The 53,063-nt window shown below is 40.8% G+C and carries 47 protein-coding genes and 3 tRNA genes; 31 read left to right on the top strand and 19 right to left on the bottom strand.

Annotated elements, in window-relative coordinates; all coding sequences use genetic code 11:
* Positions 1-256: 256 nt before the first annotated feature.
* From WCP75_RS03785 to WCP75_RS03775, 3 genes are all read right to left on the bottom strand, one after another.
* Positions 257-1,030, bottom strand: coding sequence for an alpha/beta fold hydrolase (locus tag WCP75_RS03785; RefSeq protein ID WP_336276917.1), 774 nt, complete (start codon positions 1,028-1,030; stop codon positions 257-259).
* Positions 1,020-1,544: a DUF192 domain-containing protein gene (locus WCP75_RS03780; protein WP_336276921.1), complete on the bottom strand. Its 525-nt coding sequence runs from the start codon at positions 1,542-1,544 to the stop codon at positions 1,020-1,022. Before WCP75_RS03780 ends, WCP75_RS03785 begins: the two co-directional genes overlap by 11 nt.
* Positions 1,545-1,655: 111 nt before the next feature.
* Complete coding sequence (locus WCP75_RS03775; RefSeq protein ID WP_336276916.1) at positions 1,656-2,231, bottom strand: cold-shock protein; 576 nt, start codon at positions 2,229-2,231, stop codon at positions 1,656-1,658.
* 332 nt (positions 2,232-2,563) lie between these two features.
* Here WCP75_RS03775 and WCP75_RS03770 point away from each other — a divergent pair, with 332 nt between their 5' ends.
* The 5 genes from WCP75_RS03770 to WCP75_RS03750 all read left to right on the top strand — a co-directional run bounded on the left by WCP75_RS03770 (position 2,564) and on the right by WCP75_RS03750 (position 7,442).
* Positions 2,564-3,697, top strand: a complete 1,134-nt coding sequence (locus WCP75_RS03770) for an ABC transporter substrate-binding protein (RefSeq protein ID WP_442894946.1) — start codon at positions 2,564-2,566, stop codon at positions 3,695-3,697.
* Positions 3,698-3,833: 136 nt separating this feature from the next.
* Entirely contained in the window at positions 3,834-4,910 is a 1,077-nt protein-coding gene (locus tag WCP75_RS03765; RefSeq protein ID WP_336276915.1) for a branched-chain amino acid ABC transporter permease, read from the top strand.
* The gene (locus WCP75_RS03760; protein WP_336276914.1) at positions 4,910-5,965 is read left to right on the top strand and encodes a branched-chain amino acid ABC transporter permease; all 1,056 of its coding nucleotides are present in this window, start codon (positions 4,910-4,912) and stop codon (positions 5,963-5,965) included. Before WCP75_RS03765 ends, WCP75_RS03760 begins: the two co-directional genes overlap by 1 nt.
* Positions 5,962-6,735, top strand: coding sequence for an ABC transporter ATP-binding protein (locus WCP75_RS03755; protein WP_336276913.1), 774 nt, complete (start codon positions 5,962-5,964; stop codon positions 6,733-6,735). Before WCP75_RS03760 ends, WCP75_RS03755 begins: the two co-directional genes overlap by 4 nt.
* Positions 6,732-7,442 carry an ABC transporter ATP-binding protein gene (locus WCP75_RS03750; protein WP_336276912.1) on the top strand — a complete coding sequence of 237 codons (711 nt, stop codon included), beginning with the start codon at positions 6,732-6,734 and terminating at the stop codon, positions 7,440-7,442. Before WCP75_RS03755 ends, WCP75_RS03750 begins: the two co-directional genes overlap by 4 nt.
* A gap of 100 nt (positions 7,443-7,542) precedes the next feature.
* Here the strand turns inward: WCP75_RS03750 and gatA are convergent, their stop codons facing one another.
* Positions 7,543-9,027: an Asp-tRNA(Asn)/Glu-tRNA(Gln) amidotransferase subunit GatA gene (gene gatA / locus WCP75_RS03745; protein ID WP_336276911.1), complete on the bottom strand. Its 1,485-nt coding sequence runs from the start codon at positions 9,025-9,027 to the stop codon at positions 7,543-7,545.
* Positions 9,028-9,061: 34 nt separating this feature from the next.
* Entirely contained in the window at positions 9,062-9,349 is a 288-nt protein-coding gene (gene gatC, locus WCP75_RS03740) for an Asp-tRNA(Asn)/Glu-tRNA(Gln) amidotransferase subunit GatC (protein WP_336276910.1), read from the bottom strand.
* A 136-nt stretch (positions 9,350-9,485) separates the two neighbouring features.
* Between gatC and ruvX the strand changes: the two genes are divergently transcribed.
* The gene (gene ruvX, locus WCP75_RS03735) at positions 9,486-9,965 is read left to right on the top strand and encodes a Holliday junction resolvase RuvX (protein WP_336276919.1); all 480 of its coding nucleotides are present in this window, start codon (positions 9,486-9,488) and stop codon (positions 9,963-9,965) included.
* Here the strand turns inward: ruvX and WCP75_RS03730 are convergent.
* Positions 9,950-11,578 (bottom strand): acyl-CoA dehydrogenase family protein, encoded by a 1,629-nt coding sequence (locus WCP75_RS03730; protein ID WP_336276909.1) that lies wholly within the window; start codon positions 11,576-11,578, stop codon positions 9,950-9,952. The two genes, ruvX and WCP75_RS03730, sit on opposite strands and share 16 nt — an antisense overlap.
* 127 nt (positions 11,579-11,705) lie before the next feature.
* Between WCP75_RS03730 and WCP75_RS03725 the strand changes: the two genes are divergently transcribed.
* Genes WCP75_RS03725 through dprA form a run of 4 tightly spaced genes read left to right on the top strand, consistent with a single transcriptional unit; the run spans position 11,706 to position 15,802 of the window.
* Positions 11,706-12,671 carry an aspartate carbamoyltransferase catalytic subunit gene (locus tag WCP75_RS03725; protein ID WP_336276908.1) on the top strand — a complete coding sequence of 322 codons (966 nt, stop codon included), beginning with the start codon at positions 11,706-11,708 and terminating at the stop codon, positions 12,669-12,671.
* On the top strand, positions 12,668-13,969 hold the full coding sequence (locus tag WCP75_RS03720; protein WP_336276907.1) for a dihydroorotase: 1,302 nt from the start codon (positions 12,668-12,670) through the stop codon (positions 13,967-13,969). Before WCP75_RS03725 ends, WCP75_RS03720 begins: the two co-directional genes overlap by 4 nt.
* An 11-nt stretch (positions 13,970-13,980) precedes the next feature.
* Positions 13,981-14,598, top strand: a complete 618-nt coding sequence (plsY, locus tag WCP75_RS03715; RefSeq protein ID WP_336276906.1) for a glycerol-3-phosphate 1-O-acyltransferase PlsY — start codon at positions 13,981-13,983, stop codon at positions 14,596-14,598.
* A gap of 7 nt (positions 14,599-14,605) precedes the next feature.
* A complete protein-coding gene (gene dprA / locus WCP75_RS03710) occupies positions 14,606-15,802 on the top strand; it encodes a DNA-processing protein DprA (protein WP_336276918.1) in 1,197 nt (398 codons plus the stop codon).
* On the opposite strand, the gene WCP75_RS03705 is transcribed toward dprA, so the two are convergent.
* Entirely contained in the window at positions 15,732-15,938 is a 207-nt protein-coding gene (locus tag WCP75_RS03705; RefSeq protein ID WP_336276905.1) for a hypothetical protein, read from the bottom strand. The two genes, dprA and WCP75_RS03705, sit on opposite strands and share 71 nt — an antisense overlap.
* Positions 15,939-16,183: 245 nt before the next feature.
* Between WCP75_RS03705 and topA the strand changes: the two genes are divergently transcribed.
* From topA to WCP75_RS03685, 4 genes are all read left to right on the top strand, one after another.
* Positions 16,184-18,745, top strand: a complete 2,562-nt coding sequence (topA, locus tag WCP75_RS03700) for a type I DNA topoisomerase (RefSeq protein WP_336276904.1) — start codon at positions 16,184-16,186, stop codon at positions 18,743-18,745.
* A gap of 3 nt (positions 18,746-18,748) precedes the next feature.
* Positions 18,749-21,019 (top strand): ribonuclease R, encoded by a 2,271-nt coding sequence (rnr, locus tag WCP75_RS03695; RefSeq protein WP_336276903.1) that lies wholly within the window; start codon positions 18,749-18,751, stop codon positions 21,017-21,019.
* A gap of 1,334 nt (positions 21,020-22,353) precedes the next feature.
* Positions 22,354-22,521: a 50S ribosomal protein L33 gene (rpmG, locus tag WCP75_RS03690; protein ID WP_336276902.1), complete on the top strand. Its 168-nt coding sequence runs from the start codon at positions 22,354-22,356 to the stop codon at positions 22,519-22,521.
* 355 nt (positions 22,522-22,876) lie between these two features.
* Positions 22,877-23,398 carry a thermonuclease family protein gene (locus WCP75_RS03685; protein ID WP_336276901.1) on the top strand — a complete coding sequence of 174 codons (522 nt, stop codon included), beginning with the start codon at positions 22,877-22,879 and terminating at the stop codon, positions 23,396-23,398.
* 326 nt (positions 23,399-23,724) lie between these two features.
* Here WCP75_RS03685 and WCP75_RS03680 read toward each other — a convergent pair whose 3' ends face one another.
* The 3 genes from WCP75_RS03680 to glpD form a co-directional block, all read right to left on the bottom strand.
* A complete protein-coding gene (locus WCP75_RS03680; RefSeq protein ID WP_336276900.1) occupies positions 23,725-24,735 on the bottom strand; it encodes a nicotinate-nucleotide--dimethylbenzimidazole phosphoribosyltransferase in 1,011 nt (336 codons plus the stop codon).
* 318 nt (positions 24,736-25,053) lie between these two features.
* Entirely contained in the window at positions 25,054-26,034 is a 981-nt protein-coding gene (dusA, locus tag WCP75_RS03675) for a tRNA dihydrouridine(20/20a) synthase DusA (protein ID WP_336276899.1), read from the bottom strand.
* A gap of 258 nt (positions 26,035-26,292) precedes the next feature.
* The gene (gene glpD / locus WCP75_RS03670; RefSeq protein WP_336276898.1) at positions 26,293-27,807 is read right to left on the bottom strand and encodes a glycerol-3-phosphate dehydrogenase; all 1,515 of its coding nucleotides are present in this window, start codon (positions 27,805-27,807) and stop codon (positions 26,293-26,295) included.
* A 289-nt stretch (positions 27,808-28,096) separates the two neighbouring features.
* Here glpD and WCP75_RS03665 point away from each other — a divergent pair, with 289 nt between their 5' ends.
* From WCP75_RS03665 to WCP75_RS03650, 4 genes are all read left to right on the top strand, one after another.
* Positions 28,097-28,969, top strand: a complete 873-nt coding sequence (locus WCP75_RS03665; RefSeq protein ID WP_336276897.1) for a DsbA family protein — start codon at positions 28,097-28,099, stop codon at positions 28,967-28,969.
* Between the two features lie 255 nt (positions 28,970-29,224).
* Positions 29,225-29,719 (top strand): acetyl-CoA carboxylase biotin carboxyl carrier protein, encoded by a 495-nt coding sequence (gene accB, locus WCP75_RS03660; protein ID WP_336276896.1) that lies wholly within the window; start codon positions 29,225-29,227, stop codon positions 29,717-29,719.
* A 14-nt stretch (positions 29,720-29,733) separates the two neighbouring features.
* Positions 29,734-31,092: an acetyl-CoA carboxylase biotin carboxylase subunit gene (gene accC / locus WCP75_RS03655; RefSeq protein WP_336276895.1), complete on the top strand. Its 1,359-nt coding sequence runs from the start codon at positions 29,734-29,736 to the stop codon at positions 31,090-31,092.
* 201 nt (positions 31,093-31,293) lie between these two features.
* Positions 31,294-31,366, top strand: a tRNA-Thr gene (locus WCP75_RS03650).
* Between the two features lie 490 nt (positions 31,367-31,856).
* On the opposite strand, the gene WCP75_RS03645 is transcribed toward WCP75_RS03650, so the two are convergent.
* From WCP75_RS03645 to WCP75_RS03625, 5 genes are all read right to left on the bottom strand, one after another.
* Positions 31,857-31,933, bottom strand: a tRNA-Arg gene (locus tag WCP75_RS03645).
* A gap of 41 nt (positions 31,934-31,974) precedes the next feature.
* Positions 31,975-32,280 (bottom strand): ETC complex I subunit, encoded by a 306-nt coding sequence (locus WCP75_RS03640; RefSeq protein ID WP_336276894.1) that lies wholly within the window; start codon positions 32,278-32,280, stop codon positions 31,975-31,977.
* Positions 32,281-32,370: 90 nt separating this feature from the next.
* A tRNA-Pro gene (locus WCP75_RS03635) sits at positions 32,371-32,447 on the bottom strand.
* 354 nt (positions 32,448-32,801) lie between these two features.
* Positions 32,802-33,497: a DnaA regulatory inactivator HdaA gene (hdaA, locus tag WCP75_RS03630; RefSeq protein WP_336276893.1), complete on the bottom strand. Its 696-nt coding sequence runs from the start codon at positions 33,495-33,497 to the stop codon at positions 32,802-32,804.
* Positions 33,484-34,704: an AI-2E family transporter gene (locus WCP75_RS03625; protein ID WP_336276892.1), complete on the bottom strand. Its 1,221-nt coding sequence runs from the start codon at positions 34,702-34,704 to the stop codon at positions 33,484-33,486. Before WCP75_RS03625 ends, hdaA begins: the two co-directional genes overlap by 14 nt.
* Before the next feature lie 170 nt (positions 34,705-34,874).
* Between WCP75_RS03625 and purM the strand changes: the two genes are divergently transcribed.
* Positions 34,875-35,960: a phosphoribosylformylglycinamidine cyclo-ligase gene (gene purM, locus WCP75_RS03620; RefSeq protein WP_336276891.1), complete on the top strand. Its 1,086-nt coding sequence runs from the start codon at positions 34,875-34,877 to the stop codon at positions 35,958-35,960.
* Positions 35,957-36,568: a phosphoribosylglycinamide formyltransferase gene (gene purN / locus WCP75_RS03615; RefSeq protein WP_336276890.1), complete on the top strand. Its 612-nt coding sequence runs from the start codon at positions 35,957-35,959 to the stop codon at positions 36,566-36,568. The genes purM and purN overlap by 4 nt, the downstream gene beginning before the upstream one ends.
* 264 nt (positions 36,569-36,832) lie before the next feature.
* Here purN and WCP75_RS03610 read toward each other — a convergent pair whose 3' ends face one another.
* Positions 36,833-39,379, bottom strand: coding sequence for a response regulator (locus tag WCP75_RS03610; RefSeq protein WP_336276889.1), 2,547 nt, complete (start codon positions 39,377-39,379; stop codon positions 36,833-36,835).
* A gap of 213 nt (positions 39,380-39,592) precedes the next feature.
* Here WCP75_RS03610 and WCP75_RS03605 point away from each other — a divergent pair, with 213 nt between their 5' ends.
* Positions 39,593-40,123, top strand: coding sequence for a hypothetical protein (locus WCP75_RS03605; protein WP_336276888.1), 531 nt, complete (start codon positions 39,593-39,595; stop codon positions 40,121-40,123).
* A 52-nt stretch (positions 40,124-40,175) separates the two neighbouring features.
* Here the strand turns inward: WCP75_RS03605 and dksA are convergent, their stop codons facing one another.
* Both dksA and WCP75_RS03595 read right to left on the bottom strand, forming a co-directional pair.
* Complete coding sequence (gene dksA, locus WCP75_RS03600) at positions 40,176-40,592, bottom strand: RNA polymerase-binding protein DksA (RefSeq protein WP_336276887.1); 417 nt, start codon at positions 40,590-40,592, stop codon at positions 40,176-40,178.
* Positions 40,593-40,761: 169 nt separating this feature from the next.
* Entirely contained in the window at positions 40,762-41,298 is a 537-nt protein-coding gene (locus WCP75_RS03595; protein ID WP_336276886.1) for a flavin reductase, read from the bottom strand.
* 144 nt (positions 41,299-41,442) lie between these two features.
* On the opposite strand from WCP75_RS03595, the gene rpe reads away from it, so the two are divergent.
* The 10 genes from rpe (at position 41,443) to WCP75_RS03545 (ending at position 50,584) form a co-directional block, all read left to right on the top strand.
* Complete coding sequence (rpe, locus tag WCP75_RS03590; protein ID WP_336276885.1) at positions 41,443-42,111, top strand: ribulose-phosphate 3-epimerase; 669 nt, start codon at positions 41,443-41,445, stop codon at positions 42,109-42,111.
* 10 nt (positions 42,112-42,121) lie between these two features.
* Positions 42,122-43,423 carry an adenylosuccinate lyase gene (gene purB, locus WCP75_RS03585; RefSeq protein WP_336276884.1) on the top strand — a complete coding sequence of 434 codons (1,302 nt, stop codon included), beginning with the start codon at positions 42,122-42,124 and terminating at the stop codon, positions 43,421-43,423.
* Positions 43,424-43,502: 79 nt separating this feature from the next.
* The gene (locus WCP75_RS03580; protein ID WP_336276883.1) at positions 43,503-44,051 is read left to right on the top strand and encodes an RBBP9/YdeN family alpha/beta hydrolase; all 549 of its coding nucleotides are present in this window, start codon (positions 43,503-43,505) and stop codon (positions 44,049-44,051) included.
* A 168-nt stretch (positions 44,052-44,219) separates the two neighbouring features.
* Entirely contained in the window at positions 44,220-44,984 is a 765-nt protein-coding gene (gene purC / locus WCP75_RS03575) for a phosphoribosylaminoimidazolesuccinocarboxamide synthase (protein ID WP_336276882.1), read from the top strand.
* 89 nt (positions 44,985-45,073) lie between these two features.
* Positions 45,074-45,313 (top strand): phosphoribosylformylglycinamidine synthase subunit PurS, encoded by a 240-nt coding sequence (purS, locus tag WCP75_RS03570; protein WP_336276881.1) that lies wholly within the window; start codon positions 45,074-45,076, stop codon positions 45,311-45,313.
* A gap of 12 nt (positions 45,314-45,325) precedes the next feature.
* Entirely contained in the window at positions 45,326-46,000 is a 675-nt protein-coding gene (gene purQ, locus WCP75_RS03565) for a phosphoribosylformylglycinamidine synthase subunit PurQ (RefSeq protein WP_336276880.1), read from the top strand.
* Between the two features lie 281 nt (positions 46,001-46,281).
* A complete protein-coding gene (gene purL, locus WCP75_RS03560; protein WP_336276879.1) occupies positions 46,282-48,498 on the top strand; it encodes a phosphoribosylformylglycinamidine synthase subunit PurL in 2,217 nt (738 codons plus the stop codon).
* 67 nt (positions 48,499-48,565) lie between these two features.
* The gene (locus WCP75_RS03555; RefSeq protein WP_336276878.1) at positions 48,566-48,799 is read left to right on the top strand and encodes a BolA/IbaG family iron-sulfur metabolism protein; all 234 of its coding nucleotides are present in this window, start codon (positions 48,566-48,568) and stop codon (positions 48,797-48,799) included.
* 105 nt (positions 48,800-48,904) lie between these two features.
* Positions 48,905-49,237, top strand: a complete 333-nt coding sequence (grxD, locus tag WCP75_RS03550) for a Grx4 family monothiol glutaredoxin (protein WP_336276877.1) — start codon at positions 48,905-48,907, stop codon at positions 49,235-49,237.
* A gap of 99 nt (positions 49,238-49,336) precedes the next feature.
* A complete protein-coding gene (locus WCP75_RS03545) occupies positions 49,337-50,584 on the top strand; it encodes a multidrug effflux MFS transporter (protein WP_336276876.1) in 1,248 nt (415 codons plus the stop codon).
* A gap of 89 nt (positions 50,585-50,673) precedes the next feature.
* Here the strand turns inward: WCP75_RS03545 and parC are convergent, their stop codons facing one another.
* Positions 50,674-52,923: a DNA topoisomerase IV subunit A gene (parC, locus tag WCP75_RS03540; protein WP_336276875.1), complete on the bottom strand. Its 2,250-nt coding sequence runs from the start codon at positions 52,921-52,923 to the stop codon at positions 50,674-50,676.
* Positions 52,924-53,063: the final 140 nt, after the last annotated feature.

Genomic DNA, 53,063 nt, shown 5'->3' with positions numbered 1-53,063 from the left:
ATAATTAAGTATATAAAATAAAAAATCTTTATTATAATTTTTATAGCTAATTAATTAATAATAAATAAAATAACTTCATTTCTACTATAAAAAACATAAATCTATAATAAAAAACACCCATTAATGAATTAATTACTTCTTATCACTACTTCATTTAATTTTTCATGTAAAAATAATATCTAAAATTTTAAGTAAATCTACCCTGTTATCTAAAAAATTAAAAATAAAATATTCTTTTTAAGACGCGAAATAATCGCTACACAATGGGGTAACGAGAAAGGAAGTCGATAACGCCTTTTTTATAAATCTTATCCCCTACAGCGAGCATGTGATCTCTGTTGGGAATTGATAAAGACTCTCCAGAAGGCAGCAAGGCAGCTAATGGTTCTGCTGCACCGCTGATTTCATCTAGTGTGCCTACAGCTACAAGCGAAGGTTGCTTTATTTTATGAACATCAGATGCTGTCAATTCCTGTTTTGACGTAACGACACAAGCAGCAAGTGCACGCTTATCGCTTTTGGTCCGATCAGCAAATTTACGAAACATCAGACCACGTGGATCGGTAATATCGTCAACATTTTCAGCTAAAAGGGCTTCGGCAACCGGCTGCCAATCCCCCGTCCCTTTTACCATACTGATACCTAAGCCACCAAAAACAACACTATGTACATATGTCGGATACAAAAGGGCCATAAATGCGCTGATTCGAGCGCCCATAGAATATCCCATAACATGAGCTTGAGATAATTCTAAATGCTGCAATAACCTAACTGCATCCCCAGCCATAGCCTGGGGAGTGTAAAAAGAAGGGTCATAACTCTTAGCTGAATCCCCATGCCCACGATTATCAAGAGCGATAACGCGATAACCTGCTTCAGTGAGTGTGTGGAACCAACCTGTCGCGTACCAATTTACACGTGCAGAGGATCCAAATCCATGGATCAGTAAAATAGGAACGCCCTGTCCTTCTTCTCTGTAAGCAAAGCGTAAACCATTGTATTCAAAAAAATGAACGTCCTCAGCTGTCATTTTTATTACCCTCACATTTACCGCAAATAGCAGGATGAATAACACGTCGCCCTTTTTTTATCTGTTTTTCAGAAACTTCTCCAGCATTAACTTCAATGGCAAAAACTGCCGGAACTTTTGACGAAATTATATCCGTTGAAAATGGGACAGTTTTTTCGACAATTGAGACAATAATACCCTCAGCATTTAAAAAAATCATATCCAAAGATAAGGGCGTATTTGCCATCCACATGAAAATTTCCCCCTCACTCCCGAAATGACCACTTCCCTGATTTTTAAAAAGCATCGCGCGGTCGCGTGGAAAATCAGTACGATACATCAAACCGGCCTCCGCTTTGTCTGCAGTAAATGCAAGTTCAACCTGATAAGAAATTTCATCCTGCGCGGTCTTTATCACCAACGGAACCGAATGAACAAGAACACTCAAGGGTCCTTCAGTCGTAGATACACCACATAGCAGCATAAAAAATAACACTAACCGGACAATTTTTCCCTTTTTGGAAAGCTTCAGCATACTCATCTACCGCGGAAAACTTCTGATCCCCCAGCGTGCCACATATCCCCCCCTAAAGTCCAAAAAACGCGATTAGAAGCACAATAATCACCCCTTAAAGGTCACTTTAATTCAATGCGTGGAAAACGGAATCCCCATGTCCGGATAAATTTCAGCCGTCATCAAACCTTTTTCACCTTTTCCAAAACGAACAAGGACAACTTGACCAGAACGAAGTTCTGCTAAACCAAAGCGATGCAACGTTTCCATATGAACAAATATATCCTCCGTTCCCTTTCCTCGGCTAAGAAATCCAAACCCTTTATCGCGATTAAACCACTTAACAATTGCACGCTCTAAACCACTCTCTGGGGTAACGATAACATGTGTACGCACTGGTATTTCGGATGGGTGAATAGCCGACGAGCAATCTATAGATTTTACTTGAACACACTTTAATCCCCGCTCAGTTTTTTCCACGGCACAAACAATTTTAGCCCCCTCTAAAGCCGTTTTAAAACCATCTCTCCGCATTACGGTAATGTGCAGAAGTATGTCAGGAAATTGTGGGAAATCAGGCGAAACAAACCCATATCCCTTGCTGCCATTGAACCATTTGATAACGCCGCTGACCTCGATAATTTCACCACAAGCGTTTAAATCGTCCTCAGACACGAAATAATCTTTTGATTCATCCTTACTCGTCATAACGAAACGCGACTCCGCCAGGTACAAACTACAATATTGATTCTCCCGCTTAGTAAATATCGCTCACGCATCCACACGCAAGCCCCAAGATGAGATTTCCCCATGTTGTCGCATTTTTCATAGCCAAAATCTTTATAAAAGCGTCTAATCGTATGTTTTTTTTACAAAAATGTCTAATTGTATCTTTAACATTTGATTGTACGCTTTAAGTACGTTATCTAGTGGGCGTTTTGAGATATTTTTTACATAATGATATTTTCATGAATGGAACTTGCATAATGAAAAAGTTCTGGATAAGGTGCGAAAAATACAACTAACAAGGGAGGCTTGTAGTGCAGTTTAGGAAATTTTTTACTGTAGTTACCGCAGCAGTTGCGCTTGTGACGAGTGCTTATGCAGGCGAACCTATCAAGATTGGTGTTTATCTTCCGTTGACGGGCCCGTATGCATTCGGAGGAGAGCTTGAGCTTTCTGGTATACGCTTGGCACATAAAAAAATGCCAGAAGTATTGGGACGTAAGGTTGAACTTGTCGTCGTCGATAACAAGTCTGATAAGGTGGAAGCAGCTAATGCTGTCATGCGTTTAACTGCAAATGATAAGGTTAATGCCATCATCGGTAGTTACGGTTCTTCGTTGTCTCTGGCCGGTGGAGAAGTAGCTGAAAAAGCAAAAACTCCCGTTGTTGCATCTTCAGCAACAAATCCACTGATAACGCTGGGTAAAAAATACTATTTCCGTGCGTCTTTTACTGATTCCTATCAAGGTGAGAGCGCTGCAACTTATGCGATTCGAACTTTACATGCCAAAAAGGCAGCTATACTAAAGGATATATCAAGCGATTATGGAGTTGGTATTGCGAACTATTTTGGTAAATCGTTTAAGCAGTTGGGTGGTAAAGTCGTCGCAAACTTAAATTATAATTCTGGGGATCAGGATTTTTCAGCTGCACTTATGCAGATTATAGCCCAAAAGCCCGATATTCTGTTTATAACATCCTATTTTTCTGAAGGTGCTATCATTTTAAAGCAAGCGCGGGAATTGGGAGCGAAGTTTCGTATTATGGGTGCTGACGCTATGGATAATCCAGAAACGTCTGTGATTGCGGGCGAGGCTGCAGAAAATTTTTTACACACGACACTTGCCTATGATGAAAATATGCCGAATATGTCTGAAGCGGCAAGGGAGTTCACAGAAGAGTGGAAAGAGCTTTATCCTAATGAAAGAACAAATATGAATGCCGTTGCCGGCTACGTAGCTTACTCAATGGTCATAAAAGCTATCGAGAATGCTGGCAGTGTTGACCGGGAGGATATCACACGGGAGCTTGGGAAATTAAAAGATTTCCAGACACCTTTTGGTAAAATCTCCATAGATGAAAATCATAACCCTATAATGCCGGTTGGTGTGATTGAAATCAAAGACGGTAAGCGTGTTTATTTAGGTGAAGTGGAATCCGGCACTTAAAAAACATTTTGAAAAAAAATAAATGGTCCAAATAAAAATGTGCTGCGCATTTTGAGAATCGTTTAACAAAAAATGAAAAAAACTCAGAGGCGTAGCATTTTGCCTTGTATAAATTTTAAATACGGAAGGATGAGAGATGAGCACCGAAATGTTCATCCAGTATTTTTTTAATGCTCTTGCGTTAGGGTCACTTTATGGGCTTATCGCGATTGGTTATACCATGGTCTATGGTGTCTTGAGGTTAATCAATTTTGCCCATGGCGATATTTTTATGCTGGGTGCTTATTTTGTTTTTTTCTCTACAGTCAGTTTCATGCCCGCTTGGACTGCTGTTCTCCTTGTTCTAATAGCCGTCTTTATTTATTATCTGGTGTTTGTAGGATTCAGAAAACGCCCCCCAATTCATTGGGTCGGTGTTTTTCTCGTTTTTGTTTTTGGATTGATTTATTATTTGAAAGTTTCTTCCCAAGATTTTGCGCCAATTTGGATTTTAGCCGCTTGTTTTTCGATTTTTATTACCAGTGCAGTGGGTATTTCTATAGATCGCTTTGCCTATAAGCCTTTGCGCGATGCTCCGCGTGTTTCAGCGCTAGTTGGCGGAATTGGCGTTTCTTTTCTTCTTGAAAATCTAGCAACTGTTCTCTTTGGTGGCGTCCCTAAGAGCGTGAAGCAGCCCAGTTTTTTTGTAACACAGATTGAATGGCATTTAGGAGGGAATTCGGATAGTGTTGTTCGAATTGTCCCTATGTCAATTATTGTTCCTATTGTTTCATTAGTTCTCGTTCTTCTGCTACTATGGATTATACATAAAACGAAACCCGGTCTTGCTATGCGTGCGATTTCCCATGATATTGAAGTCACTCGTTTGATGGGTGTTCCAGTCGATAAGGTCATTGCGCTCACGTTTGCTATAGGTTCAGCGCTAGCGGCTGTTTCAGGGATTATGTGGGCTTTACGTTATCCCCAAGTACAACCTTACATGGGTGTTTTTCCTGGATTGAAGGCGTTTATAGCCGCAGTCGTAGGAGGAATTGGTTCAATTCCGGGAGCAATGTTTGGTGGGCTTCTGCTGGGTTTTATCGAAATTATGGTTGTTGCTTTCTTCCCATCTTTGTCCGGGTACAGAGACGCTTTTGCCTTCATTTTGTTAATTCTCATTTTATTATTTATGCCTCAAGGCTTGATGGGTAAAAAAAGTCAGGAGAAAATCTGATGGCAAAACCAGTTGAATTCTTTTTATCATTTATCAGCATAGTGGCATTTACGGGATTCTTGCTTTATGCTGATAATCATTTTAATGACTATACGCTACGCATCATTAATCTTGTTGCCATCAATGCCATATTAGCTATCTCGCTTAATTTGATCTATGGGTTTACAGGCATGCTTTCTCTCGGGCATGCTGGTTTTATCGCCATTGGTGCTTACACATGCGCGATATTTCTTCTCTCCCCCGAACAAAAAGAAATGATGTGGATTCTCGAACCCATAGCCGATCCATTACGACACATGCAGTTGCCGTTTTTTGCTGCTGTTATCGTCAGTGGTTTGTGCGCGGCAGTTATAGGATTACTAATTGCTTTTCCCGTATTGCGCCTCGGCGGAGATTATCTTGCTATTGCAACATTAGGTTTCGCAGAGATTATTCGTATCGTCATTGTCAACGCAACTTCCTTAACAAACGGTGCACTAGGGATAAAAGGGATACCTCAGAGTGCAACATTGTGGTGGAATTATGGTTGGTTGGCATTCACAGTTTTTTTTATTTCCTTTTTACTACGAAGTAACACCGGCAATGTGCTGCGTGCTGTCCGCGATGATGAAATTGCTGCAGAGACAATGGGGATAAATACTTTTTTTTACCGTATCATGTCTTTTACCATTGGCGCATTTTTTGCAGGTATTGGGGGTGCATTGATGGCTGCCCTCATCTCGTCAATAGATCCAAAAATGTTCAGCTTTCTCTTAACTTTTAATATTTTGATGATCGTCGTTGCTGGCGGTCTTGGTTCTATTACTGGTAGTATTATAGGAAGTCTTATCATTACAGTTGCGTTGGAATGGTTTCGTGTCATTGAGAGTTCATTAGACTTAGGATTTGTATCTATTCCAGGGATTCCAGGTCTGCGTATGGTTATTTTTTCACTTTTATTATTGGTAATCATCTTGTTTTGGCGGAAAGGATTATTGGGTCAACAGGAATTTTCTTGGAGCAAAATTTATTATTTTTTAACAAAAAGAAAAATTCTTGATAAGGAAAAGCCATGAAAAACATTATTCTTTCGCTTCATGACCTCATGATAAATTTTGATGGGTTAATTGCTGTAAATAATGTCAACATGACGATTGAACGAGGAACGATTACTGGGGTAATTGGTCCAAATGGCGCTGGAAAAACCACTGTATTCAATATGATTTCTGGTTTTTATGCACCTACAAATGGAAAAATTCTTTTGAATGGAAAGGAAATTGCTGGACTTCCTCCACACGTGATATGTAAGCGCTACATCGCGCGAACGTTTCAAAATATTCGGCTTTTTTCAGGGTTAACGGTATTGCAGAATGTCATGGTGAGTGCTCATGTTAGACAGAAGCAGCCATGGTTTGCTTCATCCTTGTTTTTTCCAAGCGCCGTTAGGGAAAAGAATGAGCTTTACGAAAGCTCAATGGAGCTTCTTGAGTGGTTCCAGCTCGATCATCTGTCGCATCAATTAGCGACGACTCTCCCTTATGGTGCACAGCGGCGTTTGGAAATCGCCCGTGCTTTAGCGACAAAACCGGCACTTCTTCTTCTTGATGAGCCTGCAGCAGGTATGAATCCGCAAGAGAGTGAAGAACTGAGACAATTTATAGAAGAAATAAGAAAAAAATTTAATATTACAATTTTACTCATTGAGCACGATATGAAAGTTGTTATGGGGCTTTGCAAATATATTTATGTGTTAGAGTATGGTCGTTGCATAGCTGGTGGTACACCTAATGAAATTCGTAATAACCCCAAAGTTATTGAGGCCTACCTTGGTGGAGATGTACATTGAATATCCTTGAAATAAAAAACCTTCATGTTCATTATGGTAGCATCCAAGCTGTTTACGATCTTTCTATGTCCATAAAAAAAGGAAGCATAGTAACTCTAATTGGAGCTAATGGAGCAGGAAAAAGCAGTATTGCGCGTTCTATTATGGGGCTTAATCGCTCTGTCCGCGGAGATATCGTTTACAAAGGTCAGTCCATCATAAAAAAACAACCAGAAGAAATTTTACAATTGGGCATTGCACTCAGTCCTGAAGGGCGGCGTATTATACCTTACTTTACGGTTCTAGAAAATTTGCAGTTAGGGGCTTATGCTCGTAGTGATAAAGCAGGTATTTACCGCGATATTGAATGGGTATTTGACATGTTTCCACGCTTACGTGAAAGGTCTAAGCAATTGGGTGGTACAATGTCAGGAGGTGAACAACAGATGTTGGCTGTGGGACGTGCACTGATGAGCAATCCTGATACCGTTATATTGGATGAACCATCTCTCGGTCTGGCGCCACTCCTAGTACAAGAGCTTTTTTCTATCATTCGAAAAATTAATGATATGGGTAAGACTGTTCTTCTTATCGAGCAAAACGCATTCGCGGCGCTCTCTATCGCTAATTATGCCTATGTTCTGGAAGTAGGGAAAGTTTTGTTCCACGGTGAAGGAAAAGCAATGCTCTCGGATTCACGTGTTAAAAAAGCTTATCTTGGTGGCTAACAGATTCTGCACGACGTTTTGGGAAGTACCTTTTCTATTCTTCTCACTCGAAAAAAACTCTTCCGAGTGAGCTTTTGTTTTTATAAAATCTATTTTTATTCTATGTCCACCATTTTTCAGCACTTAGCGTTCCCGCTTCTTGTTCTATAACGTGAGCAATCTGAAAAATTATTTCTTCAGAAAAAGGTTTGCCAATTAACTGTAATGCTAGTGGTAAGCCGTCTGACGACAAACCTGCAGGGACAGAAATTCCCGGTAAGCCAGCCATACTAACAGGCACCGTGAAGATATCGTTGAGATACATCGACAAACTGCCGTTCTTCACTTTTTCATCAGCAATACCAAAAGCTGCTGTCGGTGTTGTAGGTGTTAAAATAGCATCTATACCATTCTCAAAACACTGATCAAAATCACGTTTTACTAATGCTCTTACTTTCTGAGCCCTAAGATAATAAGCGTCGTAACATCCTTCCGAAAGAACGTAAGTGCCAATTAAAATACGACGTTTAACTTCGTCTCCAAAACCAGCTGAGCGCGTATTTTTATACATTTCTATGATATCTTTTCCCGGTACACGGAGCCCAAAACGAACGCCGTCGTAGCGTGCCAAATTAGATGATGCTTCGGCAGAAGCAACTATATGATAAGCAGGCAAAGCGTACTTAATATGGGGTAATGAAATATCAACAATTTCAGCTCCTGCCTCTTTTAGCCAATCTATTCCCGTTTTCCAAAACCCAATAACTTCGTCAAGTATTCCTTCAATGTAACACTCTTTTGGAATACCTATTTTCATTTTTTTAATTGATTTTCCAATATAACTTTCATAGTCAGGGACTGGAATATTAACTGAAGTCGAATCTTTATCGTCATAGGAAGCCATAGATTTAAGCATAATAGCACAATCGCGCACATCACGTCCTATAGGTCCGGCCTGATCAAGAGATGAAGCGTAAGCTACGACTCCCCATCGTGAACACCTACCATAAGTTGGTTTTATACCGACACAACCAGTGAAAGCCGCTGGTTGGCGGATTGATCCGCCAGTATCAGTCCCAGTTGCACCAGCACAAAGCCTCGCTGCGACGGCAGCTGAAGAACCACCCGAAGAACCACCTGGAACAAGCTTATCGTCCGATCCCCTTTTCCTCCATGGATTAACAACCGGTCCATAATGCGATGTTTTGTTGGAAGATCCCATAGCAAACTCATCCATGTTAAGTTTTCCCAACATAACTGCTCCATCTTTCCACAAATTAGCAGTAACTGTTGACTCATAATGAGGACTGAAACCATCAAGAATACGCGAGCAAGCTTGCGTGTGAACGCCTCGTGTTGCAAAGAGATCCTTAACTCCTAATGGAATTCCCTCTAAAGCACCACCCTGCCCCTTGGCCAAACGGCTATCTGATTCGATAGCCATTTTCATTGATAGTTCGGACGTTATTGCAACATAAGCGTTTAAAGTTGGATTGGCTGATTCAATCGCTTTCAAATACGATTCCGTTAATTCGGTTGCCTTGAAGTCTTTTCTTGCTAAAGCATCACGGGCTTGTGCAATTGTTAAGATTGTAAAATCGGTCATATTAATTCTCAATTTTTTTAAAAAACATAATAGGTTATTCAACAACCTTTGGAACGAGAAAAAAATTTTCTTCCGCAACAGGTGCATTTGCCACTACATCTTCAGCCTTGTTACCATCTGTAATGCTATCTTCGCGCATCCGTAAAGCCACAGGTGCCACTGAAATTAGCGGCTCAACTTCGCTGACATCCACCTCATTCAGTTGTTCTGCAAAATTTAAAATAACGTTAAGCTCTTTCATCGTATGCTCTACTGCATCGTCGTGGATGGCAATACGTGCCAAATGTGCCACCCGTTTGACTGTCTCTTTATCAACGGACATACCCTGCCTCTCTGCTTTATAATACTTACTCGTATTCTGGCTATACAGGGACGCATTTGCAAGCGCAAGGATATTGATATATCAAACAAAAAATATAAGTGTGAACCAAAATATTAAAAATTCAATCGTAGACTGTATGGCCGTTATTAACATAGAAGAAATTGTCGCACATCTCTTACCGAGGCAAACGATAGCGGGCTTAGATTTAGGTACGAAGACTATCGGAATTGCGGTTTCTGATCTAAGCTTGACCTATTCAAATCCACGTCCTGTTCTAAAGCGGAAAAAGTTTACGCTAGATGTACGCAAACTCTTGGAAATTTTTGCTCATGAAAATGTGGGCGTCGCTGTCATTGGGCTACCTTTTAACATGAATGGTAGCAGTGGTCCCCGTGTCCAGGCAACTAAAACTTTTGTAAGCAATATAGCGGCATATACGAGAGTTCCATTTGCTTTCTGGGATGAACGCTTATCGACGGTTGCCGCGCAGCGCTACCTTTTAGAAATGAACATGCCACGCAGTAAAAGGATAACTTCTATTGATTCTGCTGCTGCCGCTTTCATACTGCAAGGCGCTCTTAACAGGATCCGAATCTTTCATCAGACAGAAGGATAAAGAACATTTAATAAATGCCCTGCGTTATACCGTGCAATGAGCATACCGTAAGAAGATCTCCATTGTCCCCCAAGACGGCTTTCCATATAGGCAATTGCAACATGCTCTATATCCGCATGACGTAACGACGCAGCAGCAGTTGCATATGCCAACTGCTCAACAAAAAATCTACCGGCACCCTCATTTGTTGATGCCATACCTACGGCAGATTTAATGATCTCAATCGCCCGAGTTCCTGCAGGTCCGATGTCAATTGCAATTTTTTCTAACAATTTCTGGAATAATCCTGGTGCTTTTTTAGCTATGAGAATTGCGTCTTTTACCAATTGATTAGCAGAACTATTTCTAACGATCCGTGCAGGCCCATTGCTCAATATTTGTGATAATGGATTGCCTTCTACAAAGCCTTCAATACCCAGCTGAGCGATAATTTCACCAACAATAGGAATAACCAATTGACTCACATGATACGCGATAATAGGCGTCATAATTCGTGCAAAAGCAGCTTCAGAACGATCATTTACAGCATTATCAAATGCTTGTGCCAAACGAAAAACCAATGCCTGTGAAGCAGCAATGTCGAGCGCTATATCCGCAAAAATGCGCTCTGTTAGAGGTGGTAAAGGTTGACCCGGCAACTTCTCTCGAAAATAATCTATACCAAATTGGAGCGCTGCCCGCAAAACACCTGCTGAAATTACAGATTGATCAAAACGAGTCATGGTTTCAATATCTTTGATTGTCTTCCCCCCTTCTCCAGCTGCCCCTAAAAGCCAACCGTAGCTGCCTTGAAAATCAACGACCCCTTCTGGTACAGAAGCTTCTCCTGAACGCCGAACCAAGTGACGGATAGATATGCCACCATTTAACGCACCGTTTTCTTGCACGCGTGGAACTAAAAAACAACTTAAATTTCCCTCTAACTCTGCGCTCACGAGATATCCATCAACCATAGGATTCAGAACATTTGTTTTTACGGTACTTAGACGATACAGGTCTCGCCCCATTTTTTCGTCAAAAGAAATTTTTTGAACGCTTGGAGAAGTAGACAAATATTTTTCTGGTTTCTCAACATTATCAAAAGCACAAGTAAGCGATGCTGACTTTTTTTCATGGATAGGTCTGGATGACAAATCATATTCACGTGATAAGAAAATATTTTTCCATTTCTTGAACAGTTCAACATCGCTAATAAGCACCGCGATAGCCGCACTTGACGTAATGACCTCATTTAGGTGCCCCGTCTCTAAACCTGCAGATAAAGCCAAGCGGATAGCACGTGCTTGGTAGCGTACCCCATTTTCTGAGGTTGCATTTTCCCAAAGAGACGTAATTAAGCCAGCCTGTCGAGAATACTTTTGAAGCGCTTGATAAGAAGAGTGTATCTCCAACTGTTCCGTTGTTTTTCCCCATTCATCATTATGGCGCAGCACAGGCCGGTAGTGATTGGCCAAATAAGAAAGATTCCTTGCTTCATGACTCGCAACAAAATCCCCCATTTCTTCAAAACTAGCTAACAAAAATTTAGGCAAAGTAGAAGCAACACGAAACATAAGCGTATCACCAAGAAATGCATTTTTTCGGCGGGCATTTTGCGTAGATACAACACTCATGAGTATATTCCTATTGTTCAACTAATTCACATCATAGACTATTTGTTTTTTTGCAGCTAAAAAACATTTATCATTTTAAACAAATAGTTTTTTAATCTCTATTAACAGAGAGAGAGAAAAGAATGCTATGACTCAAAATACTTCTTTCCCCGTTTTTCCCCATCAACATCTTTTAGGTATTAAGGGTTTGAGTGTGCAAGACCTTACCACATTACTCGATCGTGCAAACGCAAATGTCACCTTTTCCGAAGAAATTGACAAAAAAAAATCTATATTACGCGGGCGTACACAGATCAATCTCTTCTTTGAAGCTTCCACGAGAACGCAGTCCTCGTTTGAGCTGGCCGGCAAGCGGCTGGGAGCGGACGTTGTAAGTATAGCTGTCAACCATTCATCTGTAAAAAAGGGGGAAATACTAATTGATACAGCTACAACCCTTAATGCGATGAGTCCAGATATACTTGTTGTTCGCCATAATCGTGCCGGAGCAGCCGCTTTATTGGCCAAGAAAGTTGATTGTTGTGTAATAAATGCAGGCGATGGCGCGCATGAACACCCTACACAAGCTTTGTTAGACGCTTTGACCATTAAAAGAGCAAAGGGTCATATAGAAGGATTAACCGTTGCGATTTGCGGCGATATTCTGCATTCACGTGTTGCACGTTCTAATATCCTTAGCCTTAATACTTTGGGAGCGCGTGTCCGTGTCGTTGCTCCATCAACACTTTTGCCAACAGGGATTGAAAATATGGGTGTCGAAGTCTTCAACACGATGGAAGAGGGACTCAAAGACACTGATGTCATCATGATGTTGCGCTTGCAACATGAACGCATGGCGGGATCTTTTATCCCATCTGCTCGTGAATATTCTTATTACTTTGGCTTGCATAAAAAAAATTTAGCTCATGCTAAAGGAGATTGCATCATTCTGCATCCTGGTCCAATAAATCGCGGTATAGAAATCGCATCTGACATAGCAGATGGACCACAGAGTATGATCCACACACAGGTTAAAATGGGAGTCGCTGTACGCATGGCAGTCATGGAAGCCTTGTTAGATTCACGATCTAACGGAAGTGGAGAAAAGAAATGAAAAAGCCGATAGTTTTTCAAAATGCCCGTATCATTGATCCTTCTCGTACAGTTGATGAAATTGGTACTGTCATTATTGAAAATGGACTGATAAAAACCGCAGGAAAAGAAGCCCTTAATCAAGGAACTCCTGAAGGGGCAGAAATTATCGATGCAAAAAACAAAGTAATTTTGCCTGGACTTATCGACGCCCGCGTTTTTATTGAAAAGTTCAGAGGGAGTTATCAAGAAACAGTCGCATCACTGTGCCAATCCGCGGCAGCAGGTGGAATTACTTCTCTCCTCATGATGCCAGATACACATCCGATCATTGATGATGTAGCCCTTATTAGGTCCATTTTATGTACAGTGCAGGATGTGTCATGTATTAATATTTACCCTACTGCGGCCATTACTCGAGGTTTTAATGGGCAAGAAATAACAGAGTTTGGGTTATTGAGAGATGCAGGAGCGATTGCTTTCAGCGAAGGTAAAAAGACTCTTCAAAGTTCATCAACTATGCGACATGCGATGACTTACGCACGCAATTTTGACGTAACATTGATGCACGAAACACAAGACCATCATCTCATAGGGCAAGGCGTTATGAATGAAGGCCTGTTAGCCAGTTGGCTCGGGCTCTCTGGGATACCCCGCGAAGCAGAGGTCATTCCACTCGAAAGAGACCTGCGTCTGGCAGCACTTACACAAACGCGTTATCATGCTGCACAAATATCGACAGCTATGTCGGCTGATGCCATTCGTTTGGGGAAGCAGCGCAGTACAAAAATTTCAGCTGGTGTGTCTATTAATAACTTATCTTTGAACGAAAATGATATTGGTGAATACAATACTTCCTTCCGTTTCATGCCTCCATTGCGCGCAGAAGAAGATCGCGTAGCGATGATCGAAGCCATAAAAGATGGGACAGTGGATATCATCGTTTCTTCCCATGACCCTCAAAGTTCCGATACAAAATATTTGCCATTTGATGATGCAACGGTGGGTGCTGTCGGTATGGAAACTTTACTAGGCGCGGCCTTGCGCCTCTATCACGATAAAAGTGTGTCTTTGTTACGGTTGACTGAACTTTTGTCGACTGGACCTGCAAGACTTTTTGGCCTGAATGCAGGAACACTTAAAAAAGGTTCTTATGCAGATCTTATTTTGGTTGACCTTGATAAGCCATGGATAGTATCTGCGGACAAATTGTATTCGCACTCAAAAAAAACACCCTTTGAGAACGCGCATTTTCAGGGGCGCGTCCTACAGACCTTTGTTAAAGGACAATCAGTTTTCAGATTTAATCAACAAAATTAATGAGACATTCAATGAATGAGATAGAAATATTTTTTCAATTTCATACGTGGTTTATTTTCCTGGTATCCTACCTCGCTGGATCCATACCGTTTGGACTGCTTTTTACGCAGTGGGCAGGACTTGGCGATGTAAGAACAATTGGTTCTGGAAATATCGGAGCGACAAATGTTTTACGAACAAAAAATAAAAAAATTGCCGCCCTTACACTTTTTTTTGATATATTGAAGGGAACTGTCGTTGTTGTTGCGGCAAAATTTTTTAGTTTTTCTGCAGAAAGTAATATTATCGTTTTAACTGGTTTCTTCGCTTTTTTAGGACATCTTTTTCCGATTTGGCTCAAATTTAAAGGCGGAAAAGGTGTCTCCACTTACCTTGGAGTGTGTATCGGACTTTACTGGCCAGCAGCTATTGTATTTGCTGCTATATGGTTGACGTTTTTTTTGTTTACGCGTTATTCTTCATTGTCCTCACTCATCACTACTATTGTAGTGCCCATATTTGTTTATTTTTCGTGTCCTTGCCTCTACACTCGTTGTACAATGCTTGTTATGAGCATATTTGTAGTCGCGAAACACCGCGCGAACATAAATAGACTGTTGATCGGAAAAGAAAGCAAAATTGACACTTAAAGAAAAAATGTATAGGGGAATACCGCTCACTGATCGTCAACGTTTAAACTGGTTGCGATTATTACGCAGTGAGAATATTGGGTCTATCAGTTTCCGCAATTTAATTGATCATTATAAAACAGCGGAAAACGCTCTGGCCGCTCTGCCTGAACTCAGTAGGAAAGGTGGTATTTGTAGGCCTATCAAAATAGCAACCTTGAAGGACACTGAAAAGGAAATGCAAGAAGCCGAGAAATTAGGTGTCCGGTTTGTTGGCATAGGGGAGCCTGAATACCCGGAGTTCCTTAGAGTAACGGAGGCGTCCCCGCCACTCATCGCTGTAAAAGGTAATTTTTCGATTTTTCAAAAGCCTTCTGTTGGAATTGTAGGTTCTCGAAATGCCTCAGCTGCCGGCAAAAAATTAACTGCTCAATTTTCCCACTTTCTCGGTAGTGCAGGCTTTACAATTGTTTCTGGATTGGCCCGTGGGGTCGATAGTGTTGCGCATCAAGCAAGTCTGCAGACGGGAACAGTCGCCGTTATGGCTGGCGGAATTGATTACATCTACCCTTCTGAAAATAAAAAATTGTACGAAGACATCATTAACAACGGCGGAGCCATCGTCAGCGAAATGCCGATCTCTTGGAAGCCACGTGCCACCGATTTTCCCAGAAGGAATCGTATCATTGCGGGGTTATCACTCGGCCTCTTGGTCGTAGAAGCCGCTATGCGATCAGGATCTCTGATTACAGCGCGCCAAGCAGCCGAAATGGGGAGGCTGATCTTTGCCATCCCAGGCTCTCCACTTGACCCGAGATCAGTTGGTACAAACAAACTCATAAAAGACGGCGCCCTTCTGACTACACATCCTTCCGACGTTATAGAATCACTCACGCCTCTCGTTCCAGGCGCAGCAGGAACTCAACTAAACTTCTTCGGAGAAAACCCCTCTCCCCGCCCACAAGAATCGGTCCAAAACGCATTCAAACCCGAAGCCCCAAGCCCACTGCCCGTCGGAAACGACGAGGAGCGCGCAGCCGTCCTCTCATCTCTTTCGACGACGCCTATAGACCTCGATACGCTAAGCGTCCACTCAGGAGTCTCATTACAAAACCTCTACCTTTTATTGGTTGAACTCGATCTTGCCGGAAAACTTATTCGACACTCTGGTGGTTATGTGTCATTGTCGAATCCGAATCCTCCCCGAGAGATTCAGCGCTATTGATGATGCTCTGTCCCTCTTTAGCAGCCATATCCAAAAGCAGTGCTAAAAGCGGACTCCGAGCCTGCCGCGCCATCACGTTCATTTGCTTTGACATATCTGTAATATACTGGATAACCTTTAAATGATTCACAAACATAACCTTCTATCCCTGAGCACTTTCCCCTGCTTCTCGATAAACGCCACCCAATGCTCCGCCGTATTTGTTGCACTAACCGTAGAAAATAATTTATATAGCATCATATAGGGTGTATTTTAGTAATAACAATAAAAAGTTGTATAATATAATATAATGTTTTTATGTGCTTTCCACCAATTGCCATTAGCCATTCCCGCGAAAGGCGTTTATATAAAATATTTTCATTTCAGCATTCAGGTTAAATTATGAATATCGTCATCGTTGAATCTCCAGCTAAAGCAAAAACAATTAATAAATACCTCGGACCTCAATATAAGGTAGTAGCATCATTTGGACATGTCCGAGATTTATCTGCTAAAGATGGTTCTGTTTTACCTGATGAAAATTTTGCCATGAAATGGGATATCAGTGCTGCCGCTCATAAGCGTTTAAACGAAATAGTGAAGGCAGTCAGAGAAGCCGATACCCTCATTTTAGCAACGGACCCTGATCGTGAAGGAGAAGCTATCTCGTGGCATATCTTGGATGTTCTTAATCAAAAAAAGGTTTTAAATGGTAAACCCGTGAAGAGGGTTGTATTCAACGCAATTACCAAAAAATCTGTGCTTGACGCTATGAATAATCCACGTGATATCGATACATCTCTCGTTGACGCTTACCTTGCGCGTCGCGCTCTCGACTATCTTGTTGGTTTTACACTTTCGCCTGTTTTATGGCGAAAACTCCCCGGCGCACGCTCAGCTGGACGAGTTCAATCAGTTGCTTTGCGTATTATTTGTAACCGTGAATCAGAGATAGAGCATTTCGTTAGAGAAGATTATTGGTCTATTACGACATATTTAAAAACAATCCGAAATGATATTTTTCCTGCTAGATTGACAATGTTCAACCAAAAAAAAATTGGCAAACTTGATATCAAATCTCAAAAACAAGCAGATGATATTTGTCTTATTTTGAAGGAATCGAAATATCGTGTGTTGAGTGTTGAAGCAAAGCCCACGAAGAGAAACCCTTTTCCTCCATTCACCACCTCTACCTTGCAGCAAGCTGCTTCTTCAAAGTTAGGATTTTCAGCATCTCGTACCATGCAAGTCGCCCAAAGGCTTTATGAAGGTGTTGAAATTGATGGTGAAATGGCGGGGCTTATTACCTACATGCGTACCGATGGTATGCAAATAGCTCCAGAAGCCGTTAATTTAGCCAGGGAAGTGATTCATGAATCTTTTGGTAGTGATTATGTCCCTGAGAAGCCGCGTCTTTATTCATCAAAAGCGAAAAACGCACAAGAAGCGCATGAAGCGATACGCCCAACGGATTTTCAACGTACACCTGATCAAGTGAATGATTTTCTCGATAGTGATCAAGCTAAACTTTACGAGCTGATATGGAAACGAGCTATTGCCAGTCAAATGCGTTCTGCCGAAATCGAACGTACAACTGTTGAAATTGAAGCACAACAAGGGAAAAACTACGCCAATTTGCGCGCAACAGGATCCGTTGTACGTTTTGATGGATTTATTTCCGTTTATTCAGATCAAAAAAACGAAGAAAACATTGAAGAAAATGAATCGACACGCCTGCCGCAAATCAACTCTAGCGAATCACTCAAAAAAGACAAAATTGAGGCCGTGCAACACACCACGGAACCACCACCTCGTTATTCTGAAGCTTCATTAATTAAAAAGCTTGAAGAGTTGGGAATTGGCCGGCCTTCAACCTACGCGTCCACATTAGCAACACTTTGTGATCGCGGATACATTGCAATTGATAAACGAAAGCTTATCCCTGACGCTAAAGGACGTATTGTCACGGCCTTTCTTGAAAATTTTTTCAATCGTTATGTAGAATACGGTTTTACAGCAGATCTCGAAGAAAAACTTGATCTTATATCGGACGGAAAACTTTCTTGGAAGGATGTTTTACGCAATTTTTGGAACGAATTTAATGTGTCCATTTCTAACATTCAAGAGCTACGTATAACGAACGTCTTGGATGTGCTAAATGTGGCATTGTCCCCTCTTATATTTCCTGCTCGTGAAGATGAGGGCGACGCCCGCTCTTGCCCTCTTTGCATGAATGGTCAATTGTCATTAAAACTTGGTCGTTATGGCGCATTTGTTGGTTGTTCTAATTATCCTGATTGCAAATATACTCGCCAGCTTGGCACAGAATCAGGAGAGGAAAATGAAGCCATACACAACGATGAACCTGTTGTGCTTGGTATTGATTCTAGAACGGGAAAAAACATTTCTCTTCGTAACGGCCGCTTTGGACCATATATTCAACTCGGAGAGGGCAAAGAAATTAAGCGCGTAGGATTACCGAAAGAATGGCAGAAAGAAAATATCACTCTTGATAAAGCTCTGGCCCTAATATCCCTACCTCGTGAAATTGGGCTTCATCCTGAAACAGGAAAAACAATTACGGCAACGATTGGACGATATGGCCCATACCTCACTCATGACGGAAAATATGCTCCTCTTCCCCACGTAGATGAAATTTTTGATATTGGTATCAATCGTGCTGTTGCAGTTCTTGCTGAGAAACAAGAAAACAAAACCAAGCGAGGGAAGTCGGCACCTTCGGTGCTTGCAAAGTTAGGGGAGCACCCCGACGGAGGGGATATTACCGTACGCAGCGGACGTTACGGACCGTATGTCAACTGGGGAAAGATCAATGCAACGTTGCCAAAAGACGAAAACCCGGCTACCGTAACCCTCGCAGAGGCGTTGGAACTCATATCAGCTAAGGTATCCAATAAAAAAGTGACCAAAAAACGAACTTCTCCCAAGAAAAAAGAGATATAAATTTTGGCTAAAAGCATAAAAAAAACAGGATGTTTTCGATCAAACAACAAAGAGGAGATGCCTGATAAGGTAGAGATTCTTTCATTTATAAATGAGAACCCTAAAAAGTTCAGTGAGCGCCAAATTTCTAAAGCCTTTAACCTAAAGGGAAGTTCTCGCGTCTTATTGAGAGATATGTTACGTAACCTTAAAGATAGTGGTTTGCTGAAAAAGCAGCACGAAAAAGTAATAAATAAAGAAAAGTTACCGATTGTTGCCTTGATAAAAATTGTTGAACGTGACGAAGATGGGAGATTGATTGCACAACCTCTGAAGTGGGAAAGTGACCTTAAACCGAATATTGAAATACTTTCCTTTCAAAGCGCAAAAGGGGTGCATGTTGGTGTAGGAGACCACGTTCTCGCAAAAATTTCTTGTAATAAGGGTTCTGAAGATTTTCCTTACAGCGGGAAGGTCATTCGTAAACTTGACGTTTCCCAAAAAAATACGCTTGGCGTAGCTCGAAAATTAAAGAATGGCCAGTGGCGACTTGACCCGATAGAACGTAAATTCGATGAACTAATCATAGATACACCTTCAAAAATTAGCGTAGAAACCGGCGATCTCGTAGAAGTTGAGATTACGGGGGGTTCGGGTTATGGACTAAAAATTGCACAAATAAAAAACGTTTTAGGACACATTGAAAGTGAAAAAGCACTCTCAATGATCGCGCTTCTCTCCAAAGGAATTCCCTATATTTTTCCAGAAGATGTTCTTGAACAGGTACAAAATACGGAACCCGTTAACACGGAAAACCGCGAAGATTGGCGGCAGTTACCGCTCGTTACCATTGACCCACCAGATGCAAAAGATCATGATGATGCGGTTTATGCAACAAAAGACGATGATCCTAATAACAACGGCGGCTGGATTGTCGTTGTTGCTATTGCAGATGTTTCTTACTACGTTCAAGCTGGAAGCCTCTTAGATAAGGAAGCATTTAAACGGGGAAATTCCGTTTATTTTCCTGATTATGTCGTTCCAATGCTTCCGGAACAAATTTCTAATAATTTATGTTCCTTGCGCGAGGGAGAAGATAGGCCAGCGCTTGCTGTCCGTATGATTTTTGATGTAAACGGCAATAAAAAAAGCCACAGCTTTCATCGTGTTATGGTGCGTGTAGCAGCAAAATTATCTTACCAAGAAGCGCAATCAGCAATTGAAAAAAATAGCGATGAAAAAATATATCCTCTTCTCGAAAATGTTTTAAAGCCATTGTGGGGAGCTTATAGTAGCCTTAAAGCCGCGCGCAATCGTCGACAGCCATTAGAATTAGAAGTAGCAGAAAAAAAGATCATCCTCGATGAAAATGGTCGTATTAAAGATGTTATAATAGAGACGCATTTAGAAGCTCATCGTTTAATTGAAGAATTCATGATACAAGCTAATATTGCAGCTTCCGAAACACTGAAAGAACATCATCAACCTCTTATCTATCGCATTCACGATGGCCCTTCTCTTGCGAAGCAAGAAACGTTGCGGTATTTTCTTCAGAGCTTGGGCATATCACTTTCTCGAGGGCCAAGACTTACGTCAGCACGTCTCAACAGTATTTTGAAAAAGGTCACGAATACTCAGCAACAAGAGTTAGTCAATCAAGTCATTCTGCGTTCACAATCTCAAGCCGAATACAATCCCGCAAATATTGGACATTTTGGTCTGAACCTGCATAATTATACGCATTTTACATCACCTATCCGTCGTTATGCCGATCTCATCATTCATCGAGCGCTTATAAAAGCCTTAAAATTGGGAAATGATCAATTAATAGATGCACAAGAGAAAAATCTTGCGGAAATTGCAACGCAAATTTCTTTATATGAACGCCGAGCAATGGCAGCCGAAAGGGAGACCATTGATCGAGTTGTTGCGCAATATTTAGCGAATAAAATTGGCCGCACTTTCACAGGACGCGTTTCTGGAGTTACAAAATCAGGTATATTCATTTCGCTGGATAAACTGGGTACAGACGGCTTTGTGCATGTTTCTACACTTAAAAACGATTATTATTATTTTGACGAATCACAACATGTCCTTGTAGGAAAGCGCAGTCGAAAAGGCTATCAACTTAGTGACATAGTGGAAGTAAAACTTACAAAAGTGCAATCTTTTGCTGGTGCGTTGCATTTTGAAATATTAACGGAACCTCGTCCAATAGCTCCTCCGTTCTCATCCCACCATAGAAAAAAACTTATACCAAAGAAACGCAAGCGTAACTTTTCATATAAAAAATAATATAAACTTATAAAATATATATTCAGCTTACTTTTTAAGTTATTTTGTGTTTAATACTACTACTATATCGTGATATATATATAAAATTCGTTGTATTAATATTGTTAATAATATAAAAAATAATTTAATTATGTAAATAGAACATATAAAGGTTCCTTTTTTGTTGTTATAATTGTCCTTCTGTAATTCACGCGACAAAGCGCAACAAGCTACCTTCATAGAAAAAATTATAAGTTCTTAAGCAATTCGCTTGTAGTAACTGATTATTATAATCATGTAGTCCCACTGGTAAGGAACTTAAACACAACTCCCGTTGTTATTTATGGCTATAAGTAGCGTTGCCTCTACGGTATCATCAGTGGTAAAAATAGCCAACAGCACAGCGATTTTTTTCATTTAAGCCGTTTTATACTTTGGATATTATGTAGACGGTGTAGCGCGTAGTTTTTGATAGTGATTGTGATATTTTTTGGGGTTTATAACCTAATGCAAAATCAGCATTTTTTAATTTATATTCTGCTATGATAATTAAGCTTAATTTGCCAATTTTTTAGGTGAAATTGCGTATCATCTAAGGAATCTGTTCATCTTCCATTTGTAATCAGGAGTCGCGATAACAAAAATACAAAAACCACGCGTTCTGCGCTTCATTCTGTTCTCGGTACACTCATGATTTTAGAATTTTGAAGCGCTCGAAAATTACACCTGATACCTAGGAAATAGATGAGTGCCAATTCTCTTCTAATTCTTTGCCTTTTGGGCTGAAAAAAAGCGATAATCACGGGAGCTCTGCCCTAGAACGCTGGTTTCTATCCCCCTAACCTATCACATTAAATATGATAAATGCTGCAGGCTATGAAACATGCGCATATTGATAGTGTTTTTTCCTGAGTTTCGCTAATTGCAGGCAATCGGAAGGTTGATGCCGTCTTTCATACCTCTTATAAAATCTTTAAAAAGAATAAATAAGGGAGTTAGAAAATTCTGTGAACCACTCTATTTCTCTAATAGTGCGTTTTTCAGCTTTTATTTGGATGATTGAGCGCATATAAGAAACACAAATCCGCTATATCAGTTCCTCTCTTTTAACAATGTGATCGGTGTGCTCTCTGGATAACCGCTAACACACGCAATACGGATGTTTGTCAATTGATTGCTCACCGGATAGATCAAGTTATTTCCAGCTTATGTGCTTTTTCAGCCTGATTCACCAACACACTAATAGCTATTGACTTTTTTTAGAACATCCGTAGTGTTGCGGTGTAATCTAATTGCATTGCATATGGATTTTGTGGCAGAATATTTTTTTTTCAGTATGAGTAGGATTTTCCGTTATGGCCAAGGCAGCAACCGTTAAGATAAAGCTTTTATCAACCGCGAATACTGGTTTTTTTTATGTGACGAAGAAAAACAGCCGCACGATGACAGATAAGATGAGCAAGCGGAAGTACGATCCCGTCGTGAAGAAACACGTTGAGTTCAAAGAGACAAAGATTAAGTAGTTTACCTGTATCGTTTGGTTCGTGGCCTTTCTTGTTGAAGATAGGGTTGTGGTTGTTTTTGTATCGTATGAGTTGTAATATTTGCGGGAGTGGTTTTTTTTTTATAATTTTTTGGTCTATTCTTCTTCCTGTTTACATTTCATGCAGTGTTTTGCTGATTTATGTATCTAAATACGGTGTAGAGCGGATTGGGCGTCATAAGATTGTCCTATATAGTCAAACAATGTATCTGCTGTTTTGTTAAAGAATTTTTTTGGTGAGTCTTTTACCGGTGGTGTTTGCTTTTTTTCATGAAGAAGGAGGCCAGCTTGATTTAAGAAGCTATCGAAGAAGGCGATTCTTTTTTTGTGTATTTGTGATCGCTATCGCTTTTGTTTTTATTGCGAGCTTCCTGCGGCATGCGCAAGCGCAATTTTCGGAAAGGCATTTTGTTTCTCGAACATTTTCCCCTAGAGCTAGAGACAGTGCATCTATAGAAGGGAGAGCGCATATTATTGACGGCGATTCGATCGTAATCTCTGCCGTTATGATTCGGCTTCTGGGGATTGATGCTCCTGAGCTTCGCCAATTTTGTGGCACAGAAAAATCGCGTTACCCATGCGGACTTGAAGCAAAGGAATATTTAAAACAGCTCATAGCGGATCAACCCGTTACATGTTATTGGAATAAAAAAGACAAATACGATCGTATTCTTGCAATATGCAAAACTAAAAAAATAAAAAACATAAATGCTGTAATGGTAAATGATGGTTGGGCTGTAAGTTATTATGACTATCCTATAGAAGAACAAGAAGCTAGAGAGCAAAAAAGGGGAATGTGGCGATCGAGTTTTCAGCGGCCAAGAAATTGGAGGAAGGCTCACCAGCGAAAAGAATGAAGAAAGGTGTTCTTTTTCTTCAGCCCGATAGCGGGTTTGTTATTTCCTTAAAGAAACCAGTGGTGAAACTGAGTGATTAAGGATTAAGGAGGAATTCGCTCCTATAACATATAGGTGGGGGTGTTGTTTTTCCTTGTCTTCATGGATCAGAGCCTGCTAGATTATCTATGTGAAGCGTAAAGCGAATACAATCCAGGTACGGGATTGGGATTATGCAATTAATTCAGCTAGTTCGCAGGAAACTTCGGTGATAGCAGTGGATGTATATTTATTACTATCACTCCTGCGAAAATTTTATCCTTAGGATTATAATCAGAATTCTTTTTTCAAATAATCAAATCTTCTTCTTCGAAAGTTATCGTTTGTGCGTGTGTTAAAACAGCAGCCTTGACAACGCCGGCCGCTACAGCTGCGCCGACCCCTTCACAAAAATTTATCTCTAAATCTAAAAGAGGTTCTTTTCCAATCATTTTTAAAAGTTTTCGGTGTGCTGGATCGGGAGAAACATGCCCAATAAGGGTATGATCAAGGGATCTTGGATGCATTTTATAAAGCACCGCTGCTGCCGCAGTTGCCACAAAACCATCCAAAACAACGGGAACTTTCTCCATCCTTGCAGCTAAAACGGCACCTATTATAGCGGCAACTTCGCGTCCCCCCAGGCGACGCATTATTTCAAAAGGATCATTAAAATGCTGTTTGTGTAGGGAAACTGCCGTTTTGATTGCTGTTATCTTACGGCGATAAAATTCTTCATCAGATTCCACGTAGTTCCCTATCCAGTCCTCAGCTTCTCCACCAAACAACGCTAAGCATAAAGCTGAAGCTATCGTTGCGTTGCCAATTCCCATTTCCCCTATGCACAAAAGATCAATTCCATTAGCGATAGATTCCATCCCAAATGCCATTGTTGCGGCTGCACCATGCTCGTCCATCGCAGCATCTTTTGTAATATTCATCGTTGGATATTCCAGTGCCAAATCGAATATTTTTAATCCGAGATCATAAGATTGGCAAATTTGATTGATAACTCCGCCGCCGGCTGTAGAGTTTTTTACCATTTTTTGCGTCATAGATTGAGGAAACGGTGTGATATTTTCATCTATTATACCGTGGTTTCCAGAAAAAATAGCGACTAGTGGTCGTTTCACGATGGGCGGTTTTTCTGCATCTCTCCATCCTGCATACCAAACTGCAATATCTCCTAATTTTCCTAACGCACCCCCTGCCCGTGTCAAACTTTCTTGCCTTTTTTTTGCCAAAATTATAGAAATCTCGTCAGCAACGGGTAAATTTGTGAGTAGAGCACGAAAATCATCAAATGGACTTGCAGCCATAAATACACCTTTTTAAATTTATAGTATGTCATTTGTCACATAAAAAAATTGAATAATTTTTTATCTTAGAAAAAACATTTTAGACGTATTAGGTTTCATTAGCCAGCTGGCATATCATTTTTGTACAAACATTGTACCTCTGAGTTACATATTTCTGGGTATTTATTTGCCGGATTATTCTGCGCGTACAGAGAACCTACTTTCTATAAGGAGAACGATTCCCTCGGAGTAAGATTGTGTTGTTTGAGGTTTTTTTTAAAGGTACCGCGGCATTTGTGGCTTTTTGCACTCCCAAATATAAAAGCGTACCGCTATTATCTAAGCAAAAACGGAAAAAGCCTCCCTCAAAACATGAGCACCGGCACACTCTTTTGTCGCACGGTTTGACAGTATTTGCCGCCAGCGGCGGGCTCCGTCCTTACCGTGAAACAAACTGATCATGTGGCGAGTAATATGAGAAAGTCGTCCTCCTGATGCAATATGTTGAGCAGCATAATCGCACATAATCTCAATAAGATCATGATCATTGATAGCGTCCTGCGAATCGCCGTATATTTGGGAGTCTATATGCCTTAATAAAGCCGGGTCATGGTAAACTTGTCGGCCAACCATCACAGCATCGCATGAAATTAAATGCTCTTTAACTTCATTAATAGATTTAATTCCACCGTTTATTCCGATGAATTTATTGCAATATTTTCTTTTTAGTTTATAAACTCTTTCGTAATTTAGCGGAGGGACATCGCGGTTTTCTTTTGGACTTAGTCCTTTTAGCCACGCCTTACGTGCGTGTACCCAGAGTGCATCACCTCCAGCATTCCAAATCTTATTAGCAAAAATATCTAAAGTGGATTCCTCGTCTTGATCATCCACACCAATTCTACATTTGACAGTTACAGGCACAGAGACCGCCTGTTTCATCGCTTCTACAGCTCTTGCCACAACATCAGGATGTAACATCAAACAGGCACCAAAAACACCAGCCTGAACACGATTTGATGGACAACCAACATTAAGATTTATCTCATCATAACCAAAATCTTCCACAATTCGAGCAGCTTTTGCCAATTTTTTTGAATCCGACCCACCTAATTGCAGTGCAATAGGATGCTCTCTATCATTAAAGGCCAACAATTGTTCACGTACACCATGAATGACAGCATCTGCTACAATCATCTCGGTATAAAGTAGTGTTTTTTTTGTCAAAAGGCGGTAAAAAAACCTGCAATGCCGATCCGTCCAGTCCAACATTGGCGCCACCGCGAATTTAATTGGTGAAGAAAGACTATAAACTGTCATAAAAGAGTCGCTCTTGCCTTTTCATTAACAATTTTCATCCATAAGCATAAGTTTTATTAAAAAAAGACCCCCGCAATCAATTAGATATACAACATACATCATATATTTTAGATCTTTAGAATTATATATTTTTAAAATAGATTATCATATGTTTTTTATAATTTATTAAAATACTATAAAATATATTAATATTATAATAGCTAGAATATCATTTATGGTTGCAAGTATAGTATAATGAAATAGTATATATAAATATCATCACTGCCTTTTTTTGTTTTCTTGTTTAACTTTCATATAAGAAGAAAGAACTTCAACCTCATTTTTGTTAAATAAAAGCCCTAGTTTTGAACGCCGCCATAACACATCTTCACACGTTTTAGCCCATTCTTTTTCCATCAACCATTTTACTTCTATTTCATAAAGCCCATGTCCAAAATTTTTCCCCCTGTCGGCCTTACCGTCTGCAAACAACACTAAAGCCTCAGAACCGTAAGATCGGGCAAGCCTGCGGTGTGTAAAGCTGTCTAAATCTGAAGTCAAAAGAGCAATTTCATTTTCAAGCATATCTATTTTATCATACGGAAAATCTCCTCCAGGAAGCGTTGAGTTAGCCGTCCATGGAGCTCCCTTCGTACCGAGTGTTTTTTCAACAATTTTTATTACGTCCTCGGCCAATTTACGATAAGTTGTAATTTTTCCGCCATAAAGATGAAGAATTTTCGGAGTGTCTTTGCCACCTATTTCCTTAAGAACGTAACTGCGCGTAATTTCCTGAACTTTTGAGGCACCATCGTTATAGAGTGAACGAACACCAGAATAAGTCCAGACAATATTTCTTCGTAAAACCGGCTGCAAAAAATATTCACTTGCCGCTGTACAAATGTAATCAATCTCTGAATCCGTGATATGGACGTCAGCAGGATCTCCTTGGTACTCGCAATCCGTCGTTCCCAGCAATGTAAATTTTTCCTGATATGGAATGGAGAATATAATACGTCCATCACTGTTTTGGAAAATGTAAGCACGATCATGAGTATAAAGTTTTGGAACGACGATGTGAGAACCCTTGACGAGTCGTACTGGTGAATAGTCTTTATAGTCTAAGACATTTTTCAAAATACGGTTTATCCAAGGGCCTGCCATGTTCACAACATAAGAAGCTGTGACGCAATATTCTGCTCCATTTAGCCTGTCCCGAAGAATAACAAGCCATTTTTTTTCTTCTATCCTTAAGGATAAGACCTCTGTGCGTACTTTTATATCAGCTCCCAACTTTTCTGCATCGCGAGCATTAGCAATTACCAAGCGCGCATCATCTACTCTTGCATCAGAATATTCGAAACCTTTACGATAGTCTTCCTTAAGAGTAGAGGAAAATTTCTCTGAAAAATCAATTTGTTGACTACGCCATAATTTTTGATTCCAACTACCAAGATAATCATAAATAAAAAGCCCCAAACGCAATATCCATGTGGGACGCAATTTTTTATGATGGGGAAGAATAAAACGCAAAGGGCGTACAATATGCGGAGCCATGCGCCAAATAATCTCTCGCTCCTTCAAAGCTTCACGAACAAGCCTGAATTCACGATGCTCGAGATAACGGAGACCACCGTGAATAAGCTTCGTTGATGCACTTGACGTCCCTGATGCAAGATCGTTCATTTCAGCCAAACCTACTTTAAACCCGCGTCCGGCTGCATCCCTTGCTAATCCGCATCCATTTATTCCTCCACCAATGATAAATAGGTCATAATGCATTACGATTTTCATAATTTTTCTTTTCACATTAATTTTATTTCGTTCCATTGCTCCCAAGCAAACAACAATCAAAAATCAATATCAAGACTTCTTCGATAAGATTGTTAACGCATTCATTACATAATAAATATGGAAACGAACATTTATGCCGTCCATAAACTGAAACGGTACCAGAAAAATGAAAAGAATGTATTTTTTTGTAATTTGTTAAAATTATAATACAAACAAATGTGTTATTGCGAACGCGTAATACTTTTCATATAGTTTAATCAATATTAAAATAAAAATAGAAAGCATAAATATGGCTGAGAGGTATCAACACTTTATTACGACACAAGTTACAAAACTTCCGGCAGCAATATCATTGTGCCTTATTCTCTGTTCACCTTCTTTATCGAATACAAAATTGGATGGGGAAAAACAAAATTATTTGAACGCAGAAAAACTCAAAATACAACTCCTAGAAGACCATTCCTTTTTGGCCAAGTTAAAAGAAAAAATTTCACCATTAATCTCAAATTATGACATCCAAGAAACTATAAGAGAGTACTTGCTCGCTAATCCAGAAATTATGATTCAAATGCAACTTATACTGCAGGAAAAGATAGAGAAACAAAAAAAACAAAGAGATGAAAGGTTGGCCTCTACCATCAACTTGTTGAAAAAAGAAATATTTCAATCTCCTCATGATGCTATTCTTGGGAATCCGCATGGTAAAACAGAACTTGTTGTTTTTTTTGATTACAATTGTGGCTACTGTAAAAAATCCTATGCGCATATAGCAAATTTCACAAAAAAATACCGAGACTTGCGAATTATCGTAAAAGATTTGCCAATTTTGGGAACTGATTCTGTCGCAGCACATACCGTCGCTTATGCTTTTCGGCAACAATTTCCGGAAAAATATCATCAATTTTACAAAACACTCTTAATTAGCCCTGGTCGCTCGAACGAAAACAAAGCCATAAAGGTAGCAACTTCATTGGGAGCAGATGAAGAAAAATTGCGCAGCACAACGAAATATCTTAACCCGAACGACCTTTTTCAAGAAAATATCCAAATTGCCTCTATGCTCGGTATTAGCGGTACCCCTTCTTATATTGTGAATAATAAAGTTTTCATTGGAGCTGTGGGACAGGAATTCTTGGAAAAAGCAATAGAAAATACGGAATGAACGTTTTTTTACCTTATCAGTTTTATGAAAAAATACCGTAAATTAAGTGATTTTAGGCTTTCTCTTTTTTATCAACGTGCTTATAAGTGCAATTTTCCGCGACAAACGTAGGTTTGAGATTACAGAGTATCATTTTAATAACAGAAGAAGGAAAACAGCCCCTTCGGATCTCCAAAAAGGCCATTTGCAATCAAAGAAAATTTAGTCATGGCATAAAATAATGGGTATATTCATAGGGCAAGGAGTTTAAAAAAAATGACAACGAAAAAAACGGATGCGACGAAGCATATTGCAATTGATACAAAAATCGTCCGCGACCTCGCTGAAATTTTGAACGACACCAATTTAACGAACATTGAACTCGAACAAGGCGAGCTCCGTATCTGTGTATCACGTCAGGTTTCTTCGGTTTTTAGTGAACAAACAGTTTATCCTCCTGCAGCAACTCCCACTGTTACTATCGCTACACCTTCTTTGACCGCAGAGCATGAAACTCCTGTACAAGAAGATAAGTCACAAAATGCAGTAACATCTCCAATGGTTGGTACTGCATACCTCGCACCCGCACCAGGTGCACAAGTGTTTGTAGAAGTAGGACAAAACGTTTCCGAAGGGCAAACGCTGCTCATTATTGAAGCGATGAAAACTATGAATCAAATTTCATCGCCGCGCTCGGGCAGAGTGACGGCTATTTTGGTGAAAGATGGGCAACCTGTTGAGTTTGGTGAACCACTTGTAATTGTAGAATGAATCGAGGGGGAGCTATGATTCGAAAAATTCTTATCGCAAATAGAGGAGAAATTGCTCTTCGCGTCCAGCGGGCCTGCAAAGAACTTGGAATAAAAACTGTGGCGGTTCACTCAACTGCCGATGCTGATGCGATGCATGTTCGTCTTGCTGACGAAAGTGTGTGTATCGGCCCGCCTCAAACTCGAGATTCTTATTTAAGCATTCACCAAATTATTTCGGCATGTGAAATAACAGGAGCCGATGCGGTTCATCCAGGATATGGTTTTCTTTCTGAAAATGCAAAATTCGCGGATGTTTTGGAAGCGCATGATATTACATTCATTGGTCCAACAGCTGCTCATATCAGAATGATGGGTGACAAAATTGAAGCGAAGAAAACTGCTAAAAAACTTGGAATTCCTGTTGTTCCAGGTTCAGATGGAGCTATTACTGAAGAAGCAGAAGCCCTACGAGTTGTCAGTGAAATTGGATACCCCGCTATTATTAAAGCTTCCGCGGGAGGGGGTGGACGCGGTATGAAGGTCGTTCATTCTGAGAAAGAATTTTCTACAGCCTTAAAAACAACTCGCTCAGAAGCGGAAGCCGCTTTTGGCAATGATGCGGTTTATATCGAGAAATATCTAGAAAAACCACGCCATATTGAAATTCAAGTTATGGGTGATGGAGCGGGGAGAGCCGTCCATTTAGGAGAACGAGATTGTTCACTTCAACGACGTCATCAAAAAGTATGGGAAGAAGCGAATTCGCCTGCACTTAATGAAATTGAACGAAGAAAGATCGGTGATATTGTTGCGAATGCCTGTGCAAAACTTGAATATCGTGGAGCGGGTACGATTGAATTTCTTTATGAAAATGGTGAATTTTACTTCATTGAAATGAACACCCGTTTACAGGTTGAACATCCTGTAACCGAAGCTATCACAGGTATAGATTTAGTCCATGAACAAATTCATATTGCGTCTGGACAAGGACTCTCGGTTACACAAAATGATGTTTGTTTTTCTGGACACGCCATTGAATGCCGCATAAATGCAGAAGACCCAATTAATTTCACGCCATCACCAGGAACCATTACACACTTTCATACACCTGGAGGGTTAGGGATTCGTGTTGATTCAGGTGCATACTCAGGTTACAGAATCCCGCCTTATTACGATAGCTTAATTGGAAAGCTGATTGTCCACGGACGTACACGCTTAGAATGTATGATGCGTTTACGGCGCGCCCTGGACGAATTTGTAGTCGATGGCATTAAGACCACATTGCCTCTGTTTCGCGATCTTATTAACAACCAGGATGTTGCGGACGGCAACTATAACATTCATTGGCTAGAAAAATATCTCTCTGATCGGCAAAAAATTGTAGACTCATAATTTGATAAAAAAGCTGATTTTTCTGTCTTCCCTCCAACGAAGATACTATAGAAGCGTATGGTACCGTCATAAGAGATATCAAAAATAATAAAAAAAACTGGATAGTTTGTAGTTTGCGGTACAGAAGTTCGAATTATGAACAAAAATTGATAATTTTTTATTTCTCTTTTTATAAGTTTATGCTACTTCGTTTGTTGTTGTGCCCTTATAGCTCAGTTGGTAGAGCACCTGATTTGTAATCAGGGGGTCGGGAGTTCGAGTCTCTCTGGGGGCACCGTTTTGGATTAGCTTGATTTCTAGGAAAATTGTTAAGCTAACCTTGTGGGGTTTGTTTTTTTATTGTTTGGGTATAGTCATTTTTGGAGATGTTGCTCTAAGTTTTTAGATCTTTCTGTTGTGTATGGGAATGCGGGATCTTTTGACGGTTTTTTTTGTTTTTAAGAAATATAGATTCTGAGTGTGCATGTGGAGTCTATTTGCCCGGAATAAACAATAAGCAGACGCCCGGAGCACCGGGGGTGGCGTGCGAGTGGCACAAAAGCTCCCCAATGTGTTGAGATACCTGTCTTGTTCACCTGTTTATATAGCGTTAAAATTTAATCCAACGAAGGTACTTTCTGTGGGAAGAAAATCGCTAACCGCATTTCGGTGCCATTAACAGGTCAGCAAGTTTCGTTATAAAGTGTGTAACTCAGGAATAAATTTGAAAAAAGCCAGCAAGCGAGGAAATCCCGCTCCCTCACAGAATTGAATTTTTAGTGAGATGGCGATCCCGACAGGATTCGAACCTGTGACCCACGGCTTAGAAGGCCGTTGCTCTATCCAGCTGAGCTACGGGACCAGCTGATCATTCTCTTCTTAATTTAAACAAACCCCGCGCGGCTAATGCGTCCAAGGCTGTAATCTGTCATTGCGAAAATTATCAGAATAGGAAACAGCACGCCGAATTGGTTTGTATGCTTTCTCCACACGGTAAGGTATAGCATTTTTTCGAGCAAAGGCAATCGCCTCTTCCTTACTATTGAACCGAACTCTCACTTGATTGTTTACATCCGATGTTGCAGTGTACCCCATAAGAGGCTCGAGCATTTTTGCCTGTGACGGTTCGTATTGCAAAAACCAAAAAGCGGCATTCCGCCTGCCTGATTGCATAGCGGTCTTTGCGGGGCTGTAGATACGCGCTACCATAGCTCTCTCCCTCTAAAATACACAACGCCTGAACAATAACCCCTCCACTCTACACACATCCAGTAAAATAACTGTAACACGCCAAGAACGTGGTCGGAGCGATAGGATTTGAACCTACGACCCCCTGATCCCAAATCAGGTGCGCTACCAAACTGCGCTACGCTCCGTCAATCATAACCAGTCTACTGCATACTCCCTAAAATTTTCACGACAGAAGTGCAAGAGAAAAACACATTTTTTTTCAATTTTGTTTCATTTCTCTACAAATAAGAATTTATCTGAAAAACGTCCTCCACTAATTTTTAGAGGCATGAAGCAGTACCCATTGAGAAATTTATCCACAAAGATAAACAAATAATTTCTACATAAAAATTGTATCCGTTTACGATGCATTAATAGCACATCGATTTCTTACGACAACATACGATGAAGACAACCTGAAAACCAAGGCGACATAAACACCGAAAAACATCCAACCATAGAAAAAAGTCCCGAATAATTTCTCTAGATGGAAATGAGAATCACTGAATTTTTGAGTTGAGAACTTCACCAATGACTGCACGCGTTACTTTACTTTTTCTTTGCAGTGCTAGCCGATCGATAGAATCGATAGCACGTTTTAACGAAAACAAAGAGCGTTCACAACGATTTACGAGGTAGTAAACAACGTCGGGATGAACAGTGATCTGCCTATCTGAAAAAAATTTGAAAGCAACAGCGGTTAACAGTGTATCGTCAGGCTGATTAATTTCAACTAGCATGACTGAATTAAGGCGGCTTTTTAAATCGTTTAACGTCAAATTCCACATAGAAGGTACTGTGCGTGCAGTTACCAACAAAGTGGCTTGACGCATATGAAGATTTGCTTGCTTAATGCTATTAATTAAGTGAAAAAGCCCGGTTTCATTGATTTTATCGGCACTGATATCCTCAATCAACAACGGTCTTCCTGAAGAAGCTATAGAAACGACCTGATCGATTTGATCTCTGTGAACGTTTAGAGCATTCGCTTTCTGTGCCCACACGTTAGAAAAGTGCGTTTTTCCGGACCCTTTTTTTCCAACCAAAACAGCGATAGGCAATGCCCAATCCGGCCAATGATCGATGAGCTGAAAGGCCATACGATTGCTTTCGGTTACCACCAAATCATCAAATTTGAAAACAGGATCGGATGTATGAGAAAAATTTAGTGGTAATTGCATTTCACGCTTCTTCATTTAGCGGCTCCATATCTTCATTCCGCAAATACATTTGAGAGCGCAGATAAGTATGAAGAGCAAAACGAACTAAAACACCCACAGCAGCAGCAGCGGGAACAGAAACGAGCATACCGGTGAAACCAAATAATGAAGAAAAAGCGAAAAGCGCAAACATTAACCACACTGGATGGAGCCCTACTGACGAACCCACAAGTTTTGGTTGTAAAATATACCCTTCAATGAATTGACCAACAAAAAATATAGCCATAACGATAACGATACAACTCCAATTATCTGGATAAAATTGAACCCATGCAACACCAACAGATAATACAAAACCGCTCATTGTGCCAATGTAGGGAATAAAACTAATAAGGCCAATAAACATACCAATTAAAAGACCAAAATTGAGTCCTACAGAAGTTAATCCAACAACGTAATATCCTCCCAATATCAAACAAACAGTTCCCTGCCCACGAACGAAGCCGGCGATAGCTCTGTCCATTTCATGAAAAATGCTGCGGACAGTCTCAAGATGATCGCGTGGTATCCACGAATCAACAGCTGAAACCATACGCGGCCAATCCAATAACATGTAGAATGCAACCACAGGAGCCACTACAAATAGACTGATAATATCCATTATAGATTTTCCTGACTGCAAAAGCGAGTTCAAGAGAGAAGTAACAAAATCGGAACCTTGTCCTAAAATTCCCTTAATACCAGCCTGTAGCTCATGTGGATCGCTCCCAAAATAGCGCCTAACCCAACCAAAATCGGACTCAACAAAAAAAGTCTGGATGCGACCGATATAGATTGGCAAACCGTCCCTTATAAATTGCTGTATCTGCCCACTAATAATGGGGATCAATATTACCAAAGCAGCAACAAAAATAACAACGATAAATAAAGTAATCATGACGGTTCCAAAAACACGATGAATACCAAATTTTTCAAGAAGTTGAACGACTGGATTCAGAAAATAGGCTAATACAATGCCCACAACGAAGGGAAGTAAAATCGACCCAAAAGCAAACATAAAAAGAACAAAAAAAGACAACGCACCAAGCCAAAAAAGAATTTGTTTCTTCATATTACTTGGTAAAGGCACTTGAGCATAAGCAGGCACATAAGCCGTGTAACGACCACGAACCTCGCTTTTACTAATCTTCTTTTTCACCAACTGCAAAGCAGAATCATCGCGATTATCCGGTATTTTACTCATAAATATTCCAATTTTTTAGAAAAACTACCAATTTCCTCCACATGACTAAAAACATAGTATAATAGGGATTATTTATTCCTTAGATAATAAATATTCAATATTTCTTGTAGGGCAAACTTTATCATGGCATTGCATAATTTAAAATTCGATTTTCTTGAAGGAAGGCTCCAATGAGCAACCAAAATACAACTTGCAACAAATCTAATCGTAATCTCACCTATGCGGAGTCTGGCGTGGATATTAATATGGGCAACGCTATGGTGGAAAAAATTAAACCTTACGTACGTTTAACAAAACGAGCAGGTGCAGACGCAGAAATTGGCGGCTTTGGTGGTCTGTTCGATTTAAAAGCGACAGGCTTTATAGATCCCATTCTTGTAGCCGCAAATGATGGTGTAGGTACAAAATTAAAAATTGCCATAGAAACAGGTATCCATGATACTGTCGGTGTTGATCTTGTGGCTATGTGCGTCAATGATTTGATTGTACAAGGCGCTGAGCCTCTCTTTTTCCTTGATTATTTTGCAACTGGAAAGCTTGACCCTGAACAAGGAGCCACGATCGTTTCTGGAATTGCGGCAGGATGTCAACAAGCAGGTGCGGCTCTTATCGGAGGCGAGACTGCGGAAATGCCCGATATGTACGCGGAAGGAGACTATGATTTAGCAGGGTTTGCTATAGGAGCCGTGGAACGCGATGCGCTACTGCCCTCTAAAAATCTTGCAGAAGATGACGTTATTTTAGGTATTAGCTCATCCGGAATCCATTCTAATGGATTTTCTCTCGTCAGGCGCATCATCCAACAAAATAATATAAAATGGGATGACCCCGCCCCCTTCAACCCTCAAACGAATCTTGGAACAGCACTTCTCACACCAACGCGCATTTACGTAAAGTCGCTTCTATCCGTTATGCGTAATTATGAAGGAATCAAAGCTATCGCCCACATCACAGGTGGAGGATTCCTTGAAAATATCCCACGCGTACTCCCACCTTCTCTCTGTGCTGAAATAAACCTTTCTGCTATCCAGGTTCCCTCAGTTTTTTCGTGGATTGCTCAGCAAGGTAATATAGAGGAGAGAGAAATGTTGCGCACGTTTAACTGCGGCATTGGCATCGTTATCATTGTGGCACGATACGCAATTGAAGAAATTGTACAAGCGCTTCAAACAGAAGGAGAGTCCGTCACTCTTCTCGGAACTTTAACAAAACGCCAAGATAAAAGAATTATCTGTAAAGGGACACTTCATCTATGAAAAAGCGAATCGTTGTTTTTATTTCTGGCAATGGATCGAATATGGTAGCCCTTGCTGAAGCGAGCAAGGAAAAAGGGTATCCTGCTAAAATCGTTGCAGTTGTATGCGATAACCCTCACGCTAATGGTATTGAAAGAGCACGTAATAATAATTTTCCCGTGCATATTGTTAATCGCAAAAGCTACCTGACCAGAGAAGAACACGAAAAATCCATCTTGGAGGTTTTAGCTCGATATCAGCCAGATATTATATGTTTTGCCGGTTATATGCGCCTCGTTTCACCACATTTTATAAAGCCTTACGAAGGACGAATCTTAAATATTCATCCGTCCCTTTTGCCTTCATTCAAAGGTTTAAATGTTCACGAAAAAGTTTTACAGGCAGGTGTAAAAATTACCGGCTGCACCGTCCATCTTGTTGTAGAGGATATGGATGCAGGAAAGATACTTGCTCAGGCGGCTGTTCCAGTTCTCCCCAATGACACAGTGAGCAGCCTCGCACAGAGAGTACTTAAAGCAGAACACAAGCTTTATCCTAAAACTTTAAAAGCCTTTATCGAAGATGACAGCATAATGGCAGACGCCCAGCAACAGCTTTTATCCTTCTAAAAGTATTGGCCAAAGCACTGTGCTGATGCTCTTGTTTTAAGCGCTTCATCTTGTTTGTTTCTTGCTCGCAGAACTTGGGTTAAATCGGGAGGTATCGGTGCAACTAAAATTATTTCTCCACAATTTTTTTTGCAAGATGTGCAGTATTTATTTCCTAGTTATCTTTTTTGCCATGTTACCACCAATTTTATGAGGTCATTGTGCGCCATCTGTCTCTAGATATGTGCGTATAAAAATTCTCTTAACATACGCAATTTTCTTATATCATTGTGCAAGATTCTCTTTAACTGCCAGAGCTAACTGTCTGAGAGTAAATGGTTTTGGCAAAAAACCAAAAACAGCATCTTGCGGGAGATTTTTAGAAAAAGCATCTCTGGTATAGCCGGAAACAAAGATAAATTTTATATCGGGATAATTTCTACGTACCTCTTTTAGCAAAGTTGGTCCATCCATTTCAGGCATTACCACGTCAGAAACAATGATATCCACATCACCTTTATTTTCTTCTAAAACAGAAAGAGCTTCAATTCCACTTGCGGCTTCCAAAACAGTATATCCCCTCATTTTTAGCGCTCTCACCTCACCCATTCTGACAGAATCCTCATCTTCAACTAACAAAACAACCGCAGATCCTGTTAGATCCGTATTCCTCTCCTGCTGTTCTTCCATGTTCTCAATTTGTTTGGAAATTTCTCCGCTAACATCGGGTATATAACGAGGAAGAAAGATACGAAATGCAGTCCCTTCCCCTTCTCGGCTATCGCAGTAGATATAACCCCCCGTCTGTTTGATAATACCATAAACCATTGACAACCCGAGCCCTGTTCCTTTTCCAACCTCTTTTGTCGTAAAAAAAGGCTCAAATATCTTCCCTTTTATAGCAGAAGATATACCGATCCCGGTATCTGAAATGATTAACTGTACATATTCACCAATTGCAAGACCAATATAGCCAAATTCGGCACTCTGTTGTTTCGTGATATTATTTGTCGAAATTGTGACAATACCTCCATTTGACATAGCGTCACGTGCATTAATAACTAAATTCATAATAACACGCTGAAAAGATGCTTGGTCAACTTCAACACTCCATAAATCTCTTCCGTGAATAATTTTCAACTGAATGTTGTTACCCAATAGTGGCAAAATGAGATTACGAATGTCCGATAAAAGTTCTGTAAAATCAACTTTCTCTGGTCGAAGTGTCTGCTTTCTGGAAAAAGCTAACAGCTGCTGTACGAGCGCAGCAGCCCGATTAACGTTGTTTTTTATATTCATAAGGTCGGCGTGAGCTGGATCTGAGCTGCGATGTGTGTTTAGAAGGAGATCACATGACATCAAAATTGCTGTCAAGACATTATTAAAATCATGAGCGATACCGCCGGCCAATTGTCCAATGGCCTGCATTTTTTGATTTTGTATCATTTTATCTTCAAGAGTTTTTTGTTCTGTCGTCTCCATAACGGATATGATGACTGAATCTCGTGATACCTCACCATGAAATAGGGGTACGGGAGCAATGTGGAGGCTTAAATGGCATTCTTTATTGCTTTCTAGCACCGTGTCTATTGAAACTGAAACATTTTTACTCATCGCAATTTTTTGAAATGCACGTTTTAGTTGTTCATGATCACCACAGGCTATGACAGAATAGAGATCAATTGCCTCTTTTTTGCATCCTATCAATGATGAAAAAGCATCATTTGCGTGCGTTAACTGCCCTCTTAAATCGGCCACTGCGATTGCAAAGGGGCTAGCGTCAAAGTACTCTACCAACGCACTCGGTAACTTTAATGGATGATTCCCCTCTTCTTTTTGTACTTGCCGCGGCATCGCCACGATACGATAAACAACTTCATCTTCCAAAAAAGAAGACGCGCACATAAAACAGTCAAATATTTTCTCGCTACCAATATCTGAATTTAAACACAACGGAAACATATAAGGCGTTGAATAACCTAGATCTTTGTATTTATCGTATTGCGAGCGGATGTCATTCCACGCATTATTTTCCTCTATACCATTGAGTAACTGATCAAAATTATGCTGACCAACGGAAAAATTTGTTAGGTCTATCGAGAGCCACTCGGCAAAAACCGTATTTGCGTAAAGAATCACACCCCGTGCACTGACAGACAAAAAGCCGACAGGAGCCTGATCCAAATGATTAATAGCCTCTTGCAAGTCCGAAAAAAAAGTTTCGCGGTAATCTTGAAGATGAGAAATATCGGAAATACGCCAAAATAAAAGCTTTTTTTTCTGTATAATTATCGGCTGAACGGAAATATTGTACCAAGCAAAATTTTTATGTGGAGAATGAGGGAATATTGGCTGCTCTACCCTGAGCTCTTCTCGCGCTGAAGAATCATTGTATGCAGAAACTTTCAAACGGTACGCGAGAGCGCCAGCCCCTGGGAGGTTGGAAATGACTGCGTAGCAAGAAGCTTCGGGTCTATAAGTGGGGATTTGTTGATAGTTTTTGTTGGAATAACGAACAGAACCCGATAAATCTGAGACTATAATCGCGTCACTGGTGTCGTCAAAGATGCTGAAATCAAAACCGCCGGGGAGGTGCGCGGCGTTGTATCTCAAAATTCCCGTCCCTATTAAAACCAGCGCAATAACGCCTATAACCGCCAAGGCTAAAAAGGACACCAGCATAACCTTCTGAAGGTCGCTTTTTTGATAGAAAAAACCCAAAGAACCCACAACAGACAGAAAGACGATGACGAAAATAATAGAAAAAACCACTCCTTTCCAATGCAAAGAAGTAAACCACGGCATTTTGCTGTTTCTAATTTCCCTGTCCATCTCTATTTGCCTCGGTTGTGGCCATTTTTTATGCCACAATTGTCTTTAGTAATCATTGTTATGAAATAATCCCGTAAAAGTGTCTACCTAACAAAAATTACTCAATGTTAAAAAAATGATGCTTCATATCATTTAATAAGTGGGTTTTAAGTGTCTTTACAAATTTATATAAATGCAAAATAATATCCACGTTAATAAGATGGGAGAAGCGATATGTATACCTGGTTATCAGACCGACTGGATGGGCTTACAACGAGTGTGACCATAGGTTTGGTGTTTTTCGCGGCAGTTGTCGTGGTTGTTCTCGCGATTATTATATTCCTGAATCGTTTCAATAAAGGAAATTTGGGTGTTAATAAAAAGAAGCATTCGCCGCGGTTGGCTATATGTGAGATGATCGGTATCGACCGTGCGCGCTATCTTGTCCTAGTTCGTCGTGATGATATGGAACATTTGATTCTCATTGGCGGGCCAGTGGATGTTGTTGTAGAGTCTAACGCTATAAACACGTGCTCTACACATAAGAGTACCTATGAGCAAAGGGATAGTGTGCGGACAACAACCAAAAAAAACAACAAAAACCCCAGTGATACGGGGCGGACACCTGTTCTTATAAATGAAGCAGAGCATATGTACGAGACCCCTACATCTTTTTTGAATCAATATTTAGAAGATCCAGCAACAACCGCCAATGCCGAAGGACGGCAAGAACCTTTTTTATCCGTCCCCACTCGGAGAAAGTAAAGTGTCTAACTCCGGAATCTGGACACTTGCCTCGTCCGTTGCAGAACTAGCTTCAATCATCACGGTAAACTTTTTCTCTTCTCTCATGACGTTCTTGCGCTTCCAGCGATAAAACGGCCGTTGGTCTAGCCTCGAGGCGCCTCACACTGATAGGCTCGCCAGTCTCCTCACAAAATCCATAAGTACCGTTATTAATACGCTCTAAAGCTGCATCTATCTTTGAAATAAGCTTTCTCTGGCGATCACGAGCACGTAATTCAATCGTGCGATTAGTTTCACAAGATGCCCTATCCGTTAAATCTGGCTGACCAGCATTATCTCTCTGTAAATTTTCTAAAGTTTCCCTCGCTTCCCTCAATATATCATTTTTCCAAGAAATTAACTTAGCACGAAAATATGCCTTTTGCCGCTCATTCATAAAAGGCTCATCCTCGCTGGGACGATACTGGCTATCAACCTGCTCGCTCATGCAATAAACCTCCATATATGATACGTGGGCCCGCATATCATGAAACGCTCACCAGATAAATAATCAACCGCTCCGATAAATACGCCAAAAGCCTCTATTTAAACTCTTCAAACCACTTCGTTCTTGTACAGTACTACCATTATTTTAGTCAAGATACGAAAAAAGGTATTTACAAAGGCAAAGTACGGTACTTACGATTCAGATATATCAGTGCGTCCTCTTTTTCATTGCGACTCACCGCAACAACCTCACCGATTAGAACATAGTGAGTTGCATGTTCGTAACAACAAGTTAAACGGCAATCAATCGACACTAAAGCATCTAAAAGGCTAGGTGCACCAGTTTGTAAAGCATCCCATTGCACTAAGTCAAAACATTCATCGTGTGTGAGATTGCCGCGCTTAGAAAAAATATCTGCCAATGCACGGTGCTTTCCTGCCAAGCTATTAACGCAAAAATTCCCGTTCTTTATAAACAACTTATTCTTAGGATTATAGCGTTTCAAGCAAACGAGGAGAGTTGGGGGATCATCCGATAAAGAACAGCAAGCAGAAACTGTTACCCCGCGCTTGCCATTACTTCCGTTTGTTGTCACAATATGTACAGCCCCCGCAAAATGACTCATAATATCTCGGTATTCTTGCTGAGAAACGGCGATAGCGCGCTGGGCTTTCGGCATTAAACGTGTTGTTATACGATTCGACATGTCTTGCACTTATACAGCTTTTAAAATTCAAGAAACATTTTAATAAAAGATCTATTATATATTTTCATTTTTTTACATCGTAACATAAATGATACTTAACATATCTAATTAAATGCTAAAAAGGAACAAACCAAGGAGATTGGAATGCCTCGTTCTCACCTTATTTCGCCCTCACTCTTAGCTTCTGATTTTTCCAAACTTGGCCAAGAAGTACTGGACACCGTTAACGCTGGTGCAGACTGGATTCATCTTGATATCATGGATGGTCACTTCGTTCCCAATATCACTTTTGGTCCTGGTGTAGTCAAGGCGCTGCGTCCGTTGACTAACGCAATATTTGATGTGCATCTTATGATAACGCCAGTGGATCCTTATCTTGAAGCATTTGCAAAGGCTGGCGCTGATATTATAACAGTTCATGCTGAGGCATGCTCCCATCTCCACCGCTCATTACAAACAATAAAGGCAATGGGAAAAAAGGCTGGGGTTTCGATCAATCCAAGCACCCCAGAGCATGTGCTCAACTATTTGCTTGACCAATTGGATATTGTCCTCATCATGACCGTTAATCCTGGCTTTGGTGGACAAAGTTTTATTCCGGAAATGAAAGACAAAATTGAACGAGTTAGAAGTATGATTGCTAGCCGACCTATTGACCTTGAAGTTGATGGCGGTATTACTGTGGATACGATTGGAGCAGCAGCAAAAGCCGGTGCAAATGTGTTTGTCGCGGGCTCCGCAATTTATAAAAATGGAAGTAAAGAGCTCTACAAGACACGTATAAACGCGCTACGTCGAGCTGCAACCCAATAAGGTAAGAGTTATGATAACACGTTATTCCCGTTCTGAAATAGCAGAAGTTTGGTCACAAAAAACGAAGTACAGAATTTGGTTCGAAATTGAAGCACATGCCTGTGATGCATTAGCTCAACTAGATATCATACCAAAAGAAGCAGCAAAAATAATTTGGGAAAAAGGAAAAAAAGCTGAATTTAATGTAGATCGCATTAATGAAATTGAAGAAATAACTAAGCATGATGTTATAGCATTTTTAACCCATTTGGCTGAATTTATCGGACCAGAGGCCCGTTTTATCCACCAAGGTATGACATCATCGGACATCTTAGATACGACATTCAATATACAATTGATGCGTGCTAGCGATATTTTGATAAAGGATATAGAACAGCTTCTTGAGGCATTAAAAGAGCGCGCTTTCGAGCATAAAAATACGATTACCGTTGGGCGTAGCCACGGGATTCATGCTGAACCGACAACATTTGGTGCTAAATTTGCTCTCGCATATGCTGAGTTTTCCCGTTGCCGCAAACGCCTTATCGCAGCACGTGAGGAAATTTCTACTTGCGCTATTTCAGGCGCTGTAGGAACCTTTGCCAATATTGATCCACGAGTTGAAGAATATGTAGCCAAGGCGTTGGGAATGCACCCCGAACCTATTTCTACCCAGATTATACCACGTGACCGCCACGCTATGTTTTTTGTGACGCTTGGTGTCGTTGCTTCATCTATTGAAAGACTGGCTGTGGAAATACGACATCTGCAACGAACAGAAGTCCTCGAAGCAGAAGAGCATTTTTCACCTGGGCAAAAAGGCTCTTCCGCCATGCCGCATAAACGTAACCCTATTTTGACGGAAAACTTGACTGGGCTAGCACGCATGGTACGCGCATTTGCAATTCCCGCCATGGAAAATATAGCACTTTGGCATGAACGTGACATCTCTCATTCATCGGTTGAACGCTACATTGGTCCTGATGCAACCATCACACTCGACTTTGCTCTTTCTCGATTAACGTCTGTTATTAAAAACTTAGTCGTCTATCCAGACAATATGCAAAAAAATCTTAATAAATTTCGTGGGCTTATTCATTCACAACGGGTGCTCTTGGCGCTCACCCAAGCTGGAATCAGCAGAGAAGACTCTTATCGGATTGTGCAACGAAATGCTATGAAGGTTTGGGAACAAGGGAAAGATTTTCTGGAAGAACTTCTAAATGATGAAGATGTTGCAAAAACTTTAAGTGAATCGGAACTCCGCGAAAAATTCGATCTTTCTTACCACACAAAACACATTGATACGATTTTTAAACGCGTTTTTGGATGATGATGAGGTTGCTTAAAAGAATTATATATGTCTCCTTGGAAGTCAGTCTTGATCGTAATCATAACGAAAGAAGTAATTCATGAAAGCAAACCAACTCGATATTCTTATTGTTCCAGGCTATAAAGGATCTGGTCCCGATCATTGGCAAACACGCTGGGAAAAAAAGCTATCTACTGCCCGACGCGTTGAGCAAAACCATTGGTCAAAACCCGTTTACGAAGAGTGGGTGGATAAGGTAAAAACCGCCATCTCACATGCTAAAAAACCTGTCGTCATTATTGCTCATTCGTTAGGAGTTCCTACAGCCATCCATGCAATTGCACAGGATGAAAAAAAGGTTTGCGGTGCTTTTTTTGTTGCTCCTCCGGATGTAGCTAATGAAAAAATACGCCCGCGACATTTAAGAACATTTGGCCCCTATCACAGCAAAAAACTGCCTTTTCCTTCGATAATCATAGCTAGCCGTAATGATGAATTTTGCCAATTCTCGGTGGCAGAAAAACTCGCAAACGACTGGGGAGCACTTTTTGTGGATGCTGGGCAATCCGGACATATTAATGCAGAATCCGGACACGGGCCCTGGCCCGAAGGACTCATGGTTTTCTCTCATTTTCTTGCAAAAATTTAACCCAATAAAAGTGCTTTTATGGCTTTTTCATGCACCTTACTCCCCTTATTAAGTCAGAATAGTAAAAAAATTAAGAATTATCGTAGTGATCATTGAGAATTTTCGTCAATTAGGATAGTAGTGCCTCATCAGTACCGTTAAATTCCTTAAATAAGCTAGAGAGTCATGATGAATCGTCGCAACCGTGTTTATGAAGGCAAAGCAAAAATTTTATATGAGGGCCCAGAACCGGGTACTTATATTCAATTTTTTAAGGATGATACGACTGCCTTTAATGCTAAAAAGTATGAAATTATCGATGGGAAAGGGGTTTTAAATAACCGTATCTCGGAACATATTTTTAGCCATCTTAGCCGACTGGGGATTCCGACGCATTTTATCAAACGCATAAATATGCGCGAACAACTCATTAAGGCGGTTGAAATTATCCCCATAGAAGTTGTTGTTCGAAATGTCGCCGCTGGTTCTCTTTCTAAACGTTTAGGTCTAGAAGAAGGGACAACCCTTTCGCAGTCTATCATTGAATTCTATTATAAAAACGATTCTCTTGATGATCCAATGGTAACCGAAGAACATATCACGGCTTTTGGGTGGGCCGCTCCGCAAGAAGTTGAGGACATCATGCAACTCTCAGTCCGTATTAATGATTTTCTTTCGGGACTTTTTGCAGCTGTTAATATCCAACTTGTTGATTTTAAGATGGAATTCGGTCGCTTATGGGAAGATGAAACGATGCGCGTTGTTCTTGCTGATGAAATTTCTCCTGATTCTGCTCGATTATGGGATATGGAAACACGAGAAAAAATGGATAAAGACCGTTTTCGCCGTGATATGGGGGGGATTTTTGACGCTTACCAAGAAGTCGCGAAGCGTCTTGGTATCATTAATGAAAACGAACCCCCCCGACCAAGTGGCCCGGTTTTGGTAAAATAAAAAAAGTGGTGTGGTTCCACTCTTTCTCGGTACGTCGGGGATGACTCCTTGATTAGAAATAGAAGTGTTTTAGCAATAGGAAATAAAAGATGAAAGCACGTGTTACGGTTACTTTAAAGGATAGTGTCCTTGACCCACAAGGTGAAGCGATTGTTGGTGCTTTTAAGAATTTATCCTTCAGAGGCATTCATTCTATTCGCCAAGGAAAGGTTTTTGATATCGAGCTTGATGATATGTCAGCCGAATCTGCAGAGAAAAAGCTTACGCGAATGTGTAAAGAGTTGCTTGTGAATGCTGTTATTGAAAATTACACTATAGAACTCCTGTAGGTGGATTGCTTCATGAAAACTGCTGTCGTTCAATTGCCTGGATTAAATCGCGATCGAGACATGATCGCAGCGTTGTCCTATATAACTGGAATCGAACCATTTAAAGTCTGGCAAACAGACACAGAAATCCCCGCTGTTGATGTCGTTATCATTCCCGGTGGTTTTTCTTACGGAGATTATTTAAGGTGCGGGGTTATTGCCGCACGAACGCCGGTTATGCGGGCCATCCGTGAGAAAGCACAAGCAGGTGTCACAGTGATAGGGATATGCAATGGATTCCAAATTTTATTAGAAGCGGGGTTATTGCCAGGTGCTTTAATGCGTAATGCTTCGTTGAAATTCGTCTGCCGCGAGATAAAGCTTGAAGTGGCTAATGCAGCTACGAGATTTTCTCAGTGTTATTTCAAGGGGCAAATTATTCGTTGCCCTGTCGCCCACCAAGATGGGAATTACTTCGTTGATGGTGAAACGTTAAAACAGATGGAAGATAGTGGACAAGTTGTTTTTCGTTATGCAGATGATACAAATCCTAACGGATCGATCAATAATATCGCTGGCATTGTCAATAAAAGCGGGAATATTCTTGGCATGATGCCTCATCCTGAAAATTTCATCGAGCCCGCCCACGGTGGTAGCGACGGCCGTTTACTCTTCGAGAGCGTTTTAGGACTGATAAATGGACAATGATAAAAATTGTGCCTCTTCGCAGTTTCGAAACGTATGTGCATGTTGTTTTTTCAATTATATTTACAAAATAAGATTTCCACAAATAACAGTGGGCATTATTCGCCGTTTTAAAATATGAAAACCTTTCATGAGGTCATTTTTTGCGTTTATACCTACCTTCTGGATCAGAAAGATATCAATTTGTAGTTTCGACTATTTCGTTGCTAAATGGTGATTCTGTAGGCTGGATTTAGAATAATAAAGATGCTAGGTTTTAACTAATTTTACAGAATGGAATACCCATGAATCTTCGCAGCAACGTAGTAGTTATTACACCAGAATTAATTGCACAACATGGTCTTAAAGACGATGAGTATCGGCGTATTTTGACCTTAATTGGCAGAGAGCCGACATTTACCGAGCTTGGAATTTTTTCTGCAATGTGGAATGAACATTGTTCCTACAAATCGTCTAAAAAATGGCTCAGAACTTTGCCAACTGAGGGGAAATGTGTCATTCAGGGACCTGGTGAAAATGCTGGTGTCGTTGATATTGGTCAGGGACAATGTGTTGTTTTCAAAATGGAAAGCCATAATCATCCTTCTTACATTGAGCCTTATCAGGGTGCAGCAACAGGAGTTGGTGGTATTTTGCGTGATGTTTTTACGATGGGGGCACGCCCCATCGCGGCGATGAACGCACTGCGATTTGGTGCTCCTGACCATCCTAGAACACGCCATCTTGTCTCCGGTGTTGTCTCTGGAATCGGTGGCTATAGCAATGCCTTTGGTGTTCCAACTGTTGGCGGAGAAGTGAATTTTGATAAGCGCTATAATGGTAATATCCTTGTTAATGCTTTCGTAGCTGGCATTGCAAAGATAGACTCTCTTTTTTACTCTAAAGCGCAGGGAGTAGGACTTCCCGTCGTTTATCTTGGAGCTAAAACAGGGCGTGACGGTGTCGGTGGAGCGACAATGGCTTCCGCAGAATTTGATGACTCAATCAGCGAAAAACGTCCAACCGTTCAAGTGGGTGACCCTTTTACCGAAAAATGTCTCCTTGAAGCTTGTTTAGAATTAATGGAATTAAGGGCTGTTGTCGCTATCCAGGATATGGGAGCAGCGGGATTAACGTCCTCTGCAGTCGAGATGGGTGCAAAAGGTAATTTAGGAATAAAGCTCGATCTCGATGAAGTTCCTGTTCGTGAAGAAAATATGACAGCGTATGAAATGATGCTTTCCGAAAGCCAGGAACGTATGCTGATGGTGCTTAAACCTGAGCTGGAAGAGCGGGCAGCCGCAATTTTCCGTAAGTGGGGGCTACACTTTTCTGTTATTGGAAAAACAACGGATGATCTACGTTTTCGTGTATCGCATAAAGGAGAAGAAGTCGTCAATCTTCCGATTAAAGAACTCGGAAACGAAGCCCCTGTTTATGATCGCCCTTGGAAAAAACCAACTCCGAGGGATATTTTAAAAACAGAAGATGTTCAAGAGGTTAAAAACTTTTCCGGTGCGCTTCTTACGCTATTAAATTCCGCTAATCAGAGTTCACGTAAGTGGGTTTATGAGCAATATGATACACTCATACAGGGCAATAGCCTCGTCCGCCCTGGAGGCGATGCAGGAGTTGTTCGTGTGAGCAACAATGATAAGCGTGCTCTTGCTTTTTCTTCTGATGTAACACCCCGTTATTGTGAAGCTGATCCCTATGAAGGAGGAAAGCAAGCTGTTGCGGAGTGCTGGCGTAATATTAGTACTACAGGCGCGACACCGCTGGCGGCTACGGATAATCTTAATTTTGGGAATCCTGAAAAACCAGAAATTATGGGTCAATTGATTTTAGCTATTCAAGGAATAGGAGAAGCCTGCAATGTTCTCGACTTTCCTATCGTTTCAGGAAACGTATCCCTTTATAATGAAACCAACGGCGAAGCAATTTTACCTACACCGACGATAGCTGGTGTAGGTCTTCTCAGCGATTGGTCTAAAATAGTAACGATTTATGGCATGCAAAATGAAGACAGTGTTGTTTTGATTGGACGTTGCGGCTCACATCTAGGCCAGTCAATTTATGCGCGCGATATTTTGAACATTGACGAAGGCGCGCCACCTCCCGTAGATTTGCAACTCGAGAAAAAACATGGTCAATTCGTTCGAGATGTAATTTGTCGTGGCTTTATTTGTGCCGCTCATGATATTTCCGATGGAGGATTGGCGGTCGCACTTGCAGAGATGGTAATTAAAGCCAGCAAGGGAATTAGAATAAAATTAAGTAATAAATCACCGCGTCATGCTGAACTCTTCGGTGAAGATCAGGGGAGGTATCTTTTGGCTGTAAAGCCAGATGCACTCGACGATTTTGAAGATCTCGCACAAATGAGTGGCGTTCCATTCACGAAGCTTGGTGTAGTTGGAGGCGATGGACTGGATATAGAGGACGTACTGAGTCTCTCAATCACCGAGCTGACGGAAGCTTATGAACGCTGGTTTCCGGACTTTATGGAGAAGATTGAGTAATTGTTCGTCCCTATTAACTTACACCATCCTTAAAAAAGATGGCAAACTAATTGGAGAAAAATAATTCATGGCAATGGAAGCTCATATAATTAAAGCCCTTATTCTTGAGAGTATTCCTGATGCAAAAGTGGTGATTAGCGATCTTGCAGGAGATGGTGAGCACTACGCAGCGGAGGTTGTTTCAGAAAGTTTCCGAGGCAAAAGTCGTGTCCAACAACATAGAATGGTCTATGATGCCCTCAAAGGTAAGATGGGGGACACGCTACATGCTTTAGCGCTTCAGACGAGCCCTCCTAAATAATTTCAAAATTTATGCTTGCATTCACCCCATAAATACGATTAGAAGGTGGATTGTTGTCGGTGTATACGTTTAAAGTGTCCGCGATTGCGGTGTTGAGGAATAAGAATGACCGCTACTCATGATTTTATTGATAAAGAGATTAGAGAAAATGACGTTGTGTTATTCATGAAGGGGACTCCTGACTCTCCGCAGTGTGGATTTTCTGGTCAAGTTGTTCAAATTCTCGAGTATATGGGATTGAATTTCAAGGGAATTGATATCCTGGCTTCAGGTGAGTTGCGCCAGGGAATAAAAGATTATTCGAATTGGCCAACAATCCCGCAGCTTTACATTAAGGGGGAGTTTATAGGGGGTTGTGATATCGTAAAGGAAATGTTTCAAAGCAACGAACTGCAGAAATTTCTGAAAGAAAAAGATATCCCATTTCGTATACCATAGTATTCTTTTTCACTTCCGTGTATCAAGAACAGTCCTCGGTCTATTTTAGACTCTTGTGTGGGTTGTTGTTAAGTTGTTTTTCTATTTCTGGGGATATATATGCTGCATTCAGTCAGTGAACAAAAACACATAGATTCGATCAAAACAAAAATCGGATATAGGGAGCTTGTCATTGTCCTCGGTGCACTTATGACAATAAACTCCATCGCCATTGACATCGTTCTGCCTGCTATGTCTGATATTTTAAAAAGCCTACATGTCACCAACGAAAACGATCAGCATTACATTATATCGTTTTATCTTATCAGCTATGGCGTTACACAAATATTCTTCGGCCCTGTGAGCGACCGCTACGGGCGACGTAAGCTCGTGCTCTTTGGCTTAGCTCTATATTCATTCGCGGCAATCTGTTGTGTATTCGTGTCGAGCCTATCTGCACTGCTTTTTTTACGCGTAATACAGGGAATCGGAGGAGCGGCTATGCGTGTACTCACGTTCTCTATTATACGCGATCTCTATAGTGGCCGGAAAATGGCAGAAGTTATGTCCATAGTCATGATGGTCTTCCTTATCGCACCAATGGTCGGACCTGCGGTAGGGCAAGTAGTCCTCCTCTTCGGACATTGGCAACTTGTTTTCGCATTCATGGGCGCTGTCGGCTTTGGGCTCATGATTTGGATTTATTTACGCCTCCCTGAAACCCTTCACGTGCAGCGATCCCTTTCGTTTTCTTCTATAAAAAACAACCTCTGGCTTGTCGTGACTAATCGCTCTAGCCTCTCTTATACACTTGCCGCTTCTATCATTTTAGGATGCATCTTCATCGCTATTAATACATCACAACAAACTTACGAAGGAATCTATAATCTCGGTCTCTGGTTTCCCTTGGCCTTTGCGATTGGCGCGGCATCAGAAGTTGTGTCATCCTTCTTAAACTCCTTGTTCGTCGAACGCTTCGGAATGCGGCGCATTTCTCACAGTATGCTCCTCTTGTTCTGCGCGGCCTCTTGCATTTGGTTTGCAGGTTCAACCCTTTCAGGTGGTGCTGTCTCCTTTCCTCTTTACATGTTCTTGTACTGCACCTTGATGTTCGCATGTGGAGGAATGATGGCTAATTTCAACGCTCTAGCGCTGGAACCCCTCGGGAAAATCGCAGGGACTGCATCTTCTGTGTCTGGCTTTCTCCAAAGCTCCATTGGTGCGAGCCTTGCTTTTGTCACCGCTCAACAATTCGATGGGACAACGGTCCCTAATTCAGCGGGATTTTTCTTCCTAAGCCTCGTTGCTATACTGCTTGTCTTGTGGGCGGAGCGTGGACGACTCTTCTCACAGCGTGATCAAAGATAAACAGAAAATAAGGAAATTTTTAAAAAAGCAGTAACGCGCTAGCCTTGATATCATAGTTTAGGAATAGAGATTTTATGCAATAGACCCAATTAGTTGGTAAATTTTCCTGATTTTGGAAACCCTTTAGGAACCGAGCGTCCCACCCCGGCACGTGTACCCATCCACTCAGTAAGTTCATCAGCTTGACGACTGAAGTTACGCTCCGCAGCATCTTGCCAATTTAACCCTTCTGATAGATCAAAGGTTTTGACATCGCAGATACCGCCGTCCTTGTACCGCTGCAAACGTACACCCTTACCGCGATTCATTTCTGGTATTTCCTTGATAGAAAAAATGAGCATTTTTCGATTTTCTCCGACCACTGCGATATGATCTCCATTAACTAAAATGCAGAGAGCAACCCTGTCAGGAAACTTCACATTCATAACCTGCTTTCCTTTTCGCGTATTAGCAACTATCTCAGTCTCAGAAATAATAAAGCCATTTCCATGCGATGACACCAAAAGCCGTTTCTCCTGCGGATTGTGCACAAAAGCTGTTAAAATATCATGTTCATCATCCATATCAATTAAGATACGAACTGGTTCGCCATGGCCCCGACCTCCAGGTAGAATGCTAGCACTAACGGTAAAGCACTTTCCACCCGTACTAACCATGATGATCTTATCTGTAGTGAATGCGGGAAAAGCTAGTTTCAAACGATCACCTTCTTTAAAAGAAAGTGTTTTATAATCACTTAAATGACCTTTTAAGGCGCGCATCCAGCCTTTTTCGGAAATAACAATAGTCACTGGCTCTTTTTCAATCATAGCCTGATGAATTTTGTCTACATCATACCTAGGAGCATTTTCAAATGTCGTACGTCTTTTTCCCAGGAATGTTTCAGGACCAAAAAATGTACGAACCTTTATTATTTCTTCTGCAATCACCTTCCATTGTTCTACATTAGAATTCAGTAAATCTTGTAATTTTCGTTTTTCTGTCTCTAAAGTTGTAAACTCCTTACGAATTTCAAATTCTTCAAGTTTATGCAAAGATCGTAATCGCATATTAAGAATGGCTTCAGCTTGGTTTTCCGTTAATTTAAAATGTATGATTAGTTCCTTTTTAGAATCATCTTCTTCACGAATAATCCGAATAACTTCATCGAGATTCAAATATGCAATGAGGTATCCATGCAGAATTTCTAATCGAGAATCAATTTCACTAAGGCGGTGAGTTGAGCGGCGAATGAGAACTTCTTTCCTGTGTTCAAGCCATTGCTGCAAAGTTTCGCGCAAGGAGAGAACGTTCGGCACTTTTCCAAAAGATAATACATTGAGATTTAAAGGAAACCTTACTTCAAAATCAGTCAATTTAAAAAGCGACTCCATAAGGAGATCAGGATCAATTGTACGATTTTTTGGAACAAGAACGATTCGGATATCTTCTGCTGACTCATCACGAATATCCTCAAGCATTGGCAAACGCCGAGCTATTAATAATTCTGCTGTTTTTTCAATGAGTCGCGATTTTTGAACTTGATACGGAATTTCAGTAACAATAATAACGTAAGAACCACGACTGCCATCTTCTTGATGCCAACGTGAACGCAACCGAAAAAAACCACGTCCCACACGATAAGATTCTTCAATACTCTTCTTAGGCTCGATTAAAATTCCACCCGTTGGGAAATCGGGCCCGAGAACGAACTCATTTAATTTCTCGTGATTAGCATCAGGATGATCAATTAAATGCAGCGCAGCATCGCATAGTTCAGCAACATTATGAGGCGGAATGGACGTTGCCATACCAACAGCGATACCTGATGAACCATTAGCCAAAAGATTGGGAAAAGCTCCTGGTAAAACCACAGGCTCTTCACCTTCTTCGTTATAGGTTAAACGAAAATCAATGACATTTTCGTTAATCCCTTCAAGCAGTAACGCAGCCACTTCAGTCATGCGTGCTTCCGTATAACGCATAGCAGCAGCATTATCGCCGTCAATGTTACCAAAATTCCCTTGTCCATCAATCAATGGATAACGAACTGCGAAACTTTGGGCTAAACGCACTAATGCATCGTAAATGGACGAATCACCATGAGGATGAAACTTTCCCATCACATCACCGACAATTCGCGCGCACTTAGCGTAAGACTGTCCGGGATTAAGTTTAAGCAAACGCATAGCGTGAATGATACGCCGATGTACAGGTTTTAGTCCATCACGCACATCAGGCAGTGCACGATGAGTAATGGTAGAAAGCGCGTAGGATAAATAACGCTCCTGCAAAGCAGAACGTAACTCTATCGGTTTAATATGTTCTTTCTCAAAAGGTAAATTCATTTTGTCAGACATAATATTAGCGTGCTTGTGGAATAAATTCCAAGATAACGATCACTTATTCCATAAACTCCTAAAGTGCAACTTTCATTAGTTTTTTAGTTTTATTAAAAGCTTATCTTTATAAAATAAACATTGTGATTAAAGAATTAACG

The organism is Bartonella numerosa, from assembly GCF_037070845.1.
Classification (GTDB): Bacteria; Pseudomonadota; Alphaproteobacteria; order Rhizobiales; family Rhizobiaceae; genus Bartonella.
This window is presented reverse-complemented; position numbering and strand designations above follow the sequence as displayed.

Bases quoted from the DNA above. Each gene is read 5' to 3' on its own strand.
- WCP75_RS03665 (WP_336276897.1), top strand. From the start codon at position 28,097: ATGGCTGAGAGGTATCAACACTTTATTACGACACAAGTTACAAAACTT.
- WCP75_RS03785 (WP_336276917.1), bottom strand. From the start codon at position 1,030: ATGACAGCTGAGGACGTTCATTTTTTTGAATACAATGGTTTACGCTTT.
- WCP75_RS03705 (WP_336276905.1), bottom strand. From the start codon at position 15,938: ATGTTTGTGAATCATTTAAAGGTTATCCAGTATATTACAGATATGTCA.
- rpmG (WP_336276902.1), top strand. From the start codon at position 22,354: ATGGCCAAGGCAGCAACCGTTAAGATAAAGCTTTTATCAACCGCGAAT.
- WCP75_RS03610 (WP_336276889.1), bottom strand. From the start codon at position 39,379: ATGGACAGGGAAATTAGAAACAGCAAAATGCCGTGGTTTACTTCTTTG.
- WCP75_RS03680 (WP_336276900.1), bottom strand. From the start codon at position 24,735: ATGGCTGCAAGTCCATTTGATGATTTTCGTGCTCTACTCACAAATTTA.
- accB (WP_336276896.1), top strand. From the start codon at position 29,225: ATGACAACGAAAAAAACGGATGCGACGAAGCATATTGCAATTGATACA.
- WCP75_RS03730 (WP_336276909.1), bottom strand. From the start codon at position 11,578: ATGAGTGTTGTATCTACGCAAAATGCCCGCCGAAAAAATGCATTTCTT.
- WCP75_RS03595 (WP_336276886.1), bottom strand. From the start codon at position 41,298: ATGTCGAATCGTATAACAACACGTTTAATGCCGAAAGCCCAGCGCGCT.
- dusA (WP_336276899.1), bottom strand. From the start codon at position 26,034: ATGACAGTTTATAGTCTTTCTTCACCAATTAAATTCGCGGTGGCGCCA.
- purQ (WP_336276880.1), top strand. From the start codon at position 45,326: ATGAAAACTGCTGTCGTTCAATTGCCTGGATTAAATCGCGATCGAGAC.
- accC (WP_336276895.1), top strand. From the start codon at position 29,734: ATGATTCGAAAAATTCTTATCGCAAATAGAGGAGAAATTGCTCTTCGC.
- WCP75_RS03555 (WP_336276878.1), top strand. From the start codon at position 48,566: ATGGCAATGGAAGCTCATATAATTAAAGCCCTTATTCTTGAGAGTATT.
- ruvX (WP_336276919.1), top strand. From the start codon at position 9,486: ATGGCCGTTATTAACATAGAAGAAATTGTCGCACATCTCTTACCGAGG.
- WCP75_RS03605 (WP_336276888.1), top strand. From the start codon at position 39,593: ATGTATACCTGGTTATCAGACCGACTGGATGGGCTTACAACGAGTGTG.
- WCP75_RS03545 (WP_336276876.1), top strand. From the start codon at position 49,337: ATGCTGCATTCAGTCAGTGAACAAAAACACATAGATTCGATCAAAACA.
- WCP75_RS03720 (WP_336276907.1), top strand. From the start codon at position 12,668: ATGAAAAAGCCGATAGTTTTTCAAAATGCCCGTATCATTGATCCTTCT.
- purC (WP_336276882.1), top strand. From the start codon at position 44,220: ATGAATCGTCGCAACCGTGTTTATGAAGGCAAAGCAAAAATTTTATAT.
- parC (WP_336276875.1), bottom strand. From the start codon at position 52,923: ATGTCTGACAAAATGAATTTACCTTTTGAGAAAGAACATATTAAACCG.
- purN (WP_336276890.1), top strand. From the start codon at position 35,957: ATGAAAAAGCGAATCGTTGTTTTTATTTCTGGCAATGGATCGAATATG.
- glpD (WP_336276898.1), bottom strand. From the start codon at position 27,807: ATGAAAATCGTAATGCATTATGACCTATTTATCATTGGTGGAGGAATA.
- purB (WP_336276884.1), top strand. From the start codon at position 42,122: ATGATAACACGTTATTCCCGTTCTGAAATAGCAGAAGTTTGGTCACAA.
- WCP75_RS03625 (WP_336276892.1), bottom strand. From the start codon at position 34,704: ATGAGTAAAATACCGGATAATCGCGATGATTCTGCTTTGCAGTTGGTG.
- WCP75_RS03760 (WP_336276914.1), top strand. From the start codon at position 4,910: ATGGCAAAACCAGTTGAATTCTTTTTATCATTTATCAGCATAGTGGCA.
- purS (WP_336276881.1), top strand. From the start codon at position 45,074: ATGAAAGCACGTGTTACGGTTACTTTAAAGGATAGTGTCCTTGACCCA.
- plsY (WP_336276906.1), top strand. From the start codon at position 13,981: ATGAATGAGATAGAAATATTTTTTCAATTTCATACGTGGTTTATTTTC.
- WCP75_RS03580 (WP_336276883.1), top strand. From the start codon at position 43,503: ATGAAAGCAAACCAACTCGATATTCTTATTGTTCCAGGCTATAAAGGA.
- WCP75_RS03765 (WP_336276915.1), top strand. From the start codon at position 3,834: ATGAGCACCGAAATGTTCATCCAGTATTTTTTTAATGCTCTTGCGTTA.
- dksA (WP_336276887.1), bottom strand. From the start codon at position 40,592: ATGAGCGAGCAGGTTGATAGCCAGTATCGTCCCAGCGAGGATGAGCCT.
- hdaA (WP_336276893.1), bottom strand. From the start codon at position 33,497: ATGAAGAAGCGTGAAATGCAATTACCACTAAATTTTTCTCATACATCC.
- gatA (WP_336276911.1), bottom strand. From the start codon at position 9,027: ATGACCGATTTTACAATCTTAACAATTGCACAAGCCCGTGATGCTTTA.
- WCP75_RS03725 (WP_336276908.1), top strand. From the start codon at position 11,706: ATGACTCAAAATACTTCTTTCCCCGTTTTTCCCCATCAACATCTTTTA.
- WCP75_RS03780 (WP_336276921.1), bottom strand. From the start codon at position 1,544: ATGCTGAAGCTTTCCAAAAAGGGAAAAATTGTCCGGTTAGTGTTATTT.
- grxD (WP_336276877.1), top strand. From the start codon at position 48,905: ATGACCGCTACTCATGATTTTATTGATAAAGAGATTAGAGAAAATGAC.
- WCP75_RS03755 (WP_336276913.1), top strand. From the start codon at position 5,962: ATGAAAAACATTATTCTTTCGCTTCATGACCTCATGATAAATTTTGAT.
- gatC (WP_336276910.1), bottom strand. From the start codon at position 9,349: ATGTCCGTTGATAAAGAGACAGTCAAACGGGTGGCACATTTGGCACGT.
- purL (WP_336276879.1), top strand. From the start codon at position 46,282: ATGAATCTTCGCAGCAACGTAGTAGTTATTACACCAGAATTAATTGCA.
- WCP75_RS03640 (WP_336276894.1), bottom strand. From the start codon at position 32,280: ATGGTAGCGCGTATCTACAGCCCCGCAAAGACCGCTATGCAATCAGGC.
- rpe (WP_336276885.1), top strand. From the start codon at position 41,443: ATGCCTCGTTCTCACCTTATTTCGCCCTCACTCTTAGCTTCTGATTTT.
- dprA (WP_336276918.1), top strand. From the start codon at position 14,606: ATGTATAGGGGAATACCGCTCACTGATCGTCAACGTTTAAACTGGTTG.
- WCP75_RS03775 (WP_336276916.1), bottom strand. From the start codon at position 2,231: ATGACGAGTAAGGATGAATCAAAAGATTATTTCGTGTCTGAGGACGAT.
- topA (WP_336276904.1), top strand. From the start codon at position 16,184: ATGAATATCGTCATCGTTGAATCTCCAGCTAAAGCAAAAACAATTAAT.
- purM (WP_336276891.1), top strand. From the start codon at position 34,875: ATGAGCAACCAAAATACAACTTGCAACAAATCTAATCGTAATCTCACC.